Raw genomic sequence first — 56,066 nt, 5'->3', positions numbered from 1 at the left:
CTCAAGGCAACAAGCGCATGGCCCCGAGCGCCGGCATGTAGCACGACTGATAGCCAGGCTGGCAGTAGAAGGCCATGCGCTGGGGCAAGGGTTTGACCATCGCCGACACATAGGCCGCGACGAAGGCAGAAACGATCAGGGTCAGGCAAACTTTTCTTGTTTTCATGGCCATGCCTTTAAACGCAACGAGGGTGAGCTGCCAGCCTAGAACCGCCGCCGCCCGCCGGCTTCGTCCAAACGGACGAGGCCGGCGGGCCTCAACCCAGTGCTCGGCGCAGGTCCGCAGCGGCGCCCTGCAAGGCCTGCGCGGCGGCGTCGACAAAAGGCGCCAGGCTGATGAAGCCGTGCACCATGCCGTCGCAGCGCTGCAGGCGCACGCTCACCCCGGCCGCCTGCAGGCGTTCGGCAAAGGCCTCGCCTTCGTCGCGCAGCGGGTCGTATTCGGCGCTGAGCAAGGTGGTGGCCGGCAGGCCCTGGAGGTTGTCGTCGCGCAGCGGCGAAGCCAGGGGGTCTTCAGCGTGTTGCGGATGCGCCAGGTACTGCCCCCAGAACCAGCCCATCATGGCCCGCGACAACAGGTAACCCTCGGCGAACTGGGCGTAGGACGCGCTGGCGCACGCGGCATCGGTCACCGGATAGAACAGGCACTGGTGGCGGATCGCCGGCCCTCCCTGCTCACGGGCCAGGCGACAGACGGCGATGGCCAGGTTGCCACCGGCGCTGTCGCCGGCCACCGCCAGGCGGCCGGCGTCCACACCCAACCCTTGGGCATGCTCCACCAGCCACCGGGTCGCGGCGTAGCAGTCGTGCGGCGCTGCCGGGAAGCGCGCCTGCGGTGCCAGGCGATAGGCCACCGACACCACCACCGCACCCGTCTGCAGCGCCAGCGTCCGGCACAGGTTGTCGTGGGTGTCGAGGTTGCCGATCACGAAACCGCCGCCATGGAAGAACACCAGCAAGGGCAGGCCGTCGCGCGCCAGCGGGCGGTACAGGCGCGCGGCGAGCATGCCCTGGGCGCCGCCCACTTCGATATCGCGCACTTCGGCCATGCCCGCACCTGGCAAGGGCGGCATCAGGTTGTCGGCATACAGGCGGTACTGGCAGGCATCGAGGGTGGCGTAATCGGGCTCGCCCTGGGCGCTGAAACCCTGCAGTACGGCGGCAATCTGGTTATCGAGCGGCATGGTTGTCCCCTTCGAGTTCGGGCATGGCGAAAGTCGGGTTGGTTTCGTCGAGCACGCTGCGCAGGCGCCGCTCCAGGGCTGGTTTGAACGCCTTGTGCGGCAGGATCCAGAAGCGCTTTTCATCCACGGCCTGGAACACCAGCGCGGCCAGCTCGCGCGGGTTCATGCCGGCGCGAATGCTGCTGTCGAGCGCGGCGCTGAACGACGCTGCCGGGCCGGCCTCGACCGGGTCGGAGTCCATGATGGCGCTGGCCACCGCGCCCGGGCAGAGCACCGACACCGAAACCTGCGCACCCCGCTGGGCCAGCTCGTAATGCAGGGTTTCGCTCAGCGCCACCACGGCCTGCTTGGTCACGGTGTACGGCGCCATCAACGGGCTGCACACCAGCCCCGCCAGCGACGCGGTATTGACCACGTGGGCCGGGCGCCCCTGCTCGAGCAGCAAGGGCATGAAACAGCGGATGCCGTTGATCACCCCACGCAGGTTGATGTCGAGGATGCGCTGCCACTGCCCGGCGTCGATTTCCCAGCTGTAGCCGGTCTGCATCACGCCGGCGTTGTTGAACAGCAGGTCGACGCCGGCAAAGCGCGCCAGGGCCGCCTCGCGCAGCTGCGCCATCTGCTCGGCGTCGCCCACGTTGGTCACCCGCGCCAGCACCTCGGCGCCCTGCCCCTGCAACTGCGCGGCCAGCGCCATCAGGCGCGGCGCATCGACATCCGCCAGCACCAGGCGCAGGCCCAGCTGCGCCGCATGCTCGGCCAGCCCGCGGCCAATGCCGCTGGCCGCACCGGTGATCACTGCTACCCGTCCCGCCATCACGTTCTCCTGCCACTGGCTGATGGCTGCCAGTAAATCGGCCCTGCTGTCGGCGGCCATCGTCCGTTCAGACGATGACCGCCCCGCCACGCGCGGCAGAATCGCTTGGGTGCACCGTACCGTCGGCCGCGCCGCCTGTGCGGCCCTGAGAAGAACCGGAGAACAACAACATGAGCACACTGCACCGCATCGAAGCCAAGCTGCTGGAGGACCGCTACGCGCGCGGCTGGCACTGCCTGGGCCTGGCCGCCGACTACCGCGACGGCAAGGCCCACCGCCTGGACGTGTTCGGCACACGCCTGGTGGCCTTCCAGGGCGAGGACGGCCAACTGAACATTCTCGACGGCTACTGCCCGCACATGGGCGCCGACCTGAGCACCGGCTGCGTCGAAGGCAACGCCATCCGCTGCCCGTTCCACGGCTGGCGCTGGAACGCCGACGGCGTGTGCGACGACATCCCCTACGCCAAGCGCATCCCGCCGCGGGCCAAGGTCAAGCGCTGGCCGATCATGGAGCAGAACCACCTGCTGTTCGTGTGGAACGACCCCGAAGGCAACGCGCCGATCGCCGAACAGGCCATCCCGCGCATCGATGCCTGCCACGACGCGCAATGGGCATCGTGGGAAATCGCCGAGCTGAAAATCGACACCAACTGCCGCGAGCTGATCGACAACATCGCCGACATGGCCCACTTCGACACCGTGCACGGCGCGCCGATCGATGCCTTCAGCAACGTCTTCGAAGGCCACACCGCCACCCAGATCATGCGTGCACGCAGTGCACGGCTTTCCGGTGACAGCGTGCTGAGCACCGTCGCCACCTACTACGGCCCGGCCTACCAGATCACCGAAATGACCGGCGCCATGGGCGACCAGCCGATCCATTCGGTGCTACTCAACTGCCACGTGCCGATCGATCTGAACAGCTTCACCCTGCGCTATGGCGTGCTGGTGAAGAAGATCCCGGGGCTGAGCGAAGAAGACAACCAGGCCATCGCCAAGGCCTATGTCGCCCAGGCCCAGGCAGCCTTCTACGAGGATGTGGCGATCTGGCACAGCAAGACCCGCGTCGACAACCCGCTGCTGTGCGACGGCGACGGCCCGGTGTACCAGCTGCGCCGCTGGTACGAGCAGTTCTACACCGATATTGCGCTGATTGGCGACGAAACCCGTACCCGCAAGCACTTTGCTGTGTGTGGCGCCGAGCGCGCCTGACAGCTGCCCCCTGGCACCCGGTCAGCGCTACGAAACGACCGCTGATCGGGCCTGTAACAGGACATTGCGCGTAAACAAGGACACCGTTTATGCTCGCCGACGCCAGTGCTAATAATAATAAACGGTACGCCTTCATGCAGAGTCTCACCCTGGAAGACTTCAGCGAGCTGGTCGGTCAGCTCTATCAGGGCCCCATGGAAAACATCCCCTGGGTCACCTTCCTCAACCAGCTCAATCGGCTCCTCGACAGCAAGTACGTCACCTTCATCCTGCGCCCACCCAGCAGCCAGGTGGATGGCCTGATGGTCAGCACCAACGGCACCTCCAGCGAAGCCACCAACTCCTACAACAAGCACTTCTACGCCCTCGACCCGTTCATCGGGCTGCCCAACAGCGAGGTCGTGGCCCTGAGCGACTACCTGCCGGAGGCCGAGCTGCGGCAATCGGAATTCTTTCGCAACTTCCTCGAGCCGGTGGATGTGTTCCACATTCTTGGCGTGGACATCAACACCAGCGACGGCGCCCAGTGCCGCCTGCGCATCAGCCGCGGGCGCGACGACCCACCCTTCGTCAGCGCCGAAAAAACCCTGCTGGCGCGCTTCATCCCGCACCTTGAGCAATCGATCAAGGTGCACATGCAGCTCAACCGCATCGAGATCGAACGCAACCTGTATGCCGGCGCGGTCGACCAGATGGCCGTGGGCACCATCATCCTCGACGAAACCGGCAAGGTGCTGCAGACCAACCAGGTGGCCGAACGGCTGCTGCAGGAGAAGGACGGCATCAAGCAGGTCAACGATGGCCTGCAGGTCGGCAGCGCCCGCGACACCCAGGAGTTTCGCCGCCTGGTGCGCCAGGCCATGCTCTCGCAGAAGGGCAACCAGGCCACGGTGGTCGAGGCCATGCGCGTCACCCGCCCGTCCGGCCGTGCCGACCTTGGCATCATCGTGCGCTCGGTGCCGCTGGCGGCCTGGAGCGAGGGCAAGCAATGCCCCGCCGTGGTGATCTTCATCAGCGACCCGGAGCAGCAGAGCTCCGCCCCCCAGGAAATCGTCCGCGCCCTGTTCGACTTCACCCCGGCGGAAACCCAGCTGGCCATGCTCCTGGCCAACGGCCTGACCCTCGACGAAGCCTCCGAGGAACTGGGCATCAGCCGCAACACCTCGCGCGCGCACCTGCGCTCGACCTTCTCCAAGACCGGCGTCACCCGCCAGACCATGCTGGTGCGGCTGATCTTGCGCAGCGTCGCCACCCTCGGCTGAGCCCAGGCTGCCATCGTCCGCCCGGACGATGGCAGCCCCCCCTGGCCGCGCCATAGTAGGCCTGTCGCTTACCGTCGCCAGAGGCCCGCCCCATGCGCCAGAGCCCTACCATCCTCAAGACCGAGCTGCTGGCCAAGAGCAGCCATTTCCAGATCGAAGCGCTGCACCTGCAGTTCAGCAATGGCCAGCGCCGCATCTACGAGCGCCTCAACGGCACCGGTTACCGCTCGGTGCTGCTGGTGGCAATGCCAGACCCCCAGCATGTGCTGATGGTCCGCGAGTACGCGGTGGGGGTGGAAGGCACCCTGCTCGGCCTGCCCAAGGGCGGCGCCGAGGCTGGCGAAAGCTACCTGCAGGCGGCGCAGCGCGAGCTTGGCGAAGAGGTGGGGTTGCGCAGTGCGCGGCTGACCGAACTGGGCGACCTGACCTTGGCGCCTGGCCACCTGGGCCATCGCTGCCGGGTGGTGCTGGCCGAACAGCTCAGCCCGTGCACCCGGCTGGCCGGCGATGAGCCCGAGCCTCTGGAATGCCTGACCCTGCCGATGGCGCAGATCCCCGCCCTGGTCGCCAGCGGCGAGCTGCACGAAGCGCGGGCGATCGCGGCAATCTTCATGGCCATGGGGGTGCTGGCGCAGCGTAGCTGACGCCAGCGAACGCCCGCCTCAGGTTGGCAGCACCCCGCGCGCACGCGACAGGGTCAGGGCCAGGTCCTCGATCATGTCTTCCTGCCCACCCACCGTGCCGCGGCGCCCCAACTCCACCAGCAGCTCACGGGCCGGCACGCCGTACTTGAGCTGGGCACGCTTGGCAAACAGCAGGAACGAGCTGTACACCCCGGCGTAGCCCAGGGTCAGGGCATCGCGGTCCAGGCGGATCGGCTGGTCCATCATCGGCACCACGCGGTCCTCGGCCACATCCATGATCCGGTACAGGTCCACGCCGCTGTGCACGCCCATGCGCTCGAGCACGGCGACGAACACCTCCAGCGGCGTGTTGCCGGCCCCGGCGCCCAGCCCTGCGACCGAACCGTCGATGCGCGCCGCGCCCGCCTCGATCGCCGCCAATGAGTTGGCAATGGCCATGCCCAGGTTGTGATGGCCATGAAAGCCCACCTCAACCCCCGGCTCCAGGCCCGCGCGCAGCACAGCGATCTTCTCGCTCACTTCATCGGGCAGCATGTAGCCTGCCGAATCGGTGCAGTAGATGCAGTTGGCGCCATAGCTCTGCATCAGGCGCGCCTGTTCCAGCAGCTTATCGGCGCTGACCATGTGCGCCATCATCAAGAAGCCCACGGTGTCCAGGCCCATCTTCGCCGCCATGCCGATGTGCTGGCCGGACACGTCGGCCTCGGTGCAGTGGGTGGCCACGCGGATGGTCGAAACGCCGTGCTCATGGGCCATCTTCAGGTGGTCGAGGGTGCCGATGCCCGGCAGCAGCAGGGCCGAAACCTTGGCCTGCTTGAGCCGTGGAATCACCGCGCTGAAGTATTCCTCGTCGCTGTGCGCCGGCAAGCCGTAGTTCAACGAGGCGCCGCCCAGGCCATCGCCGTGGGTGATCTCGATCAGCGGCACGCCGGCCGCGTCCAGCCCGGTGGCCACCTCGACCATCTGTTTGATGCTGATCTGGTGACGCTTGGCATGCATGCCGTCACGCAGGCTCATGTCGTGCAGCAGCACGTTCTTGCCTTGCAGGTTCATGGTCACTCTCCTCAACGGGCGGGCAATTGCAGGGCGCCCTTGTGGGCTTCTTCGGCGAACATCTCGGCGGTGCGCAGGCCGGCGGCGGTCATGATGTCGAGGTTGCCGGCCGACTTGGGCAGGAAGTCGCCCAGGCCCTCCACCTCGATGAAAATCGACACCTGGTTGCCGTCGAACACCGGGCCGTTGACCAGCTTGTAGCCGGGCACGTAGCGCTGCACTTCGCTGACCATGCTCAGCACCGAGGCGCGGATGGCGTCCTGGTCCGGGGTGTCGTCGGTCAGGCAGTGGATGGTGTCGCGCATCATCAGCGGCGGCTCGGCCGGGTTGATGACGATGATGGCCTTGCCGCGCCGCGCGCGGCCGATGCTTTCCACCGCCCCTGCGGTGGTGCGGGTGAACTCGTCGATGTTCTGCCGCGTGCCCGGCCCCACCGAGCGCGAGGACACCGTGGCGACGATCTCGCCATAGGCCACCGACTGGATGCGCGACACCGCCGCGACCATGGGGATGGTCGCCTGGCCGCCGCAGGTGACCATGTTGACGTTCATCGCAAGCTGCGCGGCATGCGCCTTGAGGTTGACCGGCGGCACGCAGAACGGGCCGATGGCCGCCGGGGTGAGGTCGATCATGACCACGCCCAGCGCATTGAGCTTTTCGCTGTTGCGGGCATGGGCGTAGGCCGAGGTGGCATCGAAGGCGATGCGGATATCGTCGTCCAGCACGTGCGGCAGCAGGCCGTCGAGGCCTGCGGCGGTGGTCTTCACGCCCATCTCGCGGGCGCGCTTGAGGCCTTCGGACTCAGGGTCGACGCCGACCATCCACACCGGTTCGATCCATTCGGAGCGCAGCATTTTCATCAGCAGGTCGGTGCCGATGTTTCCCGGGCCGATAATGGCCGCTTTCAGTTTCTGGCTCATGGCCTTGCTCCTTGGTCAGGCACGGAAGGACACCTGGGCGCTGCCCAGGCCGTCGATGGTCAGGAAAAACTGGTCGCCGGCCTGCACCGGCTCCAGCGGCACCAGCGAACCGGAGAGAATCACCTCGCCGGCCTTGAAGGGGATGCCGAAGGCGCCGAGGGTGTTGGCCAGCCAGGCGACCGCGGTCAGCGGGTTGCCCTGCACGGCCGAGCCCAGGCCCTCGCTCAGGGGCTGGCCGTTCTTCGACACGCGCATGTGCAGGTTGGGCAGGTCGAGGGTGCGTGGGTCGATGCGCTGGTTGCCGAGCACGAACACGCCGCAGGAGGCGTTGTCGGCCACCGTGTCCTGGATGCGGATGCGCCAGCCGTGAATGCGCGAATCGACGATCTCGAAACAGGCGCTCACGTAGTCGGTCGCCGCCAGTACATCGGCCTCAGTCACACCGGGGCCGGCCAGGTCGTGCTTGAGCACGAAGGCGATCTCGCCTTCGGCGCGTGGCTGGATCAGGCGCTGTTCGGCCAGGGAAATGTCGGCACCGTCGTCGAAGGCCATGCTGCGGGTGATGAAGCCGAAGTCCGGCTGGTGCACGTCGAGCATGCGCTGCACGGCGGCCGAGGTGACGCCGATCTTCTTGCCGATCACCCGGTCGCCGGCGGCCACCCGGCGCTGCATGCTGTGCAGGGAGATGTGGTAGGCATCCTCGAGGGTCATGTCTGGCCAGCGTTCGGTCAACGGCGCCAGGGTCTGGCCCTCGGTCAGGGCCTGGTAGAGCTCGTCGCCGTAGTGCTGGCGAAGCTGCGCGGTCATGGCCGGCCCTCCGCGAGAAACGCCAGGCACTCGCGGTTGAACAGCTCGCGGTGCTCTACCATCACCCAGTGGCCGCACTCGCTCAGCAGCACGAAGCGGATGCGCTGGCAGGCCTGCATCAGCGTCTGCGCGCCGGAGGCCGGGCAGAACTTGTCGTCCATGCCCCAGAAGCCGAGGATCGGGCAGGCCAGCTGCGCCACCTGCTCGGCCATGTTCGGCACGTCCATGGTCGAGAGCACGCAAGGGGGCTGCTCGGCGACCACCGCCACGCGCTCGGCCACGGTTTCGTCGTCGATCAGCGCCGGGTCGAACAGTTGCAGGCTGAGCAGGCGCTTCATGCCGCTGGCATCGCGCAGCTCACCGCTGGCGAACGCGGCGGCCATGCGCTGGATGCCTTCCATCTGCAGGTAGTACTGGGCCTTGTCCATCAGCCCGCCGGGGGCCATCAGCACCAGGCGGGTGACCCGCTCGGGGTGGCGCAAGGCGATGGCGATGGCGATGGCGCCGCCCAGGGAGTTGCCCACCAGGGTGCAGCGCTGGAGGTCCAGGGCGTCGAGCAGGCCCAGCAGGGCGTCGACGAAAAAGTCCAGGGTGTAGTCGCTCAGCGGCTTGTCGGACGCCCCGTAACCAGGCAGGTCGGGCACGATGACGCGGTGGCCGGCGGCGGCGAAGGCCGGGTAGTTGTGCTTGAAATTGCTGTGCCCGCTGGCGCCGGGGCCGCTGCCGTGGATGAAGACGACCGGCTCGCCTATGCCTGTGTCGTGGTAGTGCAGCTGCAGGCCGCTGGCTAGCGTGACCTTGTGCCCTTGCGCTGGTGCGCCCATGGGGAAACCTCCCGGCTCATTGTTGTGCCGGAATTATTCAGAGGGGGCTGCGGCGCAACATCGTCCGAGAGGACTACGCGGGGGCAATAGTCCCTTTGGACGTAGGCCCGAGCCGCAGCGGCGCCTAGGATCGGGGCATTTCCCTGACGACAAGGCTTCCCCATGCACGACCCCTTGAGTTTTCACGACAAAGTCGTCCTGGTCACCGGCGGTGGCAAGGGCGTGGGCAGAGGCATCAGCCGGCGATTCCTGGAGTGCGGCGCCCACGTGGTGATCTGCGGCCGCCAGGCCCCGGAGCGGCTGCCGGCGCGCGCTGGCCGCGAGGCGCTGTTTTTGCCCTGCGACGTGCGCGATGTGGAGCAGCTGGAGCGCTTGATGAGCGGCATCCTGGAACGCTTCGGCCGCCTCGATGTGCTGGTGAACAATGCCGGGGGCGCGCCTTATGCCGATGCGGCCAGTGCCTCGCCGCGCTTCTCCGAGTCGATCATCCGCCTCAACCTGCTGGCCCCGCTCAACCTCTGCCAGCTGGCCAACCGGGTGATGCAGGCACAGCCCGAGGGCGGCAGCATCATCAACATCTGCAGCGTCAGCGCCACCCGCCCTTCCCCCGGCACCGCCGCCTATGGCGCCGCCAAGGCCGGGCTGCTCAACCTCACCCGCTCGCTGGCCGTGGAATGGGCACCGAAGGTGCGGGTCAATGCGGTGACTGCCGGGCTGATCCTCACCGAACAGGCCGGCCTGCACTACGGCGACGACCAGGCCGTGGCCCAGGTGGCGGCGACCATCCCCCTGGGCCGCCTGGCCGAGCCTGACGACATCGGCGACACTTGCCTCTACCTCGCCTCGCCCCTGGCCCGCTACGTCAGCGGCGCCGACCTGGCCGTGCACGGCGGCGGTGAACGCCCGGCATTTCTCGATGCGGCGGATGCCCACTGAACCTGGAGATTGCACATGAACCGCATCGCTCGCCACACCGTGGCCCTGAACCTGACCCGCGACCAGGCCTGGAGCAAGCTGCGCGACCTCAGCCTGGCCCCGCACTATGTGCCGGGGTTGACCGGCAGCCAGTTCCACCCCGGCGCCCGCGAGGGCATGGGCGCCAGCCGCCGGGTCATGCGCAAGGGTGGGCAGTGGCTGGATGAGAGCGTGGTGCAGTGGGAGGACGGCGCAGGGTTCGTGCTGGTGTTGCACAAGGGCAATGCCGGCGCGCCGTTTCCGTTTCGCCAGGCCAGTTTCAGGTATTGGCTGGAGGGCTCGGGGGCTAGCTGCAGAATCAGCACCAGCCTGCATTACCGACTGCGCGGCGGGCGCCTGGCCGAATGGCTGCTGGGCCGGGCGTTCGACAAGGTGGTGCGGGAGATTGGTGAAAACCTCAAGGCCTATTACGAGAGTGGGCGCACGCAGAACAAGGACCTGCAGGGTTGACGGCAGTGCGATATGAAATCGCTTTTGCCTGGGCTGGCCCTATCGCTGGCAAGCCAGCTCCCACAAGTACCCCGCTGCCCTCGAGAACAGTGGTGTATCTGTGGAAGCTGACTTGCCAGCGATAGGGTCCTTTACACCCCGCTGCCCTCAAGAATAGTGACGTACCTGTGGGAGCCGGCTTGCCGGCGATAGGGCCCTCAAATCCCCCCAAGCAGCGAGCTCATTGCGCCCCGACGTTAACCTCACTCCAATACGCCTTCATGCTGCGGATCAACCCCCGCTCATCAAACGCCATCACATCGATCACATCCAGCGCACGCCCACCAAACACCACGCGAAACGGCACCGCGCCCTGCCCATCGCAGGTCGCCCGCACCGGCCCAGTCAGCGCCGCCGACACCTGCATGGCCCCAAGCCCCTGGCGGTAGAACGCGGCAATGGCCGCGATCCCCTGCAGCGGCGCCGTGCCAACCGGGTCCTCAACCGTGGCATCTTCGGCATACAGCGCCAGGATGCCGTCGATATCCCCGGCATCCACCAGCGCCACGTAGCGCTGCATCAGCACCTGAACCTGCTGCGCCGTCGGCACGCCCATCTCAGGCCACCTCGAACAGCGCGGCAGCACCCATGCCGCCACCAATGCACATGCTCACCACCACATAGCGCACGCCGCGGCGCTTGCCCTCGATCAGCGCATGCCCGACCATCCGCGACCCGGACATGCCAAACGGGTGGCCAATGGCGATGGCGCCGCCGTTCACATTGAGCCGGTCGTCATCGATGCCCAAGGTGTCCCGGCAATACAGCACCTGGCAGGCGAACGCCTCGTTCAGCTCCCACAGGCCGATGTCCTGAACCTTCAAGCCATGGCGCTTGAGCAGCTTGGGAATGGCATACACCGGCCCGATGCCCATCTCGTCCGCCTTGCACCCCGCCACTGCCAGGCCGCGATAGATGCCCAGCGGCTGCAACCCGCGCTGCTCGGCCAGGCGTGCATTCATCAGCACCGCCGCCGAGGCGCCGTCCGACAACTGCGAGGCGTTGCCCGCGGTGATGAAGCGCCCGGCGCCGGTCCACTGCCCACCGCCCCACACCGGCTCCAGTGCAGCCAGGCTGGCGGCGCTGGTGTCGGGGCGGTTGCACTCGTCCTGGCGCAAGGTCACCGGCTCGTGCCGGCTCTCGCCGCTGGCCTTGTCCAGCAGCAGCTTGTGGGTGAGCAGCGGCGCCAGCTCCTGGTCGAACAGCCCGGCCTGTTGCGCCTGGGCGGTGCGCAGCTGGCTTTGCAGGCTGTAGGCATCCTGCTCCTCGCGGCTGATGCCGTAGCGCTGGGCGACGATCTCGGCAGTCTCGATCATCGGAATGTAGGCGCTAGGGTCGCGCTCCAGCACCAGGCCAGACTGCAGGCGGTAGAGGTTCTTGTGCTTGTTCTGCACCAGCGAGATCGACTCCAGGCCACCGGCCACGGCAATGTCGAGCTCGTTGCAGACGATGCCCTTGGCGGCGATGGCAATGCTCATCAACCCCGAGGCGCACTGGCGCTCCACCGCCATGCCGGCGACCTGCGCCGGCAGCCCGGCCGCCGTGGCGCACAGGCGCCCCAGGTTATAGGCCTGGGTGCCTTGCTGGGCGGCGGCGCCGATGATCACATCCTCCACTTCCTCCGGCGCGATGCCGGCGCGGCGTACCGCCTCGGCCACCACATGGCCGCCCAGGGTCGGCGCCTCGGTGTCGTTGAAGGCACCGCGAAAGGCTTTGCCAATGGGCGTGCGCGCCGTGGCAACGATCACTGCTTCGTTCATGCTCGATTCCTCAGTTCGGGTAGTAGCGGCTGATGGTGTCGACCACACAGCCGGGCCGGTCCTGGCCTTCGATTTCGACGCTGACGCGGATCAACGCCTGCACGCCCTCGCCCACCGCCTCGGTGGACAGCAAGGTGGCGCTGCCGCGCACCCGCGCGCCCACGCGCACCACCGACGGGAAGCGCACCCGCTCGCAGCCGTAGTTCACGCCCATGGCAATGCCACGCACCTCGACGATCTGCGGCAGAAACAGGTTGACCAGCGCCAGGCTCAGGTAGCCATGGGCGATGCAGGCGCCGAACGGCCCCTGGGCGGCGCGCTCGGCATCCACGTGAATCCACTGGTGGTCGCCACTCGCCTCGGCGAACAGGTCGATGCGCGCCTGGTCCACCAGCAGCCACTCGCTCTTGCCCAGCTCCTGCCCCTGCGCCTCGTGCAGCGCAGCAGGCGTTTGGAAAATACGCGGCATGCTCAAGCCCTCTGGCTGGAGACCGACAGCACTTCGCCGGTCATGTACGAGCTGTAGTCGCTGGCCAGGAACATCATCACGTTGGCCACTTCCCACACCTGGGCAGCACGGCCAAAGGCCTCGCCTGCGGCCAGCTGGTCGAGCACCGCCTGGGGCGCGGAGCGTGCGAGAAAGTCATGCATGGCGATGCTTGGGCTCACCGCATTGATGCGGATGCCATGTTCGGCCGCTTCCAGCGCCGAGCAGCGGGTCAGCGCCATCACCCCGGCCTTGGCCGCGGCGTAGTGGGCCTGCTGTTTCTGCGCCCGCCAGCCCAGCACCGAGGCGTTGTTGACAATCACCCCGGCGCGGCGCGCCATCATGTGCGGCAGCATGGCCCGGGTCATGCGCATGGTGCCGGTGAGGGTCACGTCGAGCACCCGCTGCCACTCTTCGTCCGGCATTTCCACCAGGGCCCGAGAGCCGCCCAGGCCTGCGTTGTTGATCAGCACATCGACACCGCCCAGCTCACGCTCGGCGGCGCTGACCAGGTCGCGCACCTGCGCTTCGTCGGTGACGTTGCACACGTGCCCGTGCACCGCCTGCAGCGCGGTGGCTTCGCGGATGCGCGCCACGGCCTCGTGCAGCCGGCCTTCGTGGATATCGCTGATCATCAGCGCCCGGCAGCCCTCCTCGGCGGCGCGCAGCGCAGCCGAATAGCCGATGCCGGAACCGGCGGCCGCGGTGATCAGCACCGACTTGCCGCGCAGCAGGCCATGGCCCGCAACATAGTTGGGAACAGTCATGCAGGAAACTCCTTCGATCAGGTGCGCACGCGCGGCTCCCGGGGCATGCCCAGGGCGCGTTCGGCGATGATGTTGCGCTGGATCTCGTTGCTGCCGCCGTAGAGGGTGTCGGCGCGGCTGAACAGGTACAGCGACTGCAGGCGGCTGAGCTGGTAGGGCGCAGCGTCGAGCAGCTCGGCCTCGGGCCCGAGCACGTCCATGGCGAGCTTGCCCAGGCTTGCGTGCCAGCTCGACCAGTTCAGCTTGTAGATGGTCGCCTCGCGGCGCAGTGAGCCGTCCTGCGGCCCGGAGAGCATGCGCAGCGAGTTGTAGCGCAGGATGCGCAGGCCGCACCAGGCCTCGGCCAGGCGCAGGCGCAACTGCGGGTCGCGGTCGGCGCCATTGGCTCGGGCGATGGCGATGATCTCGTCCAGCTCGTTGTGAAACTGCATCTGCTGGCCCAGGGTGGACACCCCGCGCTCGAAGCCAAGCAATGCCATGGCGATCTTCCAGCCTTCGCCAGGCTGGCCGACGATGTTCGCAGCCTCGGTGCGGGCACCGTCGAAGAACACTTCGTTGAATTCCGAGGTGCCGGTCATCTGCTCGATGGGGCGCACGCTGATGCCCGGCTGGTCCATCGGCACCAGCAGGAACGACAGGCCATGATGGCCGACGCTGCCAGGCTCGGTGCGGGCCAGCACGAAGCACCAGTCGGACTCGTGGGCCAGCGAGGTCCAGACCTTCTGGCCGTTGATCAGCCAGTCGCCATTGGCATCCTGGGCGGCGCGGGTCTTCACCGCCGCAAGGTCGGAGCCGGCGCCCGGCTCCGAATAGCCCTGGCACCAGAACGTGGTGCCGGCGACGATACCTGGCAGGAAGCGGCGCTTCTGATCTTCGCTGCCGAAAGCGGCAATGGTCGGGCCGGCCAGGCCCTCGCCGATGTGGCCCATGCGCCCTGGCCCGCCGGCGCGGGCATATTCCTCGTGGAAGATCACCTGCTGGCTGATCGACAGCCCGCGCCCGCCATGCTCCGGGGCCCAGCCCACGCACGTCCAGCCGCCCTCGGCGAGCTTGCGCTCCCAGGCTTTGCGCTCGGGCGCGAACATGTGCTCGTCACCCGGGCCGCCGCGAAAACGCAGCGCCTCGAACGCACCGCACAGGTGTTCGGCCAGCCAGCCGGCGACCTCCTGGCGAAAGTGTTCGTCCTGCTCACTGAAACCGATCTTCATGCTTGCTCCCTGATCACCAGGTTGGCGATCTGCTGCAGATGCCAGGCGGGCGCACCGAGGTAGCTTTCACTGGCCCGGGCACGCTTGAAATACAGATGGGGGTCGTACTCCCAGGTAAAGCCGACCCCGCCGTGCAGCTGGATCGACTCGGCGGCGCAGTGGAAATACGCCTGGGAACACTGGGCCTTGGCCAATGACGCGGCCAGCGGCAACTCGCTCGCGACCTTCGGGTCGCCGGCCGGGTCCAGCGCTTCCTGGGCGACGCAGGCCGCGTAGTAGCTGGCCGAACGGGCGCACTCGACTTGCAGCATCATGTCGGCGGCGCGGTGCTTGAGGGCCTGGAAGCTGGCCAGCGGGCGGCCGAACTGCTGGCGTTCCTGCAGGTAGGCAACGCTCAGGTCCAGCGCCTGCTGGGCACCGCCGACCTGTTCGGCGGCAAGGCCAATGCAGGCCAGGCGCAGCACCTGCTGCAACAGCGCCCAGGAGGCATCGAGCACGGCCTCGGGCCCAACGTACACGCGGTCCAGGCGAATGCGCCCGAGGCGCCGGGTCTGGTCCAGGGTCGGTTGCCACTGGCGCGCAAGGCCCACCTGCCCCGCTTCGACCAGGAACAAGTTGACGCCCTGCGCCGTCCAGGCCGCGACCACCAGCAGGTCGGCACTGTGGCCGTCGATGACCTGGGCGTATTCACCGTCGAGCACATAGCCCTCGCCTTCGGCCTTGGCCGCCACGCTGATGCCGTCCTGCGACCAGCCCCCGCCGCTGCCCCAGGCCAGGGTGGCGCGCACCCGGCCTTCGGCGATGGCCGGCAGCCAGCGCTGTTTCTGCGCGTCGCTGCCGGCCAGCAACAGCGCCGGCGTGGCCAGGCAGGCGGTGGCGAAGAACGGCGAACAGAGCAGGCGTCGGCCCATCTGTTCGAGCAAAATCGCCAGCTCGACATAGCCCAGGCCCAGGCCGCCATAGGCTTCGGGGATGTGGATGGCAGGCCAGTACATCTCGCTGCACAGGCGCTGCCAAAGGTTGGTGTCGTAGCCGGCTTGGCTGGCCATGGCCGCGCGCACGGCGGCGCAGTCGCAGACATCGGCGAGCAAACCCTCGGCCGATTCACGGATCATTTCCTGCTCGTCGGTGAATGCAAAGTCCATCGCGGCGTCTTCTACTCGTCTGGCGGGTGTTGAGCGAAGTGTGGGCGGCTGCGGGCCGGGTGGAATCGGCCAATCGGACTAGGGGCGGCCTTGGCCCAGGCCCGGGCACAAGAAAAAAAACCGCATCACCCTGGCAAGTGATGCGGCCCGCGGAGCAAGCGCAAAACCTGGCGTCAGGTGCCGTAGACCTTCTGCGCCGGCACCGCCTGTTGCAGCAGTTGCGCCACGGCAGCGCCCACCTCGGCCACCGCCCAGCGCCCGTGGTTATCCAGCTGCGGCCCACGGCGCCAGCCGTCGGCGATCGACAGGCGCCCGCCCTCGACCTCGAACAACTGCCCGCTGACCCCCGCCGACGCCGCCGAACCCAGCCACACCACCACCGGCGCAACGTTCTCCGGCGCAAAAAAATCGAACCCCTGCTCCGGCCGCTTCATCACCTCGGCGAACACCTGCTCGGTCATGCCGGTGCGCGCCGCCGGGGCCAGGGCATTGACTGTGATGCCATAGCGCGCAAGTTCCGCCGCCTGCACCAGGGTCAGCGCGGCGATCCCGCCCTTCGCCGCGCTGTAGTTGGATTGCCCGATCGAGCCCTGCAACCCGGCGCCGGAGCTGGTATTGATGAGCCGCGCATCCACCTGCACGCCCTGCTTGGCCTGCTCGCGCCAGTAGCGCACGGCGTGGCTGGCCAGGCAGAAGTGCCCCTTCAGGTGCACCGCCACCACCGCATCCCAGTCGGCCTCGGTGAGGCTGGCGAACATGCGGTCACGGCAGATGCCGGCGTTGTTCACCACCACATCGAGCCCGCCAAAGGCGCCCAGCGCCGCCTGCAGGATCAGCCCGGCATCGGCGTAGTCGGTGATGTCATTGCTGTTGGCCACGGCCTGCCCGCCGTGCTCGCGGATCTGCGCCGCCACCGCTTCGGCCGCTTCGCGGTTGATGTCGTTGACCACCACGTTCGCGCCTTCTGCGGCGAAGGCCAGGGCATAGGCCCGGCCCAGCCCGCCGCCGGCACCGGTGATGATCACGGTGCGGTTTTCGCAACTTGCCATAGTGTTCTCCTACAAGCGTTCGATGATGGTCACGTTGGCCTGGCCGCCGCCTTCGCACATGGTCTGCAGGCCATAGCGGCCGCCGCTGCGCTCCAGTTCGTGCAACAGGCTGCACATCAGCCGGGTGCCCGTGGCGCCCAGCGGATGGCCCAGGGCGATGGCGCCGCCGTTGACGTTGGTCTGGGCATGGGGGTAGCCGGTTTCCTGCAGCCAGGCCATGGCCACCGAGGCGAAGGCTTCGTTGATTTCCACCCGGTCGATGTCCTCCAGGCGCATGCCGGCGCGCTTGAGCGCGTACTCGGTGGCCGCGATTGGCGCGGTGAGCATCCACACCGGGTCGTCGGCGCGCACGCTCATGTGGTGGATGCGTGCCCGCGGCGTGAGGTTGTAGCGTTTGAGCGCCGCCTGCGAAACGATCAACAGCGCACTGGCCGCATCGCAGGTCTGGCTCGACACCGCCGCGGTGACCCGGTCGCAACCGAACAGGTAGTCGAGCTCGGCCATCTTCTGCAGGCTGGTATGGCGCGGCGTCTCGTCATGCTCGACGCCTGCCAGCGGCACGATCTCGCGGCGAAAATACCCCTGCTCGATGGCCCGCAACGCCCGCCGATGGGACTCCATCGCATAGGCCTCCAGGGCCTGGCGGCTGAGCTGCCAGCGTTCGGCAATCATCTGCGCCGCGCGAAACTGGGTCGGCGGCGTGGCGCCGTAACGGCGCACCCAGCCCTCGGAGCCGCTGAACGGGTCGCTGAAGCCCAGTGGCTCGGCGGCGGTCATGGCCGAGGAAATCGGGATCTGCGTCATGGTCTGCACACCGCCTGCCACCACCACGTCCTGGGTGCCGCTCATCACCGCCTGGGCGGCAAAATGCAGCGCCTGCTGCGACGAGCCGCACTGGCGGTCGATGGTGGTGCCCGGCACGGCTTGGCTGAGCCCGGCGGCCAGCCAGGCGGTGCGCGCGATGTCGCCGGCCAGCGGGCCGATGGTGTCGACGCAGCCGAAGATCACATCGTCGTAGTCGTCGTCGGGAATGGCATTGCGTTCGACCAGGGCCCGCAGCACATGGCCGCCCAGGTCGGCAGCGTGGATCTGCGCCAGGCCACCCTTGCGCCGCCCGGTGGGCGTGCGCAGGGCGTCGACGATATAGGCTTCAGGCATGCTCTACCTCTGCATCGGCAATCAGAAAGTGGCGCCGGCGCCAATCGCCAGCCCCTGTTCGAACAGTGCGGTGCGTACCCGCGCCTTGTGCAGCGCCGGGTCGCCCCAGGCCTTGTCCAGGGCCCAGGCGCGTTTCATGAAGATCTGCAGGTCGACTTCCCAGGTGTAGCCCATGGCGCCATGGGCCTGGATCGCGTTGCGCGCCGCCAGCAAGGCCGCCTCCGAGGTGGCCAGGCAGGCATGCGACACGGCCAGCGCCTGCGCCGCCTCGCCATGGGCCACGGCATGGGCGGCGCGGTACAGCGGGCCCTTGGCGAACTCGATGCGCACCGCGACGTTGGCCATCAGGTGCTTGACCGCCTGGAACGAGCCGATCGGCTTGCCGAACTGCTTGCGTTCGAAGCTGTAGTCCACGGCCAGGTCGACCATGCGCTTGGCCAGCCCCAGGCGCTGCGCGGCGCAGCCCAGCGCGCCCCGCTCGAAGGCTCGTGCCAGCAGCTGCGCGGCCTCATCGCCACGGGCCACGCAGGTGGCGGCGGTTGGCGTCCAGCTCACCTGGTACAGGTGGCGGCTGGGGTCCAGCGAGGCGTTGCGCACCAGCTCGACGCCCGCACGCGGCACGGCATGCAGTTCGCCGGCATGGCTGAGCAACAGCAGGTCGGCGACATGGGCGTCACTGACCAGCGGGTTGCCCGGCTCGCACACCGCCAGCCGCGCTTGCCCTGCGGCCACCCGGGCCAGCCAGTCCTGCTTGAGCGCCTCGTGTGCCTGGCCCAGCTCGGCCAGCAGCGGCACCGCCACCAGCATGGTTTCCACCAGCGGTTCGGGCAGCCCGGCATAGCCGCATTCCTGGGCCAGCAGCACGCAGTCCAGCGCCCCCAAGCCCAGGCCACCGTAAGGCTCGGGCACGGTCAGGGCGGTGAGGCCCAGCTCGACCAACTGCCCCCACAGCCGGTCGCAACGGCCGCTGTCGGTCTGCCACAGCTCGCGAATGCGCTCGGGGGTGACCTCGTTGATGAAGAAACTGCGCACGCTGTCCTGGAACAGCAGCTGGTCGCTGTTGAAACTGAAGTCCATGGTCTGCTCCTCAGGCGCGCGGCATGCCGAGCATGCGCTCGGCAATGATGTTGCGCTGGATCTCGTTGGTGCCGGCATAGATCGGCCCGGCCTGGGCGAACAGGAAGCCCTCAAGCCAGGCGCCGACATCGCCCGCCGCCGGGGCCTCGGGCAGCAGCTCGCCGCGCAGGCCGAGGATGCTCATGGCGGTGTCGTGCAGGCGCAGGTCCAGCTCCGACCAGAAGATCTTGTTGGTCGAGGACTCCGGCCCGATCCGCCCGCCCTTCACCAGCTGCGAGGCGGTCATGTAGGTGAGCTGGGTGTAGGCCTCGGCATCCAGCCAGCAGCGCATCACCGCCTCGCCGATGGCCGGGTCGCGGTCGGCGCTCTGGCGGTTGGCCTGGTACAGCTGCACCAGGCGCCGCGCGGTTTCCTGAAAGCGTGCCGGCGAGCGCAGCATCAGCCCGCGCTCGAAGCCTGCGGTGGACATCGCCACATGCCAGCCCATGCCCTCGCCACCGAGCACGTTGTGCGCCGGCACGCGCACGTCGTCGAAGAAGATTTCGGCGAACCCCGGCAGGCCGTTGAGCTGCGCGATCGGCCGCACGGTGATGCCGGGGCTGTTCAGCGGCACGAGGATGAAGGTCAGGCCGTGGTGGCGCTGGGAAGCCGGGTCGGTGCGGAAGATGCAGAACACCCAGTCGGCCCAGACCGCGCGGGTCGACCAGGTCTTCTGGCCGTTGAGCACGTAGTGGTCGCCGTCGCGCACGGCCTTGGCGCGGATCGCCGCCATGTCGGAGCCGGCGCCCGGCTCCGACCAGCCCTGGGCCCAGATGTCCTGGCCGGTGGCCATGCGCGGCAGAAAGCGCGCCTTCTGCTCCTCGCTGCCGTATTCCATCAGGGTGGGGCCGAGCAGGAAGATGCCGTTCTGGTTGACCCGCGCCGGGGCACCGGCACGGTAGTACTCCTCCTCGAAGATCAGCCACTCGATCAGGTCGCAGCCACGCCCACCCAGGCGGGTGGGCCAGGTGACCATGCCCCAGCGCCCCTGGTTGAGGGTCGCTTCCCAGGCGCGGTGCGCGGCAAAACCCTGCTCGGTATCGAACGAGGGCAGCGGCTCGGCAGGCACGTTGGCTGCGAGCCAGGCCCGCACTTCGCCGCGAAAGGCCTGCTGGGCCTTGGTGTAGGTCAGGTCCATGGTCCGCCCTCAGCCGTTGAATTGGGCGCTGCGCTTCTCGACGAACGAGTCGCGCGCTTCCTGGGAGTCCTGGGCCCGGTACGCTTCCAGGGTGAAGCCCTGTTCGCGGCGGTACTTGTCTTCGAGGTTGCCGTCCTCGATGCCGTTGAGCGCCTCTTTGGCCAGGCGGATCATCGCCGCGCTCTTGCCGGCGATGGACGCGGCGATCTGCAGCGCCGCCTCGCGCAGCTGCTCACGCGGCACCACGCGCTCCACGGCGCCCAGGCGGTAGGCCTCGGCGGCGTCGATCATGGCGCCGGTGAAGTACATGTGGCGCACCTTCTGCACCGGGAACAAACGCTGCAGGTGCGCGCCGCCACCCATGGCGCCACGGTCCACCTCGGGCACGCCGAAGCGGGCGCAGTCGGCGGCCACCAGGATGTCGGCGGCGCCGCAGATGCCGATGCCGCCGCCCAGCACGAAGCCGTGCACGGCGACGATCACCGGCAGCGGGTTGCGGTGGATGGCCTTGAAGGTGTCGTAGTTGCCCTTGTTGACCGCCACGATCAAGTTGGCGTCGGCGGCCAGCTCCTTGATGTCGACCCCGGCGCAGAAGCCGCGGCCCTCGGCGCGGATGACGATCACCCGGACCTTGTCGTTGCGGCCCAGCTCCTCCAGGGTGCGGGCGATGTCGGCCCAGCCCTGGCTGTTGAAGGCATTGACCGGCGGGTGATCGAACACCAGCTCGGCGATGCCCTGGTCGATGTTGACGCTGAATGCTTGCATCGGGATTCCCCCTCAGGAAAGTCGGCGGTACAGCGCGTCCAGGTGGCGCTCGGCGTCCTGGACGATCTGCTCTATCAATTCGGCGCAGCGGGGCAGGCTGTCGATGCCGGCGGCCACTTGCCCGGCGGGCAGCACGCCCTCGGCAGGCAGGCCTTCGACCATGGCCTTCTGGATCACCATCGGTGCGTTGGCGGCCATCAGGCTCTGGGTGGCGCTCAAGCCGGCGCCCTGGCGCATCTTCAGCGCGCTGCCCAGCAGCTGGCCCAGGCCCAGGCCAGTGTGGCGGCGGTAGGCCAGGCCGCTGCGCAGCGCCAGCAGCCAGCGGCGCAGGCTGCCGCCGGACTCCAGCGCATCCAGCAGCTCGTTGCGGATCATGCGTTGCGGCATGCCATCGATGGCCCGGCTGACGATCACCTGGGCCGGGTCACGCACCGCCAGGTAACGCGCCAGCGTGGCCGCTGGCACCGGGCTTTCGGCACTCATCAGAAAGCGCGTGCCCATGGCGATGCCCTCGGCGCCCTGGGCCAGGGCTGCCACCAGACCACGGCCATCCTTGAAGCCGCCCGCGGCCACCACCGGCACCTGCACCGCATCGAGCACCTGGCCCAGCAGCATTGCGGTCGGCACGGCGCCGGTGTGGCCACCGCCCTCGCCGCCCTGCACGGTGACCACGTCGGCGCCCATCTCCACGGCTTTTTGCGCGTGCTTGAGGGCGCCGACGGTGGGCATGCAGACCACGCCAGCGTCCTTGAGGCGGGCGACCATCTGCTTGCCCGGCGAGCGGCTGTAGCTGACGGCGCGCACCTGGTGGCGCAGCACCAGTTCGACGATGTCGGCGGCGTTGGCCTGGTACATGTGGAAGTTGACGCCGAACGGCTGGTCGGTGAGGCGCCGGGTCTCGACGATCGCCGCCTCCATCTGCCGCGGCTCGATGGTTGCCCCGGCGAGAAAGCCAAAGCCCCCGGCGTTGCAGGTGGCGGCCACCAGGCGCGGGTCGGCGACCCAGCCCATGGCCGTCTGGACGATCGGGTAGCGGCAACCGAGCAAGGCGGTCAGGCGCGTCTGCAGTGACACCGCCATCTCACGCCCTCCCCGTTTCACGCTGGGCGCTGGCCATGGAGCGGGCGTCGTGGCCGCCCAGGCGGTCGCCGCAGGTCAATTCGTTGTGGGCATGGGCGAAGTGGTGCAGGCCGAACACCATGTCCATGGTGGCGCGCTTGCCCATCAGGTCCTCGGCGTTGTTGACCGCCTGCTTGGCCAGCTGCAGGCCCAGGCGCGGCATCTGTGCCAGCTGCTCGGCCATGGCCAGGGTTTGCTGCTCCAGCTGCTCGCGCGGCACCACCCGGTTGAGCATGCCCATCTGGTAGGCGCGGGCCGCCGGCATGGGGTTGCCCAGCAGCAGGAATTCCTTGGCGATGCGCGGGTTCAGTTCGTGCACGTGGGCGAAGTATTCCACCCCCGGGATGCCCATGCGCACCACCGGGTCGCGGAACCAGGCGTCGTCGCTGGCCACGATCAGGTCGCAGACCCAGGCCAGCATCAGGCCGCCGGCAATGCACGCGCCCTGGACCATGGCGATGGTCGGCTTGGGCATGTCGCGCCAGCGCCGGCACATGCCCAGGTACACCTCCTGTTCGCGGGCGTAGAGAAACTCGCCGCCGGGCTTGTTGACGTGGTCGTACCACAGGCTGACGCGGTCGAAGCTCTGGTCCACGTCGCGCCCCGGGGTGCCGATGTCGTGGCCGGCCGAGAAGTGCTTGCCCGCGCCACGCAGCACGATGGCCTTCACCGCATCATCGGCGCAGGCGCGGGCGAAGGCCGCATCCAGGGCATAGGTCATGCGTGAGTTCTGCGCGTTGTGGAACTCGGGCCGGTTCATGGTCACCAGGGCCACCGCACCCCGCACTTCGTACAGCACCACCTCATCGGCGTGTGTGTTGTGTTGCTCGCTCATTGCTGCTACTCCGGTTCGAGGTGTTGGCCGTCGGCGGCTCAGCGCTGGCCGGGCGGGTTGCCCTTGAGCTGGCTGGCGCGCAGGCCATGGGGGTCCAGCCGCTGGATCAGTTGCAGCTGCGCCGCGCTGGGCGCCGTGGTGAGCGGCACCTGCTCGGGTACATGCAGGGCAAAGCCTGTGTTGTCGCGCACCTCGTCCAGGCTGACCCCCGGGTGCAGCGAGCGCACCCGCACCTGGTGCCGGGGCCCGAGGAAGTCCAGCACGCACAGGTCGGTGACGATCAGGCGGATGTCGATGTCTTCCAGTGCCCAGCCACGGGCCAGGCGCGCCGGGTTGTAGCCCACCGACGAGACCATGTCGCACTCGCCTTCGACGAACACCCGGCGGTTGTGGCTGGGCACGTAGAACGAGTTGGCATGGCTGATGGAGTTGCCCGGCAGGCCGCGCACGCCGAGCATCTGCGACTTGGGCTTGCGGTAGTCGCCGATGCACGAGAGGTTGGCCTGGCCGAAGCGGTCGACCTGGATCGGCCCGATCATGGCGTGGCGCTTGCCGCTCCAGACGTTGTCGAAAATCCGCGAGAAGCCCATCCAGCTGTCGCGTCTGGGTTCATGGCCGTTGCGTGGCCCGACCGGCACCGGCTCGGCGACCAGGTAGGCTTCCGAGTCGGTCATCATCAGCTGGGGGTTGCTGTCGAGCATGCTCAGCGACGCGGCCAGGCGCGGGATCACGCCGATGCCGGTGGCCAGCACCTCGCCGTCGTCGCGCCACGCCTGGGCGGCGGCGCAGATCATCAGTTCGGCGAGGCTGTAGGTGTTAGCGGTGGTCATGGCGTTCCTCGCTTAGAAAACCGGCAGGGGCAGTTGGCGGATGGCCGCAAGGCCGCCGCAACGTTCCAGGTACTGGGCGTGGGAGCAGCCCACGTAGCGCTCGACATAGGCCTGCCACGCCTGCTCGCTTTGCGCCGAGGCGGCGTAATCCTTGAAGTGCGGCACGTCGAAGCCATACAGCGGCGCGCAGGACGAGGGGTGCGCGCCGCCCGGCACATGGGCGAGCGCGGTGGTGAGGTTGCGCTCCCAGAACACCTGCCGTGCACGCGAGGGCTCGGCATGGAACCAGTCGCTGGGCACCAGTTCGTCGCAGGTGACATAGGTGCGCGCCGCGGCCCGTACGAACAGGTCGTCCATGTAGTGGTCGGGGCCGGCGATCTGGCAGACGCCACGGGCATCGGCGCGGTCCACGTGCACCAGCGCGGCGTCGAGCTTGAGCGCCGGCATGGCCACCCAGTCACGGCCGTCGGCATAAGGCGAGGCCACCAGCTTGATGCCCGGGTTGCAGCGCAGCACGTCGGTGCCCAGGCCCACGGCCGTGGGGATGAACGGCACGTTCATCGCCGCCGCGCGCAGGCCCAGCAACAGCATGCCTTCGTCGATTTCCATCACCTCGATGGCGCCGTCCTGGCGCGCCTTGCGAAAGTGCGGCTCCAGGGGGATGAAATCCAGCGAGACGAAGGCGAACACCAGCTTCTTCACCTTGCCGGCGGCGCACAGCATGCCGACATCGGCGCCGCCGTAGGCGACGATGGTCAGGTCCTTGAGGCCAGAGCGCAGGATCTCGCGCACCAGCGCCATCGGCTTGCGCCGCGGGCCCCAGCCACCGATGCCGAGGGTCATGCCGTCGTGCAGCTGGGCGACCATCTGGGCGGTGGTCATCTGTTTGTCCATCGGTACTGTCCTCATTGGCGGCCGACGCTGAAGTCATGGCCCCACTGGCTGACCACGGTGCTCTCGAACGGCGTGTGGCGGCTCCAGTCGACCACCAGCCCGTCGCAGCCGTATTCCAGGTCGAAACCCGAAGGCGTGCGCATGTAGAAGGAGATCATCTGGTCGTTGGTGTGCTGGCCGAGGGTGGCAGTCAGCTTCACGCCGTGGGCGTGCAGGCGGTCCAGGGCGCGGCCGACTTCGTCGAGGCCATCGACCTCGACCATCAGGTGCACGCAGCCGCTGGCCACCGGGCATTCGAAGATCGCCAGGGAGTGGTGGCGGCCGTTGTTGCAGTGCATGAAGTGGATGCGTTTTTCCGGCTCGGCCGGGTCGGCGGTGAAGCGCACTTTCATCAGGTCCGAGAGGCCAAGACCCATCAGCTGCTCGTAGAAATCGCGGCAGCGTTCGAAGGTTGGCGCCGGCAGCACCACGTGGCCCATGCCCAGCGCGTCGCTGACGAAACCACGCACGCCGACCGGCGAGACGAAGCGGGCAAAGTCCTGCTTCGGCCCCCAGTACAGCTCGTGGCGGTTGCCGTCCGGGTCGGCGAACAGCGCCAGCGCCTGGACCCGGCGCTGGGCGCACTGGCCGGCATCGCCCTGCTCCACGCTCACGCCGCCGGCGCGCAGCTCGGCCACGGCCTGGTCGAAGGCGGCCTGGCTGGCCACCTCCCAGCCGCAGGCGCCGAAGCCATCCTGGGTGCTGTGCTGCACCAGGATGCGGTAAGGGCGCTCGTCCATCTTCAGCAACAGGCGCTCGCCGGACGCGTCCTCGACCACCATCATGCCCAGCACCTGGCTGGCGTAGTGGCGCCATTGCTGCAGGTCGCGCGATTGCACGGTGACATACCCCAGGCCACGGATATCCATGTGCCGTCTCCTCGTCTGGTTACTGCTGTTTACGGAAGTGCGGGATGACTTTCTCGCCGATGTTGCGCAGGGTCTCCAGCTGCGCCCACTGCGGCACGGTGCCCATCTGGCAGATGAACAGGATCTCGTCGGCGCCGGCATCGATCAGCCGCTGCACATAGCCGATGCAGTCCTCGACGGTGCCGTAGGCGTGGTTGGGGTTCATCATCGCCATGGTCGGGTCGGAGAAATCGACGCGCACTTCCTCGGAGGCGAAGCGCGACTTGATCACCGCCTGGCCGTTGCCATCGACATAGGTGTCGTCCTTCCACTTTTCCGGGTCCGGGCGCTCGCCGCCGCCGTACCAGTAGCCCAGCGACTCCATGAAGTAGCGCTGGCCACGGATACCGATGTGGCGGGCCTGCTCGTTGTCGTCCAGGACGATCGCCGGGCACAGCGCGGCGATGTGGCGGTTGGGGCGAAAGCCCACCTGCTTGCGCTCGTCACGGTTGTCGAAAGCCTCGTGGTACACCGCAACCTTCTTGGCGATTTCCTCCGGGCCGCCGAAGCCCAGCACCAGCGCGCCCATGCCGCGCCCACCGGCGTTCTTCAGCGAGTCGGTGTTGGTGCAGGCCAGGTACATCGGTGGGTGCGGGTCCTGGTAGGGCTTGGGGTGGATCGGCCGCTTGGGGATCTTGACGAAGTCGCCGTGGTGCTCGATTTCGTCCTGCACGAACATTTTCGGGATCAGGTACATGGCCTCGTCGATCTGCGGCTGCAGGGTCGCCAGGTCGTAGCCGAAGGTGCCGGCCTCCTGCTGGGTGCCGCCCTTGCCCACGCCAAAATGCACGCGGCCCTTGGACAGCAGGTCGAGGGTGGCGATGCGCTCGGCCACCTTCACCGGGTGGTTCATCGCCGGCGGCAGGCAGACCACGCCATGGCCGATGCCGATGCGCTCGGTCTTGCCGGCGACGAAGGCCAGCATGGTTTCGGGGGCGGACATGTGCGAGTAGTTGGTCAGCGCGGTGTGCTCCACGCACCAGAAGGTGTCGAAGCCCAGCTGGTCGGCCAGCACCGCCTGCTCGACGGTGTCATCGAAGATCTTGCGGTCACCCTCGCGGCTGGCATCGATGGTCTGGGCTTCGTATATCAGCGAGAATTTCATGTGCCTTTCCTTGTTGTTCTGCAGACGTGGCCGGGAGCCCGGCCTTGATCACATCCTCGGGCATTGCCCGGGCGCTCGAATCCCACAAATGGACTAGCCGAAACCGGTGAGCGCCCGGCGCGTTCAGAGGAAGAAGTCGGTGCTGTCCTGGCCCATGCTCACCGCGCCCAGGTTCCAGGCGTACTTGGCCGGGCTGTTGGCCACGTGGGCGCGGCCGGTGTGGATGTCGCGGAAGGCGCGGTTGATCGGGTGGTCGTGGAAGATGGTCGATGCGCCGCTGTTGAACATCAGCTCGGCCACCGCCTTGGCGCAGCGCTCGACCACCAGCGCCGAGTCGTAGCGCATCCTGACCCGCAGCTGCATGGCCAGCGCGGTGCCGGCACGGGCGCTTTCGAGCATCAGCTCGAAGTTGCGCAGCAGCACCGTGCGGCACTCGTCGACGCAGACCATGGCGTTGGCCAGCGCGCTCTGCGCGGCCGGGTCCTGGAGCACCTTGCGGCCATCGTTGACGGCCACCCGCGCGCGGTTATGGGCGATGAAGTGGTCCACCGCACCCTGCAAGGCACCGATCGCCGAGGTCGACACCGCGCGCACGAAGATCTGGCCGAACGGCAGGCGATACAGCGCCGCGGTGTTCACCTGGTTGCCCGGGCTCTGCTGCATGAAGCCGTCGGCGGCCCGGTGGGTGCGGTATTCGGGCACGAAGGCGTTGTCGACCTGCACGTCGTGGGAGCCGGTGGCTTCCAGGCCCATGACGTTCCAGTTGTCGAGCACCTGGTAGTCGCTGCTGGGCACCAGGAAGGTGCGATAGTCCGGCGCACCGCCCGGCGTCTGCGGCGGTACCAGCGCGCCGAGGAAGGCCCACTGGCAGTGCTTGCTGCCAGAGGAAAACCCCCAGCGGCCGCTCAGGCGAAAACCGCCCTCGACCCGCTCGACCTTGCCCACCGGCATGTAGGACGAAGAAATCAGCACGCTGCTGCTGTGCCCCCACACATCCTGCGCCGCGCGGTCGTCGAACAGCGCCAGCTGCCAGTTGTGGATGGCCACCACGCCCAGCACCCAGGCCGACGACATGCAGCCTTCGGCAAGGATCATCTGCACTTCGAAGAAGTCTTTGGGTTCCAGCTCCAGGCCCTGCCAACGGGCTGGCTGGAGAATGCGAAAGAAGCCTGCCTCGTGAAAGTCGGCGATGGTTTCCTCTGGCAGGCGGCCAGCCTGGGCGGCCTGGGCGGCGCGCTCGCGCAGCACCGGCACCAGTTCGCGGGCGCGCTGCAGCAGGGTTTCACGCGTGAGGTGGTTGTTCATCTTGTTGTTCTCCTCTAATCGCCCCGTTCGCCGGAGCGCATGCGAGAGAGGCGCTGGAGCCTCCACCGCCGGCATTGCAACAAGGCATACAGGGTTCGGCATCCCTCAAACGGACCATGCGCGCGGCGCATCGACTAGTCCCCTCGGACGATGTTGGGCATTGCCGCGGTTGCAAGAATTCATCGCACTGAACCCGCCAACACCGAGGCCGTGCGATGAACGACAACTCACTCAAAGCCGACATGCTCCAGGCCATGCGCCGCCTGGCCAAGTCCGTCACCATCATCAGCACCAGCGACGGCAGCCAGCGCTTTGCCATGGCGGCGACCGCGGTCGATTCGCTGAGCACCGAACCGCCGTCGCTGCTGATCTGCGTCAACCAGAGCGCCTCCCCCCACGCGGCACTGGCCGCAGGCGCAGGCTTTTGCGTGAACATCCTGGGCCTGGAGCAGCAGCACCTGGCCCACCTGTGCAGCGGCAGCATCAAGGGCGAGGCGCGCTTCGGCCAGGGCCAGTGGCTGACCAGCGACGAAGGCATCCCCTACCTGGCCGACGCCCAGTCGTCGATCCTCTGCCGCCAGGACGGCCAGTTCGCCTACGGCACCCACACCATCTTCATCGGCCGCATCCTGCGCATTCACACCACCCCGACCATCACCCCGCTGGTGTACCTGGACGGCCACTACACCACCACCGCGCAACCTGTGCCGCTCGCGGCCAGTGCCGGCTGAGGCGGCCATGACAGCGCCGGCGGTGATGGCACCGCTGCGGGTCGCGCACGCCGAGCAGCTGCAATGGCAGCAGCACGCCGACCTGGTGGTGGTCGGCTTCGGTGGCGCAGGCGCCAGCGCGGCCATCGAGGCGGCCAGCCGCGGCCTCTCGGTGCTGGCCCTGGAGCGCTTTGCCGGGGGCGGCGCCACCGCGCTCAGTGGCGGCGTGGTGTACGCCGGCGGCGGTACGCCGCAACAGCGCCAGGCCGGCTACCAGGACAGCCCCGAGGCCATGTGCGCCTACCTGCGCCAGGAGGTTGGCGACGCCGTCAGCGAACAGACGCTGCGCCGCTTCTGCGAGGCCAGCGCCGAACACTTGAACTGGCTGGAGCGCCAGGGCGTGGTGTTCGAGGGCAGCATGGCGCCGCACAAGACCTCCTACCCCAGCGACCGCTACTCCCTCTATTACTCCGGCAACGAAGCCGTGCCGGCCTATGCCGCCCTCGCCGCTCCCGCGCCACGCGGGCACCGCGCCAAAGGTTCGGGCCTGTCCGGCGCCAGCCTGTTCGCGGCGCTGGCCGACAGCGCCCGGCGCCAGGGCGTGGCGGTGCGCACCCAGTGCCAGGTGCGCCGGCTGGTGATCGACCAGCACGCCCAGGTGGTGGGTGTGGAGGCCTGGCAGCTGCCCCCGGGTAGCCGCGCAGCCCGCCAACATGCCCGGCTGTCGCGATGGGCGGCGGCGGTGCACATGTACGCGCCGGGCATTTCTGCGCGCTTGCGGGCACGCCTGCAACGCATCGAGCAGGCATCCGCTCAACCGCTATTGATACGCGCGCGCCACGGCGTGCTGCTGAGCAGCGGCGGCTTCGTGTTCAACCGCACGCTCATGCAGCAGTACGCACCCCGCTACCTGCAAGGCTTGCCGCTGGGCAGCAGCGCTTGCGACGGCAGCGGCATCGAATTGGGCCGCAGTGCCGGGGGCAGCCTTGGGCAGATGCACATGGTCAGCGCCTGGCGCTTCATCAACCCGCCGCTGGCCTGGGCCCGTGGGCTGATCGTCGATGGCCGTGGCGAGCGCTACTGCAATGAAGAGGTGTACGGCGCCACCCTCGGCCACGAAATGGTCGAGAAGCACGACGGCCGCGCCCTGCTGATCCTTGACCGCCCGCTGCGCAACCAGGCCCTGCGCCAGGTGGGGCCGGGCAAGGTGTGGGCGTTCCAGCGCCTGCCGGTGCTGCTCAACCTGCTGTTCAACTGCCGGCGCGGCAACACCCTCGAACAACTTGCCGAACGCTGCAAGCTGCCGGCCCAGGCCTTGCGCGACAGCGTGCAAGGCTATGGCCGCGCCGCCCGTGGCGAAATCGACGACCCGCTGGGCAAGTCGCCGGCGATGCGCCACGACCTCAGCCACGGCCCCTGGTACTGCCTGGACCTGTCCTATGACAGCCGCCTCTACCCCTGCCCGACCCTGACCCTCGGCGGCCTGCGGGTCTGCGAGCTGAGCGGCCAGGTGCTCGATGAACAGGGCCAGCCGATCACCGGCCTGTACGCCGCCGGCCGTTGTGCGGTGGGCGTGGCCTCCAACCTGTATGTCTCCGGCCTGTCCCTGGCCGATTGCGTGTTTTCTGGCAGGCGCGCGGCGGCCCATGTTGCCCAGCGCCATGCCAGCCACCCCAGCCCCCAAGGAGTACACCCATGCAACGTGTAGAAGGAAAAGTCTGCCTGGTCACCGGCGCCGCCAGCGGCATCGGCCGTGAAGATGCCCTGCTGCTGGCCAGCCAAGGTGCCCGCGTGGTGCTCACCGACCTCAACGACCAGGCCGGCCGCGAAGTGGCCGCGCAGATTGGCGAAAACGCCCTGTTCATCAAGCACGACATCGCCAGCGAAAGCGACTGGCAGCGCGTGATCGCCACCACCCTTGAGCACTTCGGCCGCCTCGATGTGCTGGTCAACAATGCCGCGATCCTGGCCATGGGCACCATCGAGGACACCAGCCTCGAGCTGTGGCAGAAGGTGCAGAAGATCAACGGCGACGGGTATTTCCTCGGCTGCAAGTACGCCATCGAGGCGATGAAGAAAACCGGCGGGGGCTCGATCATCAACATGTCGTCGGTGGCGGCCCTGGGCGCCATGCCGATGTTCTGCGCCTACTCGGCCTCCAAGGGCGCGGTGGCGGCCATGACCCGCTCCATCGCCCTGCACTGCAAGCAGCAGGGCTACCGCATCCGCTGCAACAGCGTGCACCCGGACGGGGTCAACACGCCCATGACCCAGGCCCTGGCCGGCGGCCAGGCGATCCCCCAGGCCGTGCTCGAGCAGGACCCGATGAACCGCATGTGCGCGCCACGCGATATCGCCAACGTGGTGCTGTTCCTGGCCAGCGACGAGTCGCGTTTCGTCAATGGCGCCGAGCTGCGGGTGGACAACGCGCAGCTGATCAGTGGCATCTGACATGGGCGCCCTGGCCGCTGCAGAACCAACCCCGAGCGCCAGCACCACGGCAGGCGAGCTGCGCCTGCAGGTGTGCGCGATCATCAGCGAGACCGCCGACGCCCGTTCGCTGGTGTTCGAGGTGCCCGAAGCGCTGCGGGCGCGCTTTGCCTACAAGCCTGGGCAGTTCCTCGGCTTTCGGGTGAACGTGGGGGGCCAGCGCCTTACCCGCTGCTACTCGATGTCCAGCTCGCCGTGGACCGATGCCAGGCCCCAGGTGACCATCAAGCGCGTCGAGGGCGGGCGGGTGTCGAACTGGATGAACCAGTGCGTGCAGGTGGGCGACTGGCTCGACGTGCTGCCTCCGGCCGGGCATTTCTGCCTCGACCCGCACCAGGCGGCCGACGCCAGCCGGCCATTGGTGCTGTTTGGCGGCGGCTCGGGGATCACCCCGGTGTTCTCCCTGCTCAAGGCCGTGCTGCACAGCGGCCAGCGCCCGGTGCTGCTGGTGTACGCCAACCGCGACGAAGGGTCGGTGATCTTTCGCGACGAACTGCGCCAGCTCGCCCGGGCGCACCCGGAGCAACTGCAGGTGGTGCACCTGCTGGATTCGCTGCAGGGCTACCTGCAGGCGGCCCAGGTGCGCCAGCTGGTGCGCCAGTGGCGCGGCGCGGACTACTTCATCTGCGGGCCGGGGCCGTTCATGGATACCGTGGAGGCCACCCTGCTGGCCCTGGGCGAGCCGCGCGAGTGCATCCATGTGGAGCGCTTCGTCTCGCCAGCCGACCCCAGCCCTGCTGCGGCCGTGGCCGAAGGCGCCGGGTGCGAGTTGCTGCTGGTGGAACTCGATGGCGCCACGCACCAGATCGTGCCCCGCCCGGGCGACACCTTGCTGCAAAGTTGCCGCGCGGCCGGGCTCGATGTGCCGTTCTCGTGCGAAGAAGGCTTCTGCGGGGCGTGCATGTGCACCGTGCCGGAGGGCCAGGTGCAACTGGCCCGCAACGATGTGCTCAGCAGCGCCGAGCTCGAGGCGGGCTGGACCCTGGCCTGCCAGGGGCATCCGCAGGGGGCTCGCGTGCGCGTGCAGTTCCCCGCCTGATGCATCTAGTCCTTGCGGACGATCCCGGCGGGCTCGGCAACCGGTAGACTCGCCAGCGGAAACGCTCCACAACAATAAGACAGAGGGTTTGGATATGGCTCGTTTGCAAAACAAGGTCGCCGTGGTCACCGGAGGTGCGTCGGGCATCGGCCTGGCCTGCGTGCGCCGCTTCTGCGCCGAGGGCGCGCAGGTGGTCGGGCTGGATGTCGGCCAGCCGCCGGCGGATTTCCCGGGCCTGTTCATGACCCTGGACGTGCGCAATGAAGAGCAGGTGCAGCAGGTGATGAGCGAAGTCATCCAGCGCTTTGGCCGCATCGACGTGCTGGTCAACGCCGCCGGCGTGGCCAGCCAGGGCAGCGTGACCCGCGCCAATACCGCCGACTGGCAGCGCGTGCTGGACATCAACCTGACCGGCAGCATGCTCACCAGCAAGCATGTGCTGGAGCAGATGCAGGCCCAGCGCAGCGGCTCGATCATCAACATCGGTTCGATCTTCGGCCTGCAAGGCTGCGACGGCAACGTGGCGTACAACGTGTCCAAGGGCGGGATCAACCAGCTCACGCGCAGCATGGCCATCGACTACGGCCACGCCAACATCCGCGTCAACGGCCTGTGCCCTGGCCTGATCGAGACGCCGATGACCAGCATGGTCCGCGAGCAGCAGGCCTTCCACGATTTCTTCGCCTCGCAGCACATGCTCAGCCGCTCGGGGCAACCGGAAGAAGTGGCCAGCGCCGCGCTGTTCCTGGCCTCGGACGATGCCTCGTTCGTCAGCGGGCAGATGATTGCCGTGGACGGTGGCTTCTCCGCCGGCCGCCGCTTCGGCCCGCCAAGCGCCTGACCCCTGCGGCCGGGCCTGCGGGCCCGGCCATCTCCCTGGATTATCGATCCTCTGCCTGAGGAGGCCGCATGCCGCCCGTGGAAAACGCTCAGACCTTCCCGCAACTGTTCGCCCTGGCCGCCGCTGCCTACGGCGAACGCCCGGCCATCGAAGAGGCCGGCCAGGCCATCAGTTACCAGCGCCTGGACCAGCTGCGCCGGCTTGCCGCACGCGCCCTGCTGGCATTGGAGGTGCCGGTGGCGGCGCGGGTGGCGGTGTGGGCGCCCAACCTGTGGGAATGGATCGTCGCCGCCGCTGCCCTGCACAGCGTCGGCGCCACCCTGGTGCCGCTCAATACCCGCATGAAAGGCGCGGAAGCTGCGCAGGTGCTGCGTGACAGCGACACCAGCGTGCTGTTCTGCATCAGCCATTTCCTCGACACCGACTACCCTGCCCTGCTGGCCGGCCAAGCGCTGCCTGCACTGCGCCAGGTGATCCACCTGCGCCCCCAGGGCGAGGTGGCCGACGGCCTGGGCTGGGAGGCGTTCCTCGCCCTGGCCGACCAGGTCGGCGAGGCTCGGCTGAGCGAACGCGAGCAGCTGGTGAACGGCGATACCCTGTCGGACCTGCTGTTCACCTCCGGCACCTCGGGCAAGCCCAAGGGCGTGATGAGTGGCCATGGCCAGAACCTGCGGGTGGTGCGCGACTGGAGCGAAATCGTCGGCCTGCAGGTGGGCGACCGCTACCTGATCGTCAACCCGTTCTTCCATTCCTTCGGCTACAAGGCGGGCTGGCTGGCGGCCTTGATGCGCGGCTGCACGCTGCTGCCCCAGCAGGTGTTCGACACCCGGGCGCTGCTCGAATGCATCGAGCAGCAGCGCATCAACGTGCTGCCCGGGCCACCCACGCTGTACCAGTCGCTGCTGGCCCACCCACAGCGCGCAGAATACGACCTGGGCAGCCTGCGCGTGGCCGTGACCGGCGCGGCGTCGATCCCGGTGGAGATGATCCGGCGCATGGCCAGCGAGCTGGGCTTTGCCACCATCGTCACCGCTTACGGCCTGACCGAGGCCTGCGGGTTCGTGACCATCTGCCGCAGCGGCGACAGCGCCGAGCGGGTGGCCACCACCTGCGGCCGCGCGATGCCGGATGTGCAGGTGCGCTGTGTCGACCCCCAGGGGCGGCCGGTGCCGGCCAACACCCCGGGCGAGGTGCTGGTGCGCGGCTACAACCTGATGCGCGGCTACCTGGATGACCCACAGGCCACCGATGAGGCGATCGACGACCAGGGGTGGCTGCACACCGGGGATGTGGGCGTGCTCGATGAAGAGGGTTACCTGCGCATCACCGACCGGCTGAAGGACATGTTCATCACCGGTGGCTTCAATGTGTACCCGGCGGAGATCGAACAAGCCCTGGTGCGCTACCCGGGGGTGGCCCAGGCGGCGGTGATCGGCATTGCCGATGAGCGCCTCGGCGAGGTGGCGATGGCGTTTCTGCTGCCGGTGCCGGGGCAGCGGATCGACGAAGCGGCGGTGCTGGCCTGGTGCCGGGAGCAGATGGCCAATTACAAGGTGCCGCGGCGGGTGCGGGTGCTCGATGAGATGCCGCTCAATGCCACGGGGAAAGTGGCCAAGCAGGTGTTGCGCAGTTGGCTGGCGGTGCCTGCTTGAGGGGCTGCTGTGCAGCCCATCGCCGGCAAGCCGGCTCCCACAGGTAACTCGCAGCGCTTGACCCTGTGGGAGCCGGCTTGCCGGCGATGGGCCGCACGGCGGCCCTGCTTCTAGATCACCCGGGCCGGATGCTGGCGGCGTGGCTCACCCAGCAGCGCCCGGTGCGAAGGCGGTTGACGCCCGCCGGCCTCGGTAATGCCATAACGCGGTGCGAGCTCGGCACTGATCAGCGTCTGCCCGCTGTAGGCGGCCAACTGCGGGTCGTTGAGCAGGGCATGGATCAAGCGGCCATTGAACCCCGGCGTCTCGGCATTTTCCAGAAACTGCCGATACTGCTCGCCATGCTGCTCCCCGGCAATGCGCGTGCGTTCGGTCAATTGCGGCCCCAGCCACAGCGATACCGCCGCCACCCCGCGCCCTTCGAAATCGATGGCCATGTCCGCCGCCAGCTTGTCGCAGCCGGCCTTCTGCGCGCCATAGGCCGGGCCGTGCATGTAGCAACCGGCGCCGAACGACGAGGTGAAGCACACCAGCGCCTGGCGACTGCGCAACAACAGCGGGGCCGCGTGGTAGCTGGCGACATAGGCCGAGCGCAGGCCGACATCGAGAATGCGCACCAGCGACAGCGGCTTCTCCCAGAAGGGGCCGGGTTCGATTAGCAGGTCGTGAACATGGGCAACGTTGTTCACCAGCAGGTCCAGCCGCCCACTTTCGCGCTCGATGCGTTCGAACAGAGCGCGCACCTGCTCGTCGTCGCCATGGTCGCACGCCACCGCGATGCCCCGCCCACCGGCGGCCTCGATGGCGGCGGCCACGCCCTGCAGGTCACCCGCCAGGGCATGGCCGTAGAGGGTCGAACCACCCTGCCCCGGCCCCCGGCCGGTGACATACACGGTCATGCCCTGCTCACCCAGCGCCAAGGCAATACCGCGCCCGACGCCTCGGCTGGCGCCGGTTACCAATGCCACCTGTCGCGTGTCTTGTTGCATGCTTATCTCCCGGTCAGGGCCAGGGTGAACTCACCCTGGCATTGCTGGCTATTGAGGTGGATCTGGTTGGCGGCCAGGTAGCCGTGGGTCATGGCGGCGCCGAGGCTGGCATCCGCGCCGGTGGCATAAAGGCCGGTGAGGCTGGGGCGCATCGCTTGCTGGCAATGCCTCGAGGCGATGACCAGCCCATGGCGCGCCTTGATGTTCAGCCATTGCCCGTCGCGCAGCACGCGGGCACCTGCGACGCGATGGTCGGCCCGCAGCAGTTGCTCGAACGGGCAGTTCAGCCACAGCGGCACGCGCCGGTCGAGCAGCGAGCAACGCAAGGCGCCGGCCAGGGCGCTGCCCTGGGTAAGAAAACGGTCACGGCGCGACAGCTTGCGCCCTTCGAGGTCACGCCAGTAGCGCCACAGCACTTTCATCGCCAGGTGCGCCCAGCCCCTGCCGCGCCCCTGCAGCACCCGCGCTTCGTCCAGGGTCATGGCCATGCGCCCGATCATCAAGGTGTCGGGCGACGGCGCGCGCAGGCGCAGCAATTCCTCGCCCAGGGCGGCGCCGGCGAATGGCTGGGGCTCGAGCGAGCTGAAGCGTACCCGGGTGTCACGCTCGAGGTACTCGAGCATCGCCCGCCCCTGGCCGGGAACACAGACAAGGCCGGCAGTGGCCGCCGAGCGCCCTCCGTAGCGCTCGCGCTTTTCGATCAGCAAGGTGTCGAGGCCCAGGTCATGGGCCCGCAGCGCTGCGGTCATGCCGCCAGCCCCCGCCCCGATCACCAGCACATCGCAGCATTCGTCCCACCTGATCATCGGCGTAGCTCCCTGGCACACGGCACCCCGGCGCGGGGCCATCGGCCAGGGATTGTCCGGCGCCGGGCATTGCCTGCCATCGTCCGTTGGGACTACTGGGGCAACCCAGCGAACGCGTAGTCCACTTGGACGATGTTGCTGCCAGAGGCCCAACCCATAGTCGTGCCTGCACCACCTACCCAAAACGTCGGACGGGCAGGCATGCCCGCGCACGAGGACGACAATGATAAGAACAACAATCGCCCCCCCGCCTCTGAACACCTATGTGAGCTTGTCCTTGCTGCTGCTGGCGGGGAGCCTCAGCCAGCCTGCCAGCGCCATGACCTTCCAGCCCAGTGATGACTTGAGCGTCGACTGGGATACCACGCTGAGCTACAGCCTTGCCTGGCGTACCGAGAAACGCGACCACAAGCTGGTGGCCAACGCCGACGCCAACGACGGCGACAACGCCTTCGACCGGGGCAGCCTGATTACCGACCGGGTGGGCTTTCTCACCGAGGCCAACCTGCGCTGGCAGGACAACTACGGCGTGTTCATGCGCGCCTCGGGCTTCTACGACCGGGCCTACGATCAAAGCAACGACAACGACACCGGCACCTCCAACTGCTTTGCCAGCGGCGTGTGCAGCAAGCCCGACCGCTTCCCCAAGGACACCGTCGACCAGCACCGCGACGACCTGCGCATGCTCGACGCCTACGCGTACGGCACCTGGGACATGGCCGGGCACAACCTCAACCTGCGCGTGGGCGACCAGGTGGTGAGCTGGGGCGAGAGCCTGTTCTACCCGGGCGTATCGGGCGCGCAGAGCCCGGTGGACGCCACCAAGGCCACCACCCCGGGCGTTGAGGTGAAGGAAGTGCTGCTGCCGGTCGGCCAGGTGTTCGGCCAGTTCAGCCTCACCGACGACCTGGATGTGGAGGCCTACTACCAGTACAAGTGGGAAAAGACCCAAATGTTCGGGGTCGGCAGCTACTTCTCCACCACCGACTACATCGACCGTGGCGGCTACAGCGACGCCACCGGCTTCGTCAGGCGCCTGAAGGACGACGAGCCCAGCGACAGCGGCCAGTACGGCGTGGCCTTGCGCTACAGCGCCGCCTCGCTGAACAACACCGAGTTCGGCCTGTACTACGTGCGCTACCACGACAAGACCCCGACCCTGGACTTCCAGAGCGACCTGGGTTTCTACCGCGCCCGCTACTTCGACAACATCGACCTGTATGGCGCAAGCTTCGCCACCGTGCTGGGCGACACCAGCCTGGCCGGCGAAGTCAGCTACCGCGACGGCCAGCCGGTGATGGTCGACAACGGCTTCTCCAGCGCCGTGCGCGCCGAAACCCTGCAGGCACAGGTCTCGGCCATCCACGTGTTCGGCCCCAATGCCTTCTCCGACAACACCACCCTGACCGGCGAGCTGGTCTACAACACCGTGCTGCACAACGACAAGTCCGACCCGCTGACCCTGGCCCCCGGCCTGACCCTGGGCGGCACCGACAGCCTGGTGGGCGACCGCGATGCCTGGGGCTACACGGTGCAGCTCAACCTTGACTACAACGACGTGTTCAGCGGCTGGGACATGTCGGTGCCGATCAACTTCAGCACCGCCGCCCAGCACGACAGCGCCCTCACCGGCTCGATCAACTACGGCCAGGGCGACGATCGCGCCAGCATCGGCACGACCTGGCGCTACCTCGGCAACTTCACCGTCGAGGCGCTGTACAGCGCCTACCTGGGCAATGCCAACAATTCGCCCTGGGCCGACCGCGACAACGTCGCACTCAACTTCAAATACCGGTTCTGAAGCCCTGATTGAGGATCAACGACATGCATGACTTCAAGCACGCCTGGCTACGCGCCACACTCACCGCCACCCTGCTGAGCAGCGCCGTGGCCCTGCAGGCCAGCGCCAACGGCAGCGATGCCGGGCAACTGGGCAAGGAACTGACGCCAATAGGTGCCGAGCGCGCCGGCAACGCCGATGGCAGCATCCCGGCCTGGAGCGGCAAGTGGCGCGGCGTGCCACCCCAGGTGAAGTTCGCCGGCCCCGGCAGCCCCTACCCGGACCCGTATGCCGACGAAAAGCCGTTGTTCGTCATCACCGCGCAGAACATGGACCAGTACGCCGAAAACCTCTCCGAAGGCCAGAAGGCGCTGTTCAAGCGCTACCCCGCCACCTTCAGGATGCCGGTCTACCCCAGCCACCGGGATTTTCGCGCCGACCAGGACACCGAGCAGGCGATCTTGCGCAATGCGCAGCACGCCAAGCTCAGCGCCGACGGCAATGACGCCCTGGAAGCGTTCGGCGCCTCGCCGTTCCCGATCCCGAAGAACGGCAACGAGCTGATCCTCAACCACAACATGCAGGCACGCGCGATCACCGAGGAGGCCAACTACAACCAGGTAGTCGTCTATGCCGACAACAACCGCGTGCTGGAGAAGGTCAACTACAAGATCTACTCGCTGTGGTCCGACCCCAAGCAGAATGCCCAGAGCACCAATGGCGTGTTCACCAACTTCCTGCTCACCACCCTGGAGCCGGTGCGCAAGAAAGGCGAGATCATCGTCGGCCACGAGTTCACCGACGCTGCCGCGCAGCCGCGCCAGGCCTGGCAGTACACCCCCGGCCAGCGCCGCGTGCGCCGCGCGCCGACCGTGGGCTACGACTCGCCCACCGGCGCCGGGGGTTTTCGCGTGTACGACGAAGACCGCTTGTTCAACGGGGCAACCGACCGCTATGACTGGACCATCGTCGGCAAAAAGGAAATCTACATCCCCTACAACAACTACAAGATCGATGAGCCGGACATCAAGCAGTCGGACATCATCAACGCCGCCGGCCACGTCAACCCAGACCTGATGCGCTACGAAAAACACCGCACCTGGATCCTGCAGGCCACGCTCAAGCCCAGCGCCCGCCACATCTACGCCAAGCGCACCTTCTACATCGACGAAGACAGCTGGGCAGCGACCCTGGCCGACAACTACGACGGCCGCGGCCAGCTGTGGCGCACCAACATGCAGACCTCGATCTATGCCTATGACATCCAGCGCTTCCACGCGCGCCTGGCCATCTACCATGACCTGATCGCCGGGGCCTACATGGTCGACCGGCTGCTCGACCAGCAGAAGCCGGCGCTGCTCAATGCCAGCAACTTCGGGCCTGAAGAGTTTACGCCGGGGAACTTGCGCAAATTGGGTACTCGCTGAGTGCGACGCCCCGCCCGTTGCTGGGCGGGGCGACCCTTGCCTTAGCGCGATGCCTGACTGAGCTCGGCACAGGGCTGCAGAACAGGCAACAGACGAATATCGACTCGCCGGTTCGCAGCCCTGCCAGCGGTCGTCTCGTTGCTGGTCAACGGCTGATTCGCCGCCGCGCCGCGCACGGCGAAGCAGCTGTCCGGAATATCCCCCATGTGCTGCAGCCAATCGCGCACTGCCAGTGCCCGAGCACGGGACAGCTCCAGGTTCGTACTGACTTCACCGCTGGCATCGGCATGCCCGGAGATGACCACCAACCAGCCAGGTCGCGACTTGATTTCGACCAGTGCGCTCATCAACAGCTTGGTCGATTCGGCCTTTATCTCGCTGCTCCCTGGCGCAAACAGGCTCAGGCTAGCGAGTTGAACGGGCGCAGCCACGGGCTGCTTGCGGGCCTGCTCAGCAAGCCAGTACTGCCACCCTCCCACACCTGCCAGCGCAACCGCCAACGCCGCCGCCAAGAGCCACGGCAGGACGCTGCGTTTCCTGGCTTGAGGCTCGAAAACGATCGAGTAGGTAGTGTGCAACGGTGCCAACACAGCAGCAGGTGCTACCAGGGAGGTTGCAGGGCTGCTCACCCACTGCGGCGCAGGCAAGACCTGCGTGCGCTGCTCGGCCAGGCGATTCATGAACAAATCAACCAGGCTACGCAGGCTCTGCAGCGTGGCTACGGTGACCTGGGCCACGTGGGCGAGCCGCGACTCCAGCTGCGCCAGCTCGACGGCCAGGTGATTGAGTGCCGGCACCCTGTCCGGGCCCCAATCAAGCACCCGCAACAAGGGCTGCAGCTGGGCAAACAAGGCGGCTAGCAGATCCACCCGCACTGACGCCTGAGCGGGCCACAGGCGGGGCCATTGCTCGATCAGGCTTGCCAGCAGCGCCAGCCCCTCGCCCATCCCCAGCAGGCCCGCGCGATGGCTGCGGGCCAAGACAAAGGCCACCGCTGTCTGCAACTCCGCGCCATGCTGCTCGAATAGATCGAGGCAGGCCCTTTCGATCTTCGCCCAATCCACATCCGGGCGAGCCGGATGATTGAGTTTCGCCAACTCCTGTTGCAGGGCCTTGAACTGATCCAGGCCGCGCGGATCCCCTCCCAGGCGAATACGCACTTCAAACAAAGACGACATCAGTTTGCCTCCAGTCCCTTCACTCACTGCAGGTAGCCCTGCTGCTTCAGATGGCGCACCGTCACTTTGCCCTCTGGCGCAAGGGTCGTTGCGAACGTCATGCTCGCGCCGCTGTGGAGGGTCATGTTCAGGGTGTATTCGAGATGGCCAGGCAGGGTCTGCGCCAGCATGTCGATGGCAACTGCAGCCAAGCGCGGTTCGTACTTGAGCAAGGTGCCGGTCATGGTGCTCATCAGTGCCTGGGCGGAAGCAGGCAACCCTTGCAAAATGGTACCCATGTCGGGCAGGCCGTAGTCAGGCAGGTGAGCAAGGGCCCCGGCGCGGCTGTTGAGGATGCGCTGCAGGTTGTCCAGCACGGACAACGTCAGCTGGTCTTCTTCGGCAACCTGGTGAAGATCCAGTTCGCCAGCGAAGTTCTGCAGCAACAGCTCGTAAAGTGAAGGCGTCAGTTCAGGCATGCCTGCTACTCCTTCAGCCGTGGGCGCAACGTCAATCGGTTGTCTGCAAGCTCGATCACCCGCGCCTGGTCCGGGTCCAGGTCATCGCGGTCGAGCTGCAGGCGCCAGGCATCTGATTCGGTGCCTGGTGCGCGCAGCAGCGCCACCACCGCAACCATGCGGGTGTCTTTTTCCAGCGGGACGCTCAACAGCGCAGCACCCTCGGGTTTGACGACCAAGGTTCGCTCGCTGAGCAGGTCATCACCCAGCAATCGATGTGCATTGCTCAGCCAGTCGTCGTAGGTAAGGCGCTCCAGGGTCTTGCCGTCGCGCAACTGGTACACCCGGACCATGGTCGCAACCGACAGGCCGCTCATGTCGGCGGCGTCGGTGTTTATCACCGCGCGGCCGACGACATCCAGGTGAAGGGTATTCACCTGCTTGTAAAAGATCGCCGTGGTGACGGCGGCGCTGCTATCGGCCACCTTCTGCGTCAACCCGCAGCCACTTAGCGCCGCGAGCAGCGCCGCGACCTTGAAAAGATCAAAAACGGTACGCGACATGCTGTACCTCCCTGTTGCAAGGATTCAAATGCAGGCCTTGGTAATGGCCCAAATGAAGGGTCATGAGGTCGGATCCCCTGGACGCCTGAAGCGCTTCGGTCAGCCCCATGACTGCCGTCATTCCCAGAATGGCTTTTGCCTTGCCCAATACCGGGACTGGAAGCATGCGCATCGGCAGCGACAACTGCAGTTTCGCCAGGCAGCGCCAACCCAGGTACACCTGCAGCAGCACCAGCAGATCCTGGTGCAGCTGGCCGCCCGGCAGCCAACCCAGCGCTTCATCCGGGTCCTGGGTGCACAGGGCCAGCTGCAGCTGGCTGGTGGCATCGAGGCTGAATGCGCCCAGCGGGGTGCCTTGCCCCAGCGTTACCGGGCTGCTTGGCGACAAGCTCGCGGGCTGATCGAGCAGCACTTTTCTCGGCCAGTGCGCCGTGACATTCGCCTGTGTACGCGGAGCCAGCAGCTTGACCAGCGCGACGATGCCTTCTGCATTGCGCGTTGGCAGGCGCATCACGCTGAGCAAGGCGAGAAAGCGCGACATGGGCGTTGCTATGCGCTCGGCAGACCCAGGTATGCCGAGCCCGATCAAGCCCAGCAGGCACTGGGACGTTGCATCGCTGCCACCGGCCTCGAACGCCGCCGGGTACGAATACTTGCGCCAGATCCGGTAGAACTGGGTGAAGAGGCGGTGATTGAAGATATCCAGGAACGCCTCGACCGCCTCATGCCCTTCGCGGCGCTGGACCAGGTCATCCAGGTAGGCCGTGGGCAGCGGTGAATCGACCCCGTACAGGCCAAGCAGGCGAGTTCGCACCGTGGCCGGTTTGTCCGGGTGGGCTTCATCATGCTCGATTGCCCGCAGTTCACTGGCAGGAAACCCCATGCCCGGGTCTGGGCGAAAGCGGATGACGTCAGCCTCGGGGTGCGCCGTGCTGCCCAGCGGTGGCTGCCCGGGCACGGCCTGCTCCAGCAGCTGGCAGACCCGATACAGATTGGCCTCGGTCAAGTGCCCTTGTAACGCTTGCAGCAAGCCGGTGGCGTTCAGCCGGGCATACGCTGACTGTGGTGCTCGTTCCATCGCAGTGACTTTCCAGTAGGTTGAATGATCAGCGTCAGCTGCGTGCACAGGTGGATGTCGGCATACAACGCGAAGAAGCGGTTGAGCATTTCGCCGAACAGGCTGATATCGCCCTCGCCCGCGAAACCCTTGGCATCCACCGTGACTTCGATGTCCACGCCGCGCAGCAGGAAGCCTTTGTCGAAACGCTGGATGAGGTGATGCTTGACCTCGACGATCGCCTCCAGGCGGCGCCGGTTCATATCGCTGTGGGTCCAGTCATAAAGCGCCAAGGTCCCGCGCAGAACCTCGGCACTGGCAAGCATGGGCAGGAAGTTGGAGCCCAGGTGGCTCAGCACTCGCCAGTGAAAGCGATCACGGTTTGGCGGGTAGCACGGCAAGGTCGGCGCACACAGGTTGCGCACCCGCAAGCCGGCCTGGGCGGACTGTGCAACGGTATCGAGCAGCGTGCTCTGCAGTGCCTTGCGCGGCAGCTGGCCATTGGTGCCGGTCAGGCGCAACGACAGGCTCGCCGGCTCGCTCAGGGCCTGCTGGTCAAAGCCCTCTCCGCCCAGTATCAGCCAGGTGTCATGCAGGCCATTGGCACCACGCCGCAGGCGGGTATGGAAGTAGTGCTCCGGCGCCTGGTCACGCAGCATTCCGCCCTTGTGGCGAAAGCTGGTGAACGGCACGTAGTCGTACCGCGTGGCGTTTTTCGTACCGGTGACGCGGTCGACCGAATAGATTTCGGTATGGCCATCCTGCAGACGCATGGGGCGCAGCAGGTAGTCGCTGTGCAGGGGGTCGACCGTCAGTGGGTCGGCCTCCAGCGGGAACAGGTTGATGACCGGCACTGCGTGCAGGCGAATGTGTTCGGCGTTCGGTGTGAACGCATGGGGCCAGGCCCCCGTGAACACCACCTCGAGCTCGAACCAGGGCGTGCCGGCAGCGAGCTTCAGCTGCTGCAAGCCCTGCAGCGTCACGAACATGAACTTCTCACGGAAGGTGAAGTACTCCAGCAGCAGCTGGTAACCGCTGAAGGCACTGTCCCCTTTGGGCCAGAGGCGGTCCTCCTGGGCAAAGCCCTTGGGCGAGAAATGGCCACCGAGTGGCCGACGCCCCTGCTGGCCGGGCACGCGCACGTACAGCTGCGCAACGTTGAGCGTCAATGCCTGGTGCAACGCGCTGGTCAAGGCCGCATCGCCATGCAAATAGAGAGGCAAATCGGCAAGCTCGACCTGAGCCCAATCAGCCAGCACACCGCACGTAAAGCGAAGGCGCAACAGGGCTCGCCCATCGAGCTCATGATCAAGACCAGCGGTGCCCAAGCTCAGTGGCTGCAACTTGACGGCCTGGGTGGTGGCGTACTGGCAGCGGGTTCGATCCGGCCCTATGGGTTGCGAAAGGACCTGAAACCCCGGCGCAACCCCTTCACTGCCTTTCATCTGGTCGATCTCGGGCAGCAGTTCGATGATCGACAACGAGGGGATGGTGCGCAGGTAATGGGGCCACAGAAGGCTTACCAGCCCTTCGGTCAGCTCGGGAAGGTCGTCATCGAGCTTCTCGCGAAGGCGCCCCATCAAAAATGCAAACCCCTCGAAAAGGCGTTCTACATAGGGGTCGTCGGCACCCGGCTTGTCCAGGTTCAACTGGGCTGCACGGTCAGGGAAGGCTTGCGCAAACTCCTTGCCGGCTTCGCGCAGGTAGCGCATCTCGGCATCGAAGTAACGCAGCGTCGGATTATCCGTATTCAAGAAAACGTTCCTGTTCGAAGGCGCTAGCTGCAAAGCACTGCGGCGCGCACGGGGTCGATTGCAACGAGCGCAGCCAGCTGCGCCTCCATCTGCCCAGCCAGGCTGGGCTTGTCGGCATCGTTGCGCTGGGCTTTGAGACGCAGCAATTTGAGTAGCCGCGCCTTGACTTCGAAATACAGCTGCGGCTCCCATTGCGAGAGGCCATGGCGTTGGCCACTGGCATCGAGCTCGCTGAGCAGGTGCAAGGCCAACTCAGTTTTGCCGTGCTGCTCGGCCACGCGCGCCATTACCAGGCGCAGCAGCCAGCGCTGGCGCCCGGTTGCCAGGTCGGTGCGCGCAGCCAGCCATGCCAGGGCTCGCTCGATGCCATCGCTGTCCGCCTGCGCCAACGCTTCGCTTTCCAGGCTCAGTACATCGTCTTCGCCCGCCCCGCCCACTGGCGCAGCGGCGGGCAGCCATTGGTGGGCAGCATTGCCGCTGACGTGCTGGTTGATCCAGTCACGGGTCGCTTCATCCGCGAAGGGGGTGCCATCGCTCCAGCGCAACAGCTCAATACCCGCCAGCCGCTCGAGGAACATGCCCAGGTCACGTTTGACGATGCCCGCCCAACTGCTGTCGTGGGCCGCCGACTGGCTCAACGCCTGGTACAGGTACCAATGCAGGTCCAGCCAGAAGTGGTTCACCCCTTCCGTGAACATCTGCTCGACCTGATCGAGCAGCGCGCTCCACGCCTGCTGCAAGTACAGGCGCTGGAGCTGGGCACGGTACTCGCCGCGCGGCGCCGACAGGCGCGTAATACCCTCGGCATCATGGGGCGGTACCTGGTGCAGCGTGTCCCAGCGCAGGCTTCTGAGCAGCCGATGGGCCGCGAGCCAGCCTTCGGGTTGCTCGCGCAGGTAACGCGCCAGGTTGCGGCCGCTGTCCAGCACATCACGACCGGACTTGATGGCCACCGGCGCCTGCTGGGGGGCCGCCTGTGCGGCGCTGGTCTGAGGAACGATCGCATCAACCCCACCCGACTGCGCCAGGCGACTGGACAGGGCACTGATCAAGGGTGACAAGTTGGGCCGATGCGCTTCAGGCCATGCATCGAGGCCACTGCGCAGCCAGGCGAGTGCGGCCACCGTTCTTTGCGCCTGCGCCTTCACCACTTGCGGATAACGCGACAGGCTGTCCAGCACCTTGCTGCTGGCCAGCCAGTCCATGGCCAGCTTGCGGCTGTTGGCGCGGGCAGGCAGCACCTGCGTGCCGTAGCGCTCGACCAACGCCGCCAGAAGGCTCAGGCCGTCTGCCAGCCCCGCCTCCCCGCCCTTGTGCAGGCGCGCCCAGAGGTAATAGGTAGCGACGCGCAGGTCTTTGCAGGTGTGCTTGAGCAGCTGCTCTGCCAGCGCGATCACTAGCTCGACATCCGCACCGGAAAGCTTGTTGACCTCCTCGCGCATGCGCTGGAAGTCGTCTTCGTGAGCCGGGTCATCGCCCGCAGGAGCGTCCGCACGGATGGGCTGCAGCCACGCGTCCCAGCATTGCCCCTGTTGTCGCGCCAGGAGCAAGGGGTCTTCTGTCGGCAAGCAACTGCCAATCAACTTGTTCAACATCATCGGGCTTCTCCTCGCAGTGCGACGCGCTGCACGTTTGCGTCGTCCACCAAAAAGATGTCCCGCGGCAGCGTGAAGCCCCGCAGCTCAAGCAACGCGATGGGCCCACCGGCCAATTCGGTGCGCAGGTGCCAGGTCAGGCCGAGGCCATCTGGCGCCTTGAGCACCACACGCATCTGGCTGCCGCCGTCGTCGAGGTGGGTCACCTGGGCCTGCTCGAGCAGGCGTATCAGGCCCCAGGTGCCCTGCAGGTCGGCGAACAGGCGCTCGCCTGTGTGCACGCTGGTCCAGGTCAGGCTGACGCCGGGATAGTCGCTCTGCCCCGGCCAGCGAAAGCGCTGCCAGCGCTCGCGCTGGTTGAAGTAGTGGTGCTTCTCGCCATTGAGGATGAAGGTGGTCTGCACCACATCGCGCACCGGCTTGCCGCGCAGCTCGAAGCTCAGGCCCATGCCGCCGTCGGTGTAGAGCACATCCGCCAGCTGGCTGAGCTGGTTGATCGCCGCCAGGAACTGCGGGTTGAAGCGCAGGCCCTGGCTGTAACGCGGGTCGGCTACCCAGCGGCTGCCTTCCTTGCGCAGCAGCCCCGACAACTGCTCGCGCAGGAACTGCTCGATGCGCCCTGAGTCGGCGCGGATCATCTGCCCCAACATGGGCAGCGACGCATCGCTGGAGGTGACGGCAAAGGGGTAGCGGCCGGCGAATGCGCCGTTCCACTCATCGACCACGGCGCGTTGCCAGTTGCGGTTCAAGCCGGCGGCCGAGGGCTGCAGCACGCGCTGCCAGGCCTGGTCCAAAGGTTGCACGAACAGGGCCTGCGCAGCGCCGCCCCATTCGGCGCCCAGGCTTGCGGCGATCAGGCTGCCGTAGGCCTGGGTTTCGGTCAGGTCGACGCGCTTGCCCTGGAACACCGTTTGCGCCAGGGCTTGGGTCATGGCCTGCGGGTCTGGCGCCTGGGTGACCTGCTGCAGCTTCAGGCGGGTGCTGGTCACGCGGGTGAGAAAGGCCTGCAGGCTCAGGCTGTCATCGCGAAGCTGCCCTTCCGGTTTTTTGCCCAACAGCGTAAGTAGCGGCCCGAAGGTGCTGTCCAGCGGGCCGCTCTGGCCCTGGGGCAATTGTTCGATGAGCGCCGGCTTGTCCTGGCCGATCAGGTTTTGTGCGGACTGGATCAAGGAATCGGCCAGGGCCTGGCCACGCATGCCCGCCTGGCCCTGATACGCCAGGGTGTTCATCAAGGCGATCAGCGGCGACTGTCGGGCATCGCTCATCAGCGTCAGCTGAGCGATCACTTCGTCCAGGCTGCCTCGCTGCTGCCAGCGCAGGCTGTTGAGAAAGGCCAGCCAGGCGCTGCCGTAGTCCTGGAAGTAGCGCGCGGTCAGGCGCTCGCGGAGCTGGTCGGGGCTGAGCTCTGCGGCGAGGGTTTGCGGGTTGTCGCTGAGCACCCAGTCGATTTGTTCGCGGCACGCGCTGGCGGCCTCGTCGATGGCCTGGCGCACGTGGCCTTCCCAGGCTTGGCGGGTGAACACGCCAGGGACGCTGGCCGCGGTGTCGAACAAGGCGCTGGCATCGGTGTCGCCGACCAGCTGCTGCAGGCCCTGCGCCGGGTAATGGTTGGCCGCCGCATCGAGTGCGCGCTGGTAGAGGCTGGTGTCGGCGTTGCGCTGGCCGAGTTGGCCGAGCAGCACCTGGCGAACCTGGGCGATGAGCCTGGCGTCGGCCTGGATGGCCCAGTCGGGGTTGGCGGGCAGTTGCTCGGCGAAGAAGGTCCACAGCGTGGGCTCGGCAGCGCCGAGGGTGCGGACCAGGAAGGCTGCGTCGGCCTTCTCTGGGCGAGCCAGCATGAGGTAGGCCTTGAGCTGGTCGTAGGTTTCTCGGGCCCGCTTACTGCGCTCAGGACTGTTCGGGGGAAGTTTGACCAGGGCATTGAGTTGGGCTTTCAGCACAGACGCAGCCGGATCGCGCAAGAGTCGGTTATTGGCGCCCACATAGTGCGGCCACAGGGCATCGCGTAAAGCCTTGCTGCGATCCAGGCCGAAGCGCTGGTACCAGGGGGCACCGTGTTCGGTGCGGTAGTCCAAGCGCGATAACTCGCGGACCAATTCGTCCAAGGCAACGCGTGAATCGTGCGCTTCAGCCGGTTGCTGCAGCGTCGCCAATGCCGCCTCTACCCGGCCGACTTCGGCGCGGTTGCTGGCAAAGGAGAGCAGCAGGCCTGCGCCCCACATTGCAGTGAAGCTCAGGGCCGCAACGTAACCTATTCGGCTAGCACTCCAGCCCAGGCGCTGCGGATTGGCCGAGCGGTCACCCAACACGCCATGCCAGGCCGGAGCCGGCAGCCAGTGATGGGCTGTGCTCGACGTGTCCCTAGGCGCCAGCGGCAAGCTGAACCACAACCCACGCAACGAAACGCCACGTCCCCCCTCTGCCACAGACATTGCGGCTCGCCAACGCGCACCGCCGTCGGCCTGAAGGTCGCGCGATAAGCGCAGCAGGAAATCATGGGCGAGGTCGTTCTGAAGCTGCGCCAAACCCTGTTCACGCAGCGGTTGCCGCAATCTTTGCAGTAGCGCATCCAGCTGCGTTGCCGTAAACCGCGCCGGCAGGCTGCAGCCCACCGGTTGTACCTCGCGTGCGGATTGCGGCCAGGCACTTTCGCAGACCTGCCACAGATGCAGCGGCAATTGCCAACGCACGTGCTTGGCGAGATTTTGCAAGCGGCGGGCGCCGCTGCTCATCGCCGTGACATCGCGGCTCTGCTCCTTGCTCACTACCCAAATGACACTATCAAGCCCATGCCCTTTGGCGAGTAACTCTATATCCGGTTCTACCTGCATGCCGCCGCCGTGCAACAGCACCGCATTTGGCGTTTCGAGCCACTGCTGCTCAGCTAAACCTGGGGCAATGGCGTCAATCTGCTCCGGCTCGCCGACCACGAGCAACAGGCGCACTTTGCGGCGCCAGAAGTAACCATAATGATCGCGCAGCGATTGTTTGACGGTGTTGGCCGTAGACTCGCTGCGAGCAGGGCTGGGGAACAGCCGCGACAGCGAATGGGTTACACGCGAGGAAAACTCCAATGATGCCAACTTCCTGATACCCAGCGCGCCAAGGCCATCGAGGAGCAACACAAGCAAACATAACCCGAGCACACCGGCAAATAGCCTCAGCTGGCTGTTCTCATCGGTTACAGAAACGATCGGGTTGTCGACCCAAATCAATATCCCGCCGATGACAACCATGCAAAGGAGCACAATCCAGATGCTAGTTTGCTTTCTCATGACTTGATTTCACTTCCAGTCTGTACAGCGGGTCGTATGACGCACCATTGCGGTGAAGCGTCCTGCAACATGACCAACTGTGGCTGAACATCCGCCGCCGCTTGCTCGCTGGCGACAATGATTGTGATGTTGCCCAAAGCGCTGGCTGGCCGGCCAAACGCGTCGTCCAGCCGCATACACTTATCGATGTCGAGCGAACGACCTGCACGTTCCATTGCGATACTCACAGCGCATAGGACATCGCCAGGTATCTGCGCCTGCCAGACAAAACAAGGCTCGTTGTCCCCTATGCGCCCCCAACGCAACACGTCCTGCAGTGACTTCGCCTCGTTGGTCATTGGCACAGGGCGATGGATCCATGCCTCTGGCGTAAGGTTTTGCATTTCGCAAAACTGCGATTGAGCGAGCAACAAGGCAGAGACCGATTCAGCCTGCTCCGAAACGGGCTCCTGGAACACATTGATCTCAAGCGACAGCAAGAGCGAACAGGCTTCGGGCTGATCCAGCCACTCATCCAGCCAGAGCACACCGTCGTCCTGTGTCGCGAACCGCACCTGGTCAATTGCCAAGTCTTCGGCTGCACAGGAGCGCCACACCGACAGGACCTCAGCATCGCTGAGTACTCCGTTGTGCTTGATCCGAAGGTTTAACGGTGCTGATCGCCCGTAGCGCTGCAACTCGCCATTGAGGCCGCACATCAATTGCTGCAGGAACAACTGCAAGCGCCTCTGATATGAATGCACCGCAGTGCCATCGCCTAAGGGCATCAGTTGACTCGCACGCAAGGTCGAATCCACATCCGACAGGTAGACAGGTTGCAAGCGTGTACTTGAACTGCGTAACGCCCGAGCCAGTTGATTGTTGCCTGCCGGGGTGCGGTAAGAGGTTGCCAACAAGGCGATGGCGCGCTGCCCGTGTGCTATCAGCAAGCGCTCATGTTCGGTGTGTTGCCGGTTCCAGCTCTGCGCGTATTCCCGCGCCTGTTCATAAGCCCTTGTGCGCAGAGCGAACAATAAAAGCCCGGCCACCGACGGCAGTACAAGCACACAACACCAGAACCACCCCGACATCCGCCAGCTATCACTTGGCCAGAACAGAACCCCAAGGCTTCCGCCCAGTAGGCAACACAATAAAATCACGAGTAGCCAGCGCCTTTTATCGGGAGCCGACGGCGGCACAAGCCTCTCAGGTAAGGTGTCGAGGTCAACCGGCACGTCAACGCCTCCCTGCCTGTGGCAAGCAAGTGATCAAGATGCAACTGCAATCACGACGATCGCCGAGCGAAGCCATCGGGCGGTTTCTGTGAATGAAACCTTGATCGCCCGAACAACGCATGTCGCCGATACGAATGACACCCTTCATACAGAGCTCCCCATAAACATTGCGCAGCAGTCATCAATCCGCAGATTCAGGCAGGAAGGACAGATCAACGTGATACTTTCCGGGGTTTTTCGGATCGACAAATACTTTGATCTTGTCGCTGCTGATGTAAGGCGTTGGATCGAACCAGACATTGTCACTTTCCAATCGATGCAACAAGCCGGTTGTCGGATTCAGCCATTGACAGACAATCAGGTAGGGATGTTGACCGTTGATTGAAAACGAGTGATTCACGGCAACTGACTGGTAATTTGCCTGTACCACCTGACCCTGCTGTCTCAGGTGTTTTATCTTGCGGATTTTGAGACGACCGACCAGGGCCATTGCAATGCCCGCCAATAAAAACGGACTGCCTATCAACATCATTGGAATTGCAATACGCCATCGGGAAAGAAACGATTTTACCCTGGCACCCTGAGGGTCAGCGGAGGGATAGGCCACCTCAATCTTTTTTCCTATCGGGTTATATTTTTCATTGAGGCTATCGCGCGAAGTAAACTCTACAGTTGCACCCTCCCTGTCGAGGAATTGCACAACAGGCTTGATCGCACCCGTTGTGGGCGATCGCCCATACGCTATTATCGTACCTTCCGTGGAAATGGCCTCAGCCAAAAAATCGCTGGACTTTTTATAGGAAAGCGCACCCATGGCTACCAGCCCGCTCCCTATCATGAGAAACGCCCATTTTATTACTGGTACATCTTTCATACGCCCCCAACGCGCCCGAGCAACCCAGCGCCAAAAGTCTTAGTGGAAATCTAAAGTTATCAAACAACGGGCACACACCATCGATCACGTAGCTCAGGGCTTGGTGAACCTTTAACGAAGAATCAGGCGTACCGACCCGTATCGCTTACGAACTCAATGACAACCCAAAATAACAGACATGAACCTGCCTTAGTTCACAGGAGTTGCGCTATTCACCACGCAACGTGCAGTCTTACCTACGACGGCTAACAGTTCTGTTCCAAGAATGAAGCCGCTGATATACCCATCCGGACTTCTGAAGCTACGCTGTACATTTACCCCGCCCCCCCAAAGCGGATTTGCATAGCTTATTCCTCGCAACACTTTGGCATAGTTGCCGTTAGATTCTGGGCCTTTGTAGACAGGCTTACTGGGGCCTTGAGGGTCCTGAATAGGCGAGTTTTTGTAATAGTCGGGGTCATACCAATCTTTAACCCACTCCAGGCCATTATCGGACATGCCATACAAGCCCAGCGGATTAGGGGCAAATCTATCGACCGGCAGCGGAGTGTGTATACCGGTTTTCCATCCCATCTCTTCAGCAAACGCTTTTCTGTCCCAAGAAGTAGAAATATTGATTCCTTTGGGGCCATCCCGCCATTCCGCAGTCACTTCATCATCAGTCACCTTATAGGTACCGTCGTCCGTGGCGACCATGAAGAAACGACCCCGACTGCGAGCTGCGTACTCCCACTGAGCTTCAGTAGGCAACGCAAATGGCAATTGGCTAACATCCGCCAACCAACTGCAGTATTTCTCTGCCTCATACCAATCAATGGGTGCTGGATTACTCGGCGGCACGCTGACGAACTCATACTGGTCATCTTCAGCAATGTATTTCAGCACCGAAGAATCATTCAACCTCGAATACAATGAGTATTCTCGATTAGTAATTTTGAATTTTGACATCGAATAACTACTGAGCCGAACCCGATGCAGTGGCTTACTGTCTTTATCAAGGTCATACGGTAGCCTTTCTGGCCCATACTGCGAACCGTAGTCGCCCATTAGATATTCCCCACCCTCAACAAAGATCATATTATCTTTGACCTCCCTAATGAAAGCATCCAGCTCCTCACTTGTAACGTCTCTGCCACCCTCTCTTTCCTGCCCAATTAGGAGATCGCATCCTGCCAATACACAAGCAGCAAACAAACCAAGCGCCACTCTCGAAAAACCCATATCCACCCCAAATTATGCCAGCTGATTTGAATCTTCATCACAGGGCAAAAACATACAGCGCTGTGGATAATGAGGATTAGCCATACTATTGATTTTGTAATACCACGTATCATTCATGGCAAGCGCATACCCCCAGGCAATCTCTATCTTTAACCTCTGTCGAATAGAGACCATTTCATACTTAGCATTATGAAGCTCGCCATCACGATTGAAACCTAACTGCAAAAAATTAAAGAGATGCTGCTCTTGCTCTTTTTCAACAGAGGCCTCATCAGCATTTTTAGCCAAGTTGCTACCATCCACCGTCAACCGGCACAACACCTTTCGCCATTCGGCACGGGTCTGGATACTCCTCAGCACCCAGATTACCGCCTCTTTACGAGTCGTAAATACATCAAGAAAAGCGCTACTTCGATTTTCAGGATCCATGTGATCCCATTTCCCATGCCGCGTAAGAAGATACAAAAGTATGCCCTTCGCCTCGGGCGTATATCGCAGTAATTCTTGTCTGCGAGAAACCGTATTAGATGCTAAAGCGTTCCTTTTCTGAGAAGACGCCAATCCATTTCGACCCTCAACAACAAATTCGTCAACGACACCCCGAAATTTTTTTGAAACCTCAATAGCTGAGCCTGAAAGGCGGCCGTAGGATTGATAAACTGTTAGCGCTGCGTCTGCCATTTGCATTACACAATACTGACTGTAGGCAGAAAAAGCGCCCTCCTCCACCACGTCAAAAAACCTATAATTCAAACGATACAACTGATAAATCAACCAAGCCCCAAATTCGATAATTGTGCTGACGCCCACCTCACAGATAACTGCACCTTTCGCCCCTACCCCCCAACACAAACTGGCGGCCACATGAAAGCAAAACCTGCCATTGATAAACGTGCAATAAAACTTACCCCCCAGGCCCGCCCCCGCCATCCCAGAAATGCTACTGGCAATGCTGCAAAAGTCAGTAAACTCGCCAGTGGACTTCAACAAACCGGCAGCCATATTGTCAGGATCAAAGGGTTCAGCCGGTTTCAACCATTGCAAACTCCCCTTGAGTCCGGCCTCCGCCCGCACACCCGCAAAGCCTTCAGCAGACAGGTTCAGCCCTTCCTCTTCCCTGGCCATCTGTTGGTAAAACACAGCCCCACGCGTGCGCCGCTCCTTGAAACGCGGCAGCCGCCCCCCCTTCTGTCCAGCCAGCACTTGATTGTCGCCTTTGACCATCACCTGCAACTGCCCTTCGAGCATTGCCGACGCGCCGATGAACCCCGTTAACCGCTGGGCTACCACCAGGCGGAAATGCCCCATGTCGAACAGTTGCTGTTTGCTGTCGGTGTACTTCAGGTTCCAGCCGAAACGGTCTGGCACGTACGCAGTAAGGGCGACCGTACCTGAGGCCAAGGTCAGGCTGGCTTTGCCCTCGCCCTTGATCGACGCCTGAGACTTGTGGGGATCGAATTCGGCGCTGGCGCCCATGTTGGCGACGAAGCGCATGAATTGCGCCCCTGCGCAAAAATCCACGTTGGCGATGGCATCCTTCTTCTCGCCCTGCAAGCTGTGATTCCAGCTTTCCGCCCAATCGAAGAGCACCTCATCAATGCCCAAACTTTTAAGGTCGAAATCCGGGTTGGCCCACTTCAGTACATCTTTGAGTTCAAGCTTCAGTTTCGGCCACTCAAGCGCACTCAGTTGCTTGGCGAGTTTTCCGGTATCGATCAAGGCCCTGCCATGCTTGTCCTTGCTGATGAAACTTTGTGCCCCTCCTTTGCCGTCACTGCTTTTGAGGGACACCGAATGCAGTTTGAGCCCTTGCTGGGTTTTGCTGAAGTAGCCTTTCTTGACGAATGCATAACGCGACGACTTACCGCCTTTTTTGCCCTTGCCGCCCCGCCCGGCAATGGGAATAAGTTCGACTACATCGTCATAGCTCATGCCCTCCATCGAAAACTCGCCCAGTTTTTCATGGAGGGCTTTGCGGTTTTCAGCCAGCGCCTGCTCGGCGGCTCTCACCGCTTTGTGGTGAGTTTCCTGCTGCAAGGGTGAGAGGCCGGTCGGGGCTGCACGACCATAGGCTTCCAGTGCGCTGGAATAGCGCTCTGCGGCCTGGTGAAAGGCATCCATGCTTACCAGCATGCCCCGCCAATGGTTTTCGAATGCGCCCGCTTCGCCGTCTGCGACGAACACCAGTTCCTCAGTTTCAGGACGGAAATAGCACTGCACGGACGAGTGATAAGCAATCGCCACGGCGCCTTTTTTGCTGAGCTGCGTTTGTGCCGCTGGCGTACTCGCTTGATCCATGTGTAAAAGCTCCATGCTCATTCAAAGAACAACTTGATGTTTTCCAGATCAAGGCCGTAATGGGACTGGGTATATCCATCTCCATCGGTTATGCCATCCGCGACAGTGCCGTCGGCAGCTTCGATTCGGTAGGGCACATGTGCCATCGGCTCGTCGCTTTGCTTATCTCTGATTTGGAAACGGCCCTGAGCCTGGAACTGATACACAGGGTCTTGCATCTGCATGGCTACAAGCGCCTCGTCGAGTGATGCCGAACCACCCCATTCGATGTGATCGTTAAGTATGCGTACTTCGCCGGGCGCGCCGATTTCGATGGAGCCGTCCTTCAGTTTCAGGTACGCGCCACGACTGACCAAGGTGATGCCCTGTTGTGCATTGAGCACCATCTCGCCATTGATGCTATTGAGGGTCATTGCCTTGTCGGCCTTTAGTGTCATGGCATCGCTTTGCGCCTGAATCTCAACAGGCCCACGCGCGGCGAGGAACTTGAGCCCCAACCGTTGGGCAAATAGACTGATGGCGTCTCCCGCTGCAACGCTCAAGCGCCTCAAGACGGTGAGGTCGGCACTATCCCCTGCCGTGGCAATGAGATTCGCACCTGCCGACAACTGCAGATTGCTAGGCGTTGTCAGCGCCATACCGGCCGGTGCAGAGGCGATCAAGCCAGCCTCGGCCAAATTGATGAGTGCTTTGTTCAAGGACTGCTGGGATTCCATATCAGCAGGTAAAGCCCCCGAAGCCGAAGCACTTTGCGCCAGCGCCGCTACGAGCTGGATCGCTTTGCGCAGCTCATTGGATGCTTCACGCATGTCGAGCATCTGGCCATGCGCTTTCGCTTGCCCATCCGCACTGATGAACAGCCCTTTACCGCCGCGAATCGCGCCCCAGGCATCGGTCCTCAGCTCAAACCCCTCACCACGCTTCTGCTTCTGCCCATCAACCACATGCCCCAGGTTGAGCTGGCTCTTGCCGCCATGCTCGGAACTCAGCTTGACGTGCTCCTGCCCCCGGGTGTCGTCCATGCGCAGCTTGTTGTTGGCCGGTGTGCG

At 65.5% G+C, this 56,066-nt stretch carries 52 protein-coding genes; 13 read left to right on the top strand and 39 right to left on the bottom strand.

All coding sequences use genetic code 11. The features are described from left to right. Position 1: 1 nt before the first annotated feature. The 3 genes from ACIPG5_RS19405 to ACIPG5_RS19395 form a co-directional block, all read right to left on the bottom strand. Positions 2-166, bottom strand: a complete 165-nt coding sequence (locus tag ACIPG5_RS19405) for a hypothetical protein (protein ID WP_176516722.1) — start codon at positions 164-166, stop codon at positions 2-4. 91 nt (positions 167-257) lie between these two features. Further along, on the bottom strand, positions 258-1,184 hold the full coding sequence (locus ACIPG5_RS19400) for an alpha/beta hydrolase (protein ID WP_401377270.1): 927 nt from the start codon (positions 1,182-1,184) through the stop codon (positions 258-260). After that, positions 1,171-2,001, bottom strand: a complete 831-nt coding sequence (locus ACIPG5_RS19395) for an SDR family NAD(P)-dependent oxidoreductase (protein WP_401377267.1) — start codon at positions 1,999-2,001, stop codon at positions 1,171-1,173. The genes ACIPG5_RS19400 and ACIPG5_RS19395 overlap by 14 nt, the downstream gene beginning before the upstream one ends. Before the next feature lie 170 nt (positions 2,002-2,171). Between ACIPG5_RS19395 and ACIPG5_RS19390 the strand changes: the two genes are divergently transcribed. The 3 genes from ACIPG5_RS19390 to nudE all read left to right on the top strand — a co-directional run bounded on the left by ACIPG5_RS19390 (position 2,172) and on the right by nudE (position 5,121). Next, positions 2,172-3,215 (top strand): Rieske 2Fe-2S domain-containing protein, encoded by a 1,044-nt coding sequence (locus ACIPG5_RS19390; RefSeq protein ID WP_401377264.1) that lies wholly within the window; start codon positions 2,172-2,174, stop codon positions 3,213-3,215. Between the two features lie 134 nt (positions 3,216-3,349). Further along, positions 3,350-4,477: a helix-turn-helix transcriptional regulator gene (locus tag ACIPG5_RS19385; protein WP_176516714.1), complete on the top strand. Its 1,128-nt coding sequence runs from the start codon at positions 3,350-3,352 to the stop codon at positions 4,475-4,477. 92 nt (positions 4,478-4,569) lie between these two features. Beyond that, entirely contained in the window at positions 4,570-5,121 is a 552-nt protein-coding gene (gene nudE, locus ACIPG5_RS19380; RefSeq protein WP_176516712.1) for an ADP compounds hydrolase NudE, read from the top strand. Positions 5,122-5,139: 18 nt separating this feature from the next. On the opposite strand, the gene dmpG is transcribed toward nudE, so the two are convergent. The 4 genes from dmpG to ACIPG5_RS19360 are packed head-to-tail and all read right to left on the bottom strand — an operon-like array spanning position 5,140 to position 8,725. Beyond that, entirely contained in the window at positions 5,140-6,174 is a 1,035-nt protein-coding gene (gene dmpG / locus ACIPG5_RS19375) for a 4-hydroxy-2-oxovalerate aldolase (RefSeq protein WP_176516710.1), read from the bottom strand. 11 nt (positions 6,175-6,185) lie between these two features. Continuing rightward, positions 6,186-7,094, bottom strand: a complete 909-nt coding sequence (locus ACIPG5_RS19370; protein ID WP_401377259.1) for an acetaldehyde dehydrogenase (acetylating) — start codon at positions 7,092-7,094, stop codon at positions 6,186-6,188. 15 nt (positions 7,095-7,109) lie between these two features. Further along, the gene (locus ACIPG5_RS19365; protein WP_401377256.1) at positions 7,110-7,901 is read right to left on the bottom strand and encodes a fumarylacetoacetate hydrolase family protein; all 792 of its coding nucleotides are present in this window, start codon (positions 7,899-7,901) and stop codon (positions 7,110-7,112) included. Then, positions 7,898-8,725: an alpha/beta fold hydrolase gene (locus tag ACIPG5_RS19360; protein WP_401377254.1), complete on the bottom strand. Its 828-nt coding sequence runs from the start codon at positions 8,723-8,725 to the stop codon at positions 7,898-7,900. Before ACIPG5_RS19360 ends, ACIPG5_RS19365 begins: the two co-directional genes overlap by 4 nt. A 162-nt stretch (positions 8,726-8,887) precedes the next feature. Between ACIPG5_RS19360 and ACIPG5_RS19355 the strand changes: the two genes are divergently transcribed. Both ACIPG5_RS19355 and ACIPG5_RS19350 read left to right on the top strand, forming a co-directional pair. Next, a complete protein-coding gene (locus ACIPG5_RS19355; RefSeq protein ID WP_401377251.1) occupies positions 8,888-9,661 on the top strand; it encodes an SDR family oxidoreductase in 774 nt (257 codons plus the stop codon). A 15-nt stretch (positions 9,662-9,676) separates the two neighbouring features. Next, a complete protein-coding gene (locus ACIPG5_RS19350; protein WP_401377248.1) occupies positions 9,677-10,150 on the top strand; it encodes an SRPBCC family protein in 474 nt (157 codons plus the stop codon). Between the two features lie 220 nt (positions 10,151-10,370). Here the strand turns inward: ACIPG5_RS19350 and ACIPG5_RS19345 are convergent, their stop codons facing one another. From ACIPG5_RS19345 to ACIPG5_RS19260, 18 genes are all read right to left on the bottom strand, one after another. After that, entirely contained in the window at positions 10,371-10,739 is a 369-nt protein-coding gene (locus ACIPG5_RS19345; RefSeq protein WP_401377419.1) for a nuclear transport factor 2 family protein, read from the bottom strand. Between the two features lie 7 nt (positions 10,740-10,746). Next, the gene (locus ACIPG5_RS19340; RefSeq protein WP_176513336.1) at positions 10,747-11,949 is read right to left on the bottom strand and encodes an acetyl-CoA C-acyltransferase; all 1,203 of its coding nucleotides are present in this window, start codon (positions 11,947-11,949) and stop codon (positions 10,747-10,749) included. Positions 11,950-11,959: 10 nt separating this feature from the next. Beyond that, entirely contained in the window at positions 11,960-12,418 is a 459-nt protein-coding gene (locus tag ACIPG5_RS19335; RefSeq protein WP_176513338.1) for a MaoC family dehydratase, read from the bottom strand. Positions 12,419-12,420: 2 nt separating this feature from the next. Continuing rightward, complete coding sequence (locus tag ACIPG5_RS19330; RefSeq protein ID WP_176513340.1) at positions 12,421-13,203, bottom strand: SDR family oxidoreductase; 783 nt, start codon at positions 13,201-13,203, stop codon at positions 12,421-12,423. Positions 13,204-13,220: 17 nt separating this feature from the next. After that, the gene (locus ACIPG5_RS19325) at positions 13,221-14,411 is read right to left on the bottom strand and encodes an acyl-CoA dehydrogenase family protein (RefSeq protein WP_401377243.1); all 1,191 of its coding nucleotides are present in this window, start codon (positions 14,409-14,411) and stop codon (positions 13,221-13,223) included. After that, entirely contained in the window at positions 14,408-15,556 is a 1,149-nt protein-coding gene (locus ACIPG5_RS19320; RefSeq protein ID WP_401377240.1) for an acyl-CoA dehydrogenase family protein, read from the bottom strand. Before ACIPG5_RS19320 ends, ACIPG5_RS19325 begins: the two co-directional genes overlap by 4 nt. 173 nt (positions 15,557-15,729) lie before the next feature. Next, positions 15,730-16,605: an SDR family oxidoreductase gene (locus ACIPG5_RS19315; RefSeq protein ID WP_176513345.1), complete on the bottom strand. Its 876-nt coding sequence runs from the start codon at positions 16,603-16,605 to the stop codon at positions 15,730-15,732. A 9-nt stretch (positions 16,606-16,614) separates the two neighbouring features. Further along, positions 16,615-17,763 carry an acetyl-CoA C-acetyltransferase gene (locus ACIPG5_RS19310; RefSeq protein ID WP_401377237.1) on the bottom strand — a complete coding sequence of 383 codons (1,149 nt, stop codon included), beginning with the start codon at positions 17,761-17,763 and terminating at the stop codon, positions 16,615-16,617. A 21-nt stretch (positions 17,764-17,784) separates the two neighbouring features. After that, positions 17,785-18,840: an acyl-CoA dehydrogenase family protein gene (locus ACIPG5_RS19305; RefSeq protein WP_401377234.1), complete on the bottom strand. Its 1,056-nt coding sequence runs from the start codon at positions 18,838-18,840 to the stop codon at positions 17,785-17,787. A 10-nt stretch (positions 18,841-18,850) separates the two neighbouring features. Continuing rightward, the gene (locus tag ACIPG5_RS19300; RefSeq protein WP_401377231.1) at positions 18,851-20,017 is read right to left on the bottom strand and encodes an acyl-CoA dehydrogenase family protein; all 1,167 of its coding nucleotides are present in this window, start codon (positions 20,015-20,017) and stop codon (positions 18,851-18,853) included. Between the two features lie 9 nt (positions 20,018-20,026). After that, complete coding sequence (locus ACIPG5_RS19295; protein WP_176513352.1) at positions 20,027-20,782, bottom strand: enoyl-CoA hydratase family protein; 756 nt, start codon at positions 20,780-20,782, stop codon at positions 20,027-20,029. A 12-nt stretch (positions 20,783-20,794) separates the two neighbouring features. Then, positions 20,795-21,862, bottom strand: coding sequence for an NAD(P)H-dependent flavin oxidoreductase (locus ACIPG5_RS19290; protein WP_401377228.1), 1,068 nt, complete (start codon positions 21,860-21,862; stop codon positions 20,795-20,797). A gap of 1 nt (position 21,863) precedes the next feature. Next, the gene (locus ACIPG5_RS19285) at positions 21,864-22,736 is read right to left on the bottom strand and encodes an enoyl-CoA hydratase (protein ID WP_176513357.1); all 873 of its coding nucleotides are present in this window, start codon (positions 22,734-22,736) and stop codon (positions 21,864-21,866) included. A gap of 38 nt (positions 22,737-22,774) precedes the next feature. Further along, positions 22,775-23,566: a CoA-transferase subunit beta gene (locus ACIPG5_RS19280; RefSeq protein WP_176513359.1), complete on the bottom strand. Its 792-nt coding sequence runs from the start codon at positions 23,564-23,566 to the stop codon at positions 22,775-22,777. Between the two features lie 12 nt (positions 23,567-23,578). Continuing rightward, complete coding sequence (locus tag ACIPG5_RS19275) at positions 23,579-24,460, bottom strand: CoA transferase subunit A (protein WP_236235627.1); 882 nt, start codon at positions 24,458-24,460, stop codon at positions 23,579-23,581. An 11-nt stretch (positions 24,461-24,471) separates the two neighbouring features. Beyond that, a complete protein-coding gene (locus ACIPG5_RS19270) occupies positions 24,472-25,368 on the bottom strand; it encodes a VOC family protein (RefSeq protein WP_401377224.1) in 897 nt (298 codons plus the stop codon). Positions 25,369-25,387: 19 nt separating this feature from the next. Further along, on the bottom strand, positions 25,388-26,512 hold the full coding sequence (locus ACIPG5_RS19265; RefSeq protein WP_176513364.1) for an LLM class flavin-dependent oxidoreductase: 1,125 nt from the start codon (positions 26,510-26,512) through the stop codon (positions 25,388-25,390). Between the two features lie 123 nt (positions 26,513-26,635). Next, the gene (locus ACIPG5_RS19260) at positions 26,636-27,817 is read right to left on the bottom strand and encodes a flavin-dependent monooxygenase (RefSeq protein ID WP_176513367.1); all 1,182 of its coding nucleotides are present in this window, start codon (positions 27,815-27,817) and stop codon (positions 26,636-26,638) included. A 215-nt stretch (positions 27,818-28,032) separates the two neighbouring features. Here ACIPG5_RS19260 and ACIPG5_RS19255 point away from each other — a divergent pair, with 215 nt between their 5' ends. The 6 genes from ACIPG5_RS19255 to ACIPG5_RS19230 all read left to right on the top strand — a co-directional run bounded on the left by ACIPG5_RS19255 (position 28,033) and on the right by ACIPG5_RS19230 (position 34,549). Then, positions 28,033-28,548 carry a flavin reductase family protein gene (locus tag ACIPG5_RS19255; protein ID WP_176513369.1) on the top strand — a complete coding sequence of 172 codons (516 nt, stop codon included), beginning with the start codon at positions 28,033-28,035 and terminating at the stop codon, positions 28,546-28,548. 7 nt (positions 28,549-28,555) lie between these two features. Then, the gene (locus ACIPG5_RS19250; RefSeq protein WP_401377220.1) at positions 28,556-30,235 is read left to right on the top strand and encodes an FAD-binding protein; all 1,680 of its coding nucleotides are present in this window, start codon (positions 28,556-28,558) and stop codon (positions 30,233-30,235) included. Continuing rightward, complete coding sequence (locus ACIPG5_RS19245) at positions 30,223-30,978, top strand: glucose 1-dehydrogenase (protein ID WP_176513373.1); 756 nt, start codon at positions 30,223-30,225, stop codon at positions 30,976-30,978. Before ACIPG5_RS19250 ends, ACIPG5_RS19245 begins: the two co-directional genes overlap by 13 nt. A gap of 1 nt (position 30,979) precedes the next feature. Further along, complete coding sequence (locus ACIPG5_RS19240) at positions 30,980-32,056, top strand: 2Fe-2S iron-sulfur cluster-binding protein (protein WP_401377216.1); 1,077 nt, start codon at positions 30,980-30,982, stop codon at positions 32,054-32,056. A 94-nt stretch (positions 32,057-32,150) separates the two neighbouring features. Next, positions 32,151-32,897, top strand: a complete 747-nt coding sequence (locus ACIPG5_RS19235) for an SDR family NAD(P)-dependent oxidoreductase (RefSeq protein WP_401377213.1) — start codon at positions 32,151-32,153, stop codon at positions 32,895-32,897. A gap of 68 nt (positions 32,898-32,965) precedes the next feature. Then, entirely contained in the window at positions 32,966-34,549 is a 1,584-nt protein-coding gene (locus ACIPG5_RS19230; RefSeq protein WP_401377210.1) for a FadD3 family acyl-CoA ligase, read from the top strand. 110 nt (positions 34,550-34,659) lie between these two features. Here ACIPG5_RS19230 and ACIPG5_RS19225 read toward each other — a convergent pair whose 3' ends face one another. Then, positions 34,660-35,538, bottom strand: a complete 879-nt coding sequence (locus tag ACIPG5_RS19225; protein WP_401377207.1) for an SDR family NAD(P)-dependent oxidoreductase — start codon at positions 35,536-35,538, stop codon at positions 34,660-34,662. Between the two features lie 2 nt (positions 35,539-35,540). After that, complete coding sequence (locus tag ACIPG5_RS19220) at positions 35,541-36,344, bottom strand: FAD-dependent oxidoreductase (RefSeq protein WP_401377204.1); 804 nt, start codon at positions 36,342-36,344, stop codon at positions 35,541-35,543. Positions 36,345-36,609: 265 nt separating this feature from the next. Here ACIPG5_RS19220 and ACIPG5_RS19215 point away from each other — a divergent pair, with 265 nt between their 5' ends. Together ACIPG5_RS19215 and ACIPG5_RS19210 are read left to right on the top strand one after the other, a co-directional pair. Next, a complete protein-coding gene (locus tag ACIPG5_RS19215; protein ID WP_286912835.1) occupies positions 36,610-38,145 on the top strand; it encodes a DUF1302 domain-containing protein in 1,536 nt (511 codons plus the stop codon). 23 nt (positions 38,146-38,168) lie between these two features. After that, positions 38,169-39,551, top strand: coding sequence for a DUF1329 domain-containing protein (locus ACIPG5_RS19210; RefSeq protein ID WP_176513389.1), 1,383 nt, complete (start codon positions 38,169-38,171; stop codon positions 39,549-39,551). A gap of 41 nt (positions 39,552-39,592) precedes the next feature. Here ACIPG5_RS19210 and ACIPG5_RS19205 read toward each other — a convergent pair whose 3' ends face one another. The 12 genes from ACIPG5_RS19205 to ACIPG5_RS19150 form a co-directional block, all read right to left on the bottom strand. After that, positions 39,593-40,729, bottom strand: a complete 1,137-nt coding sequence (locus tag ACIPG5_RS19205; protein WP_401377200.1) for an OmpA family protein — start codon at positions 40,727-40,729, stop codon at positions 39,593-39,595. A gap of 23 nt (positions 40,730-40,752) precedes the next feature. Next, positions 40,753-41,187, bottom strand: a complete 435-nt coding sequence (tssE, locus tag ACIPG5_RS19200; protein ID WP_401377197.1) for a type VI secretion system baseplate subunit TssE — start codon at positions 41,185-41,187, stop codon at positions 40,753-40,755. Between the two features lie 5 nt (positions 41,188-41,192). Beyond that, a complete protein-coding gene (tssJ, locus tag ACIPG5_RS19195) occupies positions 41,193-41,729 on the bottom strand; it encodes a type VI secretion system lipoprotein TssJ (RefSeq protein ID WP_401377195.1) in 537 nt (178 codons plus the stop codon). Next, complete coding sequence (gene tssG, locus ACIPG5_RS19190; protein WP_401377192.1) at positions 41,710-42,807, bottom strand: type VI secretion system baseplate subunit TssG; 1,098 nt, start codon at positions 42,805-42,807, stop codon at positions 41,710-41,712. The genes tssJ and tssG overlap by 20 nt, the downstream gene beginning before the upstream one ends. Next, positions 42,771-44,540: a type VI secretion system baseplate subunit TssF gene (gene tssF / locus ACIPG5_RS19185; protein ID WP_401377189.1), complete on the bottom strand. Its 1,770-nt coding sequence runs from the start codon at positions 44,538-44,540 to the stop codon at positions 42,771-42,773. Before tssF ends, tssG begins: the two co-directional genes overlap by 37 nt. 23 nt (positions 44,541-44,563) lie before the next feature. Further along, positions 44,564-46,138: a type VI secretion system protein TssA gene (gene tssA / locus ACIPG5_RS19180; RefSeq protein ID WP_401377187.1), complete on the bottom strand. Its 1,575-nt coding sequence runs from the start codon at positions 46,136-46,138 to the stop codon at positions 44,564-44,566. Then, positions 46,135-49,410 (bottom strand): ImcF-related family protein, encoded by a 3,276-nt coding sequence (locus tag ACIPG5_RS19175; protein ID WP_401377184.1) that lies wholly within the window; start codon positions 49,408-49,410, stop codon positions 46,135-46,137. The genes tssA and ACIPG5_RS19175 overlap by 4 nt, the downstream gene beginning before the upstream one ends. Then, positions 49,407-50,624, bottom strand: a complete 1,218-nt coding sequence (locus ACIPG5_RS19170) for a hypothetical protein (protein WP_401377181.1) — start codon at positions 50,622-50,624, stop codon at positions 49,407-49,409. The genes ACIPG5_RS19175 and ACIPG5_RS19170 overlap by 4 nt, the downstream gene beginning before the upstream one ends. Positions 50,625-50,805: 181 nt before the next feature. Further along, on the bottom strand, positions 50,806-51,498 hold the full coding sequence (locus ACIPG5_RS19165) for a DUF3592 domain-containing protein (protein WP_401377178.1): 693 nt from the start codon (positions 51,496-51,498) through the stop codon (positions 50,806-50,808). Between the two features lie 189 nt (positions 51,499-51,687). Next, on the bottom strand, positions 51,688-52,719 hold the full coding sequence (locus ACIPG5_RS19160; RefSeq protein WP_314614440.1) for an SUMF1/EgtB/PvdO family nonheme iron enzyme: 1,032 nt from the start codon (positions 52,717-52,719) through the stop codon (positions 51,688-51,690). 12 nt (positions 52,720-52,731) lie between these two features. Beyond that, positions 52,732-55,017, bottom strand: a complete 2,286-nt coding sequence (locus tag ACIPG5_RS19155; protein ID WP_401377176.1) for a hypothetical protein — start codon at positions 55,015-55,017, stop codon at positions 52,732-52,734. A gap of 17 nt (positions 55,018-55,034) precedes the next feature. Further along, a partial coding sequence (locus tag ACIPG5_RS19150) for a DUF2345 domain-containing protein (RefSeq protein WP_401377173.1) occupies positions 55,035-56,066 on the bottom strand: 1,032 nt, incomplete at its 5' end.

It is taken from the genome of Pseudomonas sp. NPDC087029, from assembly GCF_044745345.1.
GTDB lineage: Bacteria > Pseudomonadota > Gammaproteobacteria > Pseudomonadales > Pseudomonadaceae > Aquipseudomonas > Aquipseudomonas faucium.
This window is presented reverse-complemented; position numbering and strand designations above follow the sequence as displayed.

Excerpts from the sequence above, each read along its gene's own strand:
- ACIPG5_RS19210 (WP_176513389.1), top strand. The coding sequence starts at position 38,169 with ATGCATGACTTCAAGCACGCCTGGCTACGCGCCACACTCACCGCCACC.
- ACIPG5_RS19155 (WP_401377176.1), bottom strand. The coding sequence starts at position 55,017 with ATGGATCAAGCGAGTACGCCAGCGGCACAAACGCAGCTCAGCAAAAAA.
- ACIPG5_RS19395 (WP_401377267.1), bottom strand. The coding sequence starts at position 2,001 with ATGGCGGGACGGGTAGCAGTGATCACCGGTGCGGCCAGCGGCATTGGC.
- ACIPG5_RS19340 (WP_176513336.1), bottom strand. The coding sequence starts at position 11,949 with ATGAACGAAGCAGTGATCGTTGCCACGGCGCGCACGCCCATTGGCAAA.
- tssE (WP_401377197.1), bottom strand. The coding sequence starts at position 41,187 with ATGCCTGAACTGACGCCTTCACTTTACGAGCTGTTGCTGCAGAACTTC.
- ACIPG5_RS19280 (WP_176513359.1), bottom strand. The coding sequence starts at position 23,566 with ATGACCACCGCTAACACCTACAGCCTCGCCGAACTGATGATCTGCGCC.
- ACIPG5_RS19390 (WP_401377264.1), top strand. The coding sequence starts at position 2,172 with ATGAGCACACTGCACCGCATCGAAGCCAAGCTGCTGGAGGACCGCTAC.
- tssJ (WP_401377195.1), bottom strand. The coding sequence starts at position 41,729 with ATGTCGCGTACCGTTTTTGATCTTTTCAAGGTCGCGGCGCTGCTCGCG.
- ACIPG5_RS19235 (WP_401377213.1), top strand. The coding sequence starts at position 32,151 with ATGGCTCGTTTGCAAAACAAGGTCGCCGTGGTCACCGGAGGTGCGTCG.
- ACIPG5_RS19205 (WP_401377200.1), bottom strand. The coding sequence starts at position 40,729 with ATGTCGTCTTTGTTTGAAGTGCGTATTCGCCTGGGAGGGGATCCGCGC.
- ACIPG5_RS19330 (WP_176513340.1), bottom strand. The coding sequence starts at position 13,203 with ATGACTGTTCCCAACTATGTTGCGGGCCATGGCCTGCTGCGCGGCAAG.
- ACIPG5_RS19335 (WP_176513338.1), bottom strand. The coding sequence starts at position 12,418 with ATGCCGCGTATTTTCCAAACGCCTGCTGCGCTGCACGAGGCGCAGGGG.
- ACIPG5_RS19400 (WP_401377270.1), bottom strand. The coding sequence starts at position 1,184 with ATGCCGCTCGATAACCAGATTGCCGCCGTACTGCAGGGTTTCAGCGCC.
- ACIPG5_RS19325 (WP_401377243.1), bottom strand. The coding sequence starts at position 14,411 with ATGAAGATCGGTTTCAGTGAGCAGGACGAACACTTTCGCCAGGAGGTC.
- tssA (WP_401377187.1), bottom strand. The coding sequence starts at position 46,138 with ATGATGTTGAACAAGTTGATTGGCAGTTGCTTGCCGACAGAAGACCCC.
- ACIPG5_RS19260 (WP_176513367.1), bottom strand. The coding sequence starts at position 27,817 with ATGAACAACCACCTCACGCGTGAAACCCTGCTGCAGCGCGCCCGCGAA.
- ACIPG5_RS19405 (WP_176516722.1), bottom strand. The coding sequence starts at position 166 with ATGAAAACAAGAAAAGTTTGCCTGACCCTGATCGTTTCTGCCTTCGTC.
- dmpG (WP_176516710.1), bottom strand. The coding sequence starts at position 6,174 with ATGAACCTGCAAGGCAAGAACGTGCTGCTGCACGACATGAGCCTGCGT.
- tssG (WP_401377192.1), bottom strand. The coding sequence starts at position 42,807 with ATGGAACGAGCACCACAGTCAGCGTATGCCCGGCTGAACGCCACCGGC.
- ACIPG5_RS19305 (WP_401377234.1), bottom strand. The coding sequence starts at position 18,840 with ATGGACTTCAGTTTCAACAGCGACCAGCTGCTGTTCCAGGACAGCGTG.
- ACIPG5_RS19350 (WP_401377248.1), top strand. The coding sequence starts at position 9,677 with ATGAACCGCATCGCTCGCCACACCGTGGCCCTGAACCTGACCCGCGAC.
- ACIPG5_RS19385 (WP_176516714.1), top strand. The coding sequence starts at position 3,350 with ATGCAGAGTCTCACCCTGGAAGACTTCAGCGAGCTGGTCGGTCAGCTC.
- ACIPG5_RS19220 (WP_401377204.1), bottom strand. The coding sequence starts at position 36,344 with ATGATCAGGTGGGACGAATGCTGCGATGTGCTGGTGATCGGGGCGGGG.
- ACIPG5_RS19225 (WP_401377207.1), bottom strand. The coding sequence starts at position 35,538 with ATGCAACAAGACACGCGACAGGTGGCATTGGTAACCGGCGCCAGCCGA.
- ACIPG5_RS19230 (WP_401377210.1), top strand. The coding sequence starts at position 32,966 with ATGCCGCCCGTGGAAAACGCTCAGACCTTCCCGCAACTGTTCGCCCTG.
- ACIPG5_RS19370 (WP_401377259.1), bottom strand. The coding sequence starts at position 7,094 with ATGAGCCAGAAACTGAAAGCGGCCATTATCGGCCCGGGAAACATCGGC.
- ACIPG5_RS19315 (WP_176513345.1), bottom strand. The coding sequence starts at position 16,605 with ATGGCAAGTTGCGAAAACCGCACCGTGATCATCACCGGTGCCGGCGGC.
- ACIPG5_RS19245 (WP_176513373.1), top strand. The coding sequence starts at position 30,223 with ATGCAACGTGTAGAAGGAAAAGTCTGCCTGGTCACCGGCGCCGCCAGC.
- ACIPG5_RS19310 (WP_401377237.1), bottom strand. The coding sequence starts at position 17,763 with ATGCCTGAAGCCTATATCGTCGACGCCCTGCGCACGCCCACCGGGCGG.
- ACIPG5_RS19365 (WP_401377256.1), bottom strand. The coding sequence starts at position 7,901 with ATGACCGCGCAGCTTCGCCAGCACTACGGCGACGAGCTCTACCAGGCC.
- ACIPG5_RS19355 (WP_401377251.1), top strand. The coding sequence starts at position 8,888 with ATGCACGACCCCTTGAGTTTTCACGACAAAGTCGTCCTGGTCACCGGC.
- ACIPG5_RS19360 (WP_401377254.1), bottom strand. The coding sequence starts at position 8,725 with ATGGGCGCACCAGCGCAAGGGCACAAGGTCACGCTAGCCAGCGGCCTG.
- ACIPG5_RS19320 (WP_401377240.1), bottom strand. The coding sequence starts at position 15,556 with ATGGACTTTGCATTCACCGACGAGCAGGAAATGATCCGTGAATCGGCC.
- ACIPG5_RS19160 (WP_314614440.1), bottom strand. The coding sequence starts at position 52,719 with ATGGGTTTTTCGAGAGTGGCGCTTGGTTTGTTTGCTGCTTGTGTATTG.
- ACIPG5_RS19265 (WP_176513364.1), bottom strand. The coding sequence starts at position 26,512 with ATGAAATTCTCGCTGATATACGAAGCCCAGACCATCGATGCCAGCCGC.
- ACIPG5_RS19250 (WP_401377220.1), top strand. The coding sequence starts at position 28,556 with ATGACAGCGCCGGCGGTGATGGCACCGCTGCGGGTCGCGCACGCCGAG.
- ACIPG5_RS19295 (WP_176513352.1), bottom strand. The coding sequence starts at position 20,782 with ATGCAAGCATTCAGCGTCAACATCGACCAGGGCATCGCCGAGCTGGTG.
- ACIPG5_RS19300 (WP_401377231.1), bottom strand. The coding sequence starts at position 20,017 with ATGGACCTGACCTACACCAAGGCCCAGCAGGCCTTTCGCGGCGAAGTG.
- ACIPG5_RS19285 (WP_176513357.1), bottom strand. The coding sequence starts at position 22,736 with ATGAGCGAGCAACACAACACACACGCCGATGAGGTGGTGCTGTACGAA.
- ACIPG5_RS19165 (WP_401377178.1), bottom strand. The coding sequence starts at position 51,498 with ATGAAAGATGTACCAGTAATAAAATGGGCGTTTCTCATGATAGGGAGC.
- ACIPG5_RS19270 (WP_401377224.1), bottom strand. The coding sequence starts at position 25,368 with ATGGATATCCGTGGCCTGGGGTATGTCACCGTGCAATCGCGCGACCTG.
- ACIPG5_RS19290 (WP_401377228.1), bottom strand. The coding sequence starts at position 21,862 with ATGGCGGTGTCACTGCAGACGCGCCTGACCGCCTTGCTCGGTTGCCGC.
- nudE (WP_176516712.1), top strand. The coding sequence starts at position 4,570 with ATGCGCCAGAGCCCTACCATCCTCAAGACCGAGCTGCTGGCCAAGAGC.
- ACIPG5_RS19255 (WP_176513369.1), top strand. The coding sequence starts at position 28,033 with ATGAACGACAACTCACTCAAAGCCGACATGCTCCAGGCCATGCGCCGC.
- ACIPG5_RS19275 (WP_236235627.1), bottom strand. The coding sequence starts at position 24,460 with ATGGACAAACAGATGACCACCGCCCAGATGGTCGCCCAGCTGCACGAC.
- ACIPG5_RS19175 (WP_401377184.1), bottom strand. The coding sequence starts at position 49,410 with ATGAGAAAGCAAACTAGCATCTGGATTGTGCTCCTTTGCATGGTTGTC.
- ACIPG5_RS19240 (WP_401377216.1), top strand. The coding sequence starts at position 30,980 with ATGGGCGCCCTGGCCGCTGCAGAACCAACCCCGAGCGCCAGCACCACG.